This window comes from Demequina lignilytica (genome assembly GCF_030418305.1).
GTDB classification, from domain to species: Bacteria; Actinomycetota; Actinomycetes; order Actinomycetales; family Demequinaceae; genus Demequina; species Demequina lignilytica.
This window is the reverse complement of record NZ_JAUHPX010000001.1, coordinates 400,005-457,675: the sequence shown is the minus strand read 5'-3', so window position 1 is coordinate 457,675 and position 57,671 is coordinate 400,005. Positions and strand designations below refer to the sequence as shown.

Below are 57,671 nucleotides of genomic sequence, written 5' to 3'. Positions count from 1 at the left end.
GGAGTTCATCGCCCACATGACCATCGACACCAACGGCGTGCGTGGCGACGAGGACGGCTTCGACAAGACCAGCGTCGAGACCTACGGTCTGTGGATGGAGGGCTCCGGCGGCGCCGACGGCCAGACCCAGTGGACGTTCCTGACCGCGTCGCTCGGCTGGGCGCAGACCGACGAGGCCTGGGGCACCACGTACAACTACGACGACCCGGCGTTCGCGGACACCATCGACTGGTGGTACTCGCTGGTGGAGAAGGGCTACATGCCCACCTTCGCCGCGCAGGAGGGCATCAGCTGGGCCGACCAGCTGATCGCGGGCAAGGCCGCGATGGTGCCGAACGGCTCGTGGATGACCGGTTACGTCTTCGGTGCCGCGAGCGACACCTTCACCCCGGCCGTCGCGGCGACGCCGGTGGGTCCGGATGGCGCGAGCTGGTCCATGCTGAACGGTCTCGCCGACAACATCGTCGCCGGGACGGACAACCCCGACGCCGCATGGGAGTGGGTCAAGTACCTGGGCTCCGCGGAGTGCCAGGACGTGGTCGCCGAGTCCGCCGTGGTGTTCCCCGCGGTCAAGACCTCGACCGAGAAGGCCATCGCCGCCTTCGAGGCCAAGGGCGTCGACGTCAACGCGTTCACCGGTCACGTCGAGGACGGCACCACCGTGCTCTACCCGATCACCGACTTCAAGTCCGACGTCAACGCGATCATGACGCCCGTCATGGAGGCGATCATGTCGGGCGCCGCCGGGACCGACACCCTGGTCGACGCCAACGCGAGCGTCAACGCGCTGTTCGAGTAATCACCGCCCCCCTCCGCCGGGACGCGACCCGTCCCGGCGGAGGGGACCTTCCCACAGGAGAGACCCCATGGCCGTCACCCCCGCCGTCGAGACGGATGCCGCGCGATCCGTCACCCTGCGCCGCGCCGGCGTCGAGCTGGTGCTCGACCTCGCCTCCGGCTACCCCGTCGTCCTGCACTGGGGCGCGCCGCTCGGCGACGTCGACGCCGACGCGCTGCGCGCGCTGAAGGACGGCGGCATCCCGCACAGCGACCTCGACGAGCCGGTCGACCCCGGCATGCTTCGCGAGTCCGCGCGCGGATTCACCGGCCGGCCGGCGATCCGCGGCCACCGCGGCGCCACCGGCTTCTCGCCGTTGTTCGAGGTGACCGCAGTGACCGTGAGGGACGATGCCTGCACGGTCGCCCTGGTCGACACGGCGCTCGAGCTGTCGCTCGAGCTGGTGCTGGCGCTCAGCCCCGAGGGCGTGCTGCTGATCGACGCCGCGCTCACCAACGACGGTGACACGGTGTACACCCTCGACGAGCTCGCGCTCTGGTTGCCGGTGCCCGACCGCGCGACCGAGACGCTCGACTTCACGGGCCGCTGGCTCAAGGAGCGTCAGCCGCAGCGGCTGGCGTTCGCGCCGGGCCTGCGGCTGCGCGAGAGCCGCGAGGGCCGCTCGGGCCACGACTACACGATCGTCCAGTGCGCCCTGACGCCGACCACGACCACCGAGGAGGGAGAGGCCTGGGGCGTCGGACTGTTGTGGTCCGGGAGCTCCCGTCACCTCGCCGAACGCGCCGTCACCGGCCGCGCCGCGCTGGGCGCCGGCGAGCTGATCGAGCCCGGAGAGGCCGAGCTCGAGCCCGGCGCCACCTACCGTGCGCCCACGCTCGCGGCCTTCTACTCGGACGAGGGTCTCGACGGGGTGGGTGCCCGCTCGCACTCGTGGCTGCGCTCGCGTCCGTCGCACCCGTCGACGCCGCGCCCGGTCACGCTGAACGTGTGGGAGGCCGTCTACTTCGACCACGACCTCGACACGCTGTCGCGCCTCGCCGCGACCGCGGCCTCCGTCGGCGTCGAGCGGTTCGTGCTCGACGACGGCTGGTTCGGCTCGCGCCGCGACGACTGGTCGGGCCTGGGCGACTGGGTGGTCTCCACCGACGTGTGGCCCGACGGGCTCGGGCCGCTCGTGGCCGCGGTGCGCGAGCACGGCATGCAGTTCGGGCTGTGGTTCGAGGGGGAGATGGTCAACCCCGACTCCGACGTCTACCGCGCCCACCCCGACTGGATCCTGCAGGTGCCGGGCCGCGTGCCGCCGCTCGCGCGTCACCAGCTGGTGCTGGATCTCACGAATCCCGAGGCCTACGCGCACGTGCTCGAACAGGTCCACGCCGTGATCTCCGAGCACTCCATCGACTACATCAAGTGGGACCACAACCGGTTCCTCACGGACCCCGGGCATGAGGGCGTTCCCGCGGTGCGCCGCCAGACGGAGGCGCTCTACCGGCTCTTCGACGAGCTCAAGGACCGGAACCCGGGCCTCGAGATCGAGTCGTGCGCCTCCGGCGGCGGCCGCATCGACCTCGGCATGGCATTCCACGCCGATCGGTTCTGGACCTCCGACCAGAACGATGCGCTCGAGCGTCAGCAGATCCAGCGCTGGACGTCGCTGGTGATCCCGCCCGAGATGCTCGGCACCCACGTGGGGCCCACCATCTCGCACGGCACCGGTCGGCGCCACGGCATCCAGATGCGTGCGGTCACCGCGCTGTTCGGGCATGCGGGAATCGAGTGGAACCTGCTGGAGGCGACCGAGGAGGAGCTGTCCGCGCTCCGCGAGTGGACCGCGTTCTACCGGGCCCACCGAGGGCTGCTGCATGGCGGCCGGGTGGTCCGGGTCGAGCATCCCGATCCGAGCGCCGTGGTCCACGGCGTGGTCGCGCACGACCGCGCGAGCGCGATCTTCGCGTACGTGCAGTGCACCACCACGTCCGGGACCACCCCCGCGTCGTTCCGCCTGCCGGGTCTCGACCCGGCCGCGAGGTACCGCGTGAGGGCCGAGCAGTTCGCGGAGCCCGCCACGGTCCAGCGGCGCGGGCCCGCGTGGCTCGACGGGCTCGAGGTCAGCGGCGCCGCACTCGCGTCGGTGGGGCTGCGCCCGCCGGTCCTCTGGCCCGAGCAGGCGGTGCTCGTGGTCGTCGAGCGCGTGTCGTGACAGGTCGGCCCGGAGCGGCGGGGGCTGTGGCATCCTGAGCAGCGGACACAAGGGAGTCGGGGGACCACGGTGAGCACGGAGACGCTCGGCGCGCGAGGTGGGGACGTGGAGCTCGCCGCCCTCAGCACGATCCTGGTGCACGGTCCCGTCTCGCGCACCGAGCTCGCGTCACGGCTCTCGCTGTCGCAGTCGACCATGACGCGCGCGGTGAAGCCGCTCATCGATCGCGGACTCGTTCACGAGACATCCGAGGCGCTCGAAGGTCCCGGACGGCCGTCGCGTCCGCTCGTGGGCGCACCCGGCGACCGCCTCTACGGGGGCGCGAAGCTCACCGGGGACGAGGTGTTCGCGGTGGTGACCGACATGCTCGCCAACGAGGTCGCCGCGGAGAAGCGCGACCTGACCTCTCACGAGCCCGCCGAGGTCGCTCGCGATGTCGCGTCCCTGCTGCTGGAGCTCGCGGGCGGACGCGCGCTGGTCGGTGTCGGGGTGTCGCTCGGTGGCAGCGCGGCGGATGGCAGCACGGTCGACCGGGCGCCGTTCCTCGGCTGGCGCCACGTGGCCTTCGGGCCGCTGGTCGAGGCGGAGGTCCGCGCTCCCGTGGTGATCGACAACGATCTGTCGGCGCTCACGGCCGGCGAGCACTGGTTCGGCGAGGCCCGCGGGCTCGAGGACTTCGCGGTGGTGACCATCGGCGCCGGGATCGGGCTCGGCATGGTGCGCCACGACCGTGTGGTCCGCACCCGCGACATGGGACTCGGTCTCGCCGGGCACATCCCGCTCGACCCGAGCGGCCCACGCTGCTTCGCCGGGCACCGCGGCTGCTCCACCGCGCTCGTGACCATCCCCAGCATCGTCGCGCAGGCGAGCATCGGGCTCCAGCGGACCGTGACGTTCGGCGAGGTGCTCGACCTGGCTCGGGAGGGCGAGCCCGTCTGCGCCGAGATCATCGCGTCCGCGGCCCGTGGCGTGGGACGCCTGCTCGGCCTGGTCGCCAATCTCGCGATGGTCGAGACCATCGTGCTCAGCGGTGAGGGCCTGGCCGTGCTGGACGTCGCGGGCGAGGCCATGAGGGCCCAGCTCGACGAGGACCGCGATCCGGACGCGCATCCTCTCGATCTCCGCCTCGACCGCTCCGGCTTCTCCCGCTGGGCGCGCGGTGCCGCGACGGTGGCGATCCAGTCGTCGCTGCGGGGGCTGGTCAGCGCGCCCGTCAGCTGATCGTGCGGGAGGCTTCCTCCACGGCGGACCTCTCGGACGCCCACCAGCTCGCGAGCAGCGCGAGCTTCTCCGCCGAGTCCGACCCCGGCGCGGCGGTGTAGACGGTCAGGTTGAGGCCGTCGTCGGCGGGCAGCTCGACCACGTTGTACTCCAGCTCCAGCGCCCCCACCACGGGGTGATGGATGCGCTTGATGCCCTCGATGTGCAGGCGCACGTCGTGCCGGGCCCATCGGGTGCGGAACTCCTCGGACCGCGTCGACAGCTCGCCCACCAGGTCCGTGACGGTGCGGTCGAACGGGTGCCGTCCGGCGACCGTCCGCATGCTGGCGACCGAGCCGTCCGCGATCTGCTCCCAATCGGGGTAGAAGTCGCGCGAGGCGGGGTCGAGGAAGATGAACCGTGGGTAGCCGACGGGGTCCTGCTGCGACCGGTAGACGGGGTCGTAGAGGGCGCGTGCGAGCGCGTTGGTCGCGACGATGTCACCGCGCAGGTTCCCCAGCACCGCGGCCCCCTCGGTGATCGAGTCGACCAGGTGCAGCAGGCTGGGCCGCACGCCCCGGGCGGGGGACGGCCGCCGGCGAGGACGGGTTCCCACGTTCGCGTGGCGGGCCAGGTCGAACAGATGCGAGCGCTCGGCCTCGTCGAGCCGCAACGCCGACGCGATGGCCTCGAGCACCTCGTCCGAGACGCCACGCAGGTCGCCGCGCTCCAGCTTGGTGTAGTACTCGACGCTCACGCCCGCGAGCACGGCGACCTCCCCGCGCCGCAGCCCCGGCACGCGGCGGGCGCCGCCGGCGGGCAGCCCGACCATCTCGGGGGTCACCTTGGCGCGCCGGGAGACCAGGAACTCGCGCACCTCTTCACGTGTGGTCATGGCACCACGGTAGGCCGCGGCGCGTGCGGGAGGCAGGTTCTGCCAGAGGTACCTCTGACAGAGCCTGGTCCGATCGGCGGGATGGCGGTGTCCTGGAGTCATCGCGCGGTGCGACCTGTCACCGCCGTCCACGGAAGGAGCCGAGATGCCAGATCAGCAGACACCGATGCAGAGGATGATGGGGGACTTCGCACCCACGTTCGTCGACCTCACCGACCGCGTCCTGTTCGGCGAGGTCTGGGCGCGGACGGACGCGCTGTCCCCGCGCGACCGCAGCCTGGTGACCATCACCAGCCTGGTCACGGCGGGCAACGTCGATCAGCTCAGGGCCCACATCCCCATGGGCCTCGCGAACGGCCTCAGCGGCGATGAGGTCATCGAGGCCATCACGCACGTCGCGTTCTACGCCGGGTGGCCGCGCGCCGTGTCCGCCCTCACGCTCGCCCAGCAGATCATCGACACGGAGGAGACCCCCGCATGAACATCGAGCCTGCCATCCCCACCATGAAGAACCCGCCGGAGCAGTTCGCCGGCGACGTCTGGGTGGACCTGATCGCCGTCCCGCACGGTCCCGAGCAGCGCGCGGTGCTCGCCAAGGTCCGCTTCGCCCCCGGCGCGCGCACGGCGTGGCACTCGCACGCGCACGGCCAGTACCTGCACGTCACCGACGGCACCGCGTACTTCGGCGGCCGCGACGGCACCATCACCGAGGTGAAGGCCGGTCAGACCCTCTACACGGCGCCGGGCGAGGAGCACTGGCACGCCGCCGCGCCCGACTCCTTCATGGAGCACCTGGCGCTGCTCGAGGGCAGCGACCCGGCGACCAGCACCGTCTGGGGCGAGCACGTCACGGACCAGGAGCTGGGGCGCTGATGGCGGCCTGGGACCCCGCGGTCCTCGCCTCGATCGCGGCGAGCGACGACCTCAAGATCTCGCCGTTCCGTGAGGACGGCACGACCTACGGCACCCCGACCTGGATCTGGTCGGTGGTGGTGGACGATGCGCTGTACGTCCGCGCGTACAACGGCCGACGGTCGCGGTGGTACCGCGCCGCCATGGCTCAGGGCGCAGGCCGCATCCACGCGGCGGGCCGCGTGATCGACGTGACCTTCGTCGACGCCGCCGGCGAGGACGATGCGGCGATCGACGCGGCGTATCGCGCCAAGTACGCCGACAGCCCCTACCTGCCGCCGATGGTCAGCGCGCGCACCCGGGAGGCGACGGTGAGGATCGCGCCGATCGCTTGACCCGCGCGCGGCAGGGCCCGCGTCGCCCACCCGGACAGGGAGGCGACGCGGGCCCAGCCGCGTGACGACCGGGATGGGCGATCTCAGCGACGCAAGGACGCTGCGACCATCTTCGCCATGCTGCCGAGCGTCAACCTGCCCCCGTACACCGGCATCATGCTCGCGTCGCCGTAGTCGGTGACCGGGGCGACGGACCTCAGCGCCTCCATGTCCTCGTCGCTGATCTCGAAGTCCAGCTCGGCGTTGCTCCTCATGTGCTCCGGGTCGGCTGTCTTCGGGAGCGGGAGCAGTCCCAGCTGGAGCGCGTACCGGATCGACAGCTGCGGCACCGTCGCGTCGTAACTGTGAGCGATCGCCTCCACCGCGCGGTTGCCCAGGAGCGCACCGTGGGCGATCGGGGAGTACGCCTCCACGAGGATGCCCGCGCCCTGCATGCGGTCGATGAGGTCGAACGGGGTGTTGCCGATGTGCGCGAGCACCTGGTTCACCATGGGCGTGATCGAGGAGTGGGAGACGATGTTGTCGACGTCCGCCTGCTCGAAGTTCGACAGGCCGATCGCCCTGACCTTGCCCGCCCGGTAGGCGTCCTCGAGAGCGCGCCACACCTCGATGTTCTCCGCGAAGTAGGCCTTGTCGCCACGGAAGGCGTTCCATGGCTGCGGCGAGTGGATGATCATGAGGTCGATGTGGTCCAGGCCCATGGTCTGCAGCGACCGATCGATCGACCGGGCGGCCCGGGCGTAGGACTTGGCGCCGGCGTCGACCTTCGAGGTCACGAAGACGTCCTCGCGGCGGACGCCGCTGGTGCGGACCGCCTCGCCGACGCCCTGCTCGTTGCGGTAGGCCTGCGCGGTGTCGATGTGCCGGTAGCCCAGCGCGATCGCGGATCTCACCGCATCGACGACGTTCCTGTTGGTGATGAACCAGGTGCCGAGTCCCAGCGTCGGGATCTCGACGCCGTTGCTCAGCGTGTAGTTCTGGTCGAGGGTCATGGTGCTCCTTCTGGCGGCGGGGCGTCCCCGGCGTCGGGTCCGCAGGGCGCGGCTGCGCCTGGGTCCAGGTTCGGCCGATCACGCCCCGGCGCCGAGGCTGCACCTATAGGGGTTTTCTCGGAACCCCCCGAACCGACCTGCTAGGACTCGTTCTGGCCGCTCGGCCGGGGCGCGACCACGCGCAGCGCGCCCGCCTCGACCTCGGCGGTGAAGGACGTGGTGGTCCCCTCGGTGTCGCCGTCGAGCTGGAACGGGACCTCGCGGTCGATCTCCACCGTCACCTTCTTGCCGCGCGCGCGTCGCACGAACGGCATCGGCCCGCCGCGGCGGAGCGCGTTGCCGAGGCGCTTGAGGCCGCTGACGCCCTCGTTGGTCGCGACGAGCACGTGCAGGCGTCCGTCCGCGGCGCTCGCGGACGGCAGGAGCGCGATGCCGCCCTGCAGCTTGCCGACGTTGCCGACGAGGGTCATGAGCGCGTCGCCTTCGTGCACCACGCGACCGTCGACGGTCACCGTCGCCTGGAACTGCTCGGACCCCAGCTGCTGGAGCCCGGCGAGCACGTACGCGCCGCCCCTGACCATCTTCTTGAGCGTCTCGTTGGTGTCCCGCATGATCTGCGCGTCGAGGCCGACGCCTGCCATCACCACGAACGAGTCCTTGCCGGCGTCCGTGGTCCAATGCACCACGTCGACCGACCGGGGGGTGCCCACCAGGGCGAGCTCGAGCGCCTCGTCCTCGTCGAGCGGGATTCCGAGGTTGCGGCCGAGCAGGTTGCCGGTACCCGCCGGGATGATCGCCACGGGGATCTCGCTGCCGGACATCTCCGCGCACACCGCGCGCACGGTGCCGTCGCCGCCGGCGACCAGCACCCGGTCGACCTGCTTCTCCTTGGCCGTGCGCGCCATCTCGAAGCCCGGGTCGTCCTCGCGCGTCTCAAGCCAGATCGGCGAGGCCCAGCCGGTGCTCGCCATGGTGAAGGCGACGCGACGGCGGAAGGTCTCGATGTCGTCGATCTTGGTCGGGTTGTAGATGACGGCGGCCTTGCGCGTCGGGCCCGTCGGAGCCTTGCGTGCCGCCCACGCCTTGGAGATCGAGTCGATGCCGCTGATCCACAGGGCGGCCGCACCGACCATCACGCCGAACAGCCAGCCACCGACGATGTCCGACAGGTGAGAGGTCTGCATCAGCAGCTGCGCGAGAGCCGCGCTGAGCACGAGGAGCCCGCCGAGGAGCCGGCGCGTGACGCGCTCGGACAACGTCCTCCGCTGAGCGTTGGCGATGGTCACCGTCACCCACACCAGGATGGTGACCGAGACCATCTGGCCGGACGGGTACGCGGGGCCCGCTGCGGCGATCGAGTCCGCGAACGCGGTCTCGGGGCGCGATCGGTCGATCAGCTTCCACACGAGCGCCCACAGCGGGAGCCCGGCGGCGCCGATCGCGAGCGCGGCCGCCAGATGGCGGTGCCGACGCCGGTAGGCCTGGAGCGCCATGACCGCGGTCGCGACCATGATGAAGAACGGGTTGGTGATGAGCGCGAACGCCTCGAGCACCTGGCTGAAGTAGGACCGCGGGTCGAGCTCGACGTCCGGCCACCACGTGTCCACGGTCTGCTCGGCCCACCCGGTCGTCACCCCGATGGTCCAGACGACGAACGTCGCGAGGGCGAGCCCGAAGGCCGCGGGCTCGAACCTGCGGCGTGCTGCCGTCCCGGCGATGCCGGTGTTGCCCATCAGCATGTTCCTCCTGGTGCGAGCCGGATGCGTCCATCCTAGGCGGCTGCTCGGTGAGCCGCCCGGGTAGCCGCGCTCCGGATGGCCGCGGCTGCCCATGCAACCTCTCAGCGACCTCCCGGATTCCTCCCAGCGCGCTCTTCGCCTCGCGGAGTGGAGTAGGAGGCAGGACAACCGACGCGAGGAGACCACCATGAGCACCCCGACCTGGCCGCCGGCCGAGCCCGCACCGTCGACCGAGCCGGTCGCCGCCGTCGTGCCCGCCGCTCCCGCCGCGCCTCCTGCGACGGCGCTGCGCGAGCCCCGCTGGAGGACCGGCATCGGACGCAAGGTGGGTGCGGCGGCGGTGGCCGCGCTGGCGCTCGCCGGCATCGTCATGGGGGTCGCCGAGGCGGCCGACACGTCGGAGGTCACCGCGACCACGACGGTCCAGGACGCGGCCTCCGACGACTCGAGCGCGCAGGACTCGACGCTCACGAGCCCGAGCGACTCGTCGGGCGGCACCGTCACCACCCCGGGCGGGACGTACGGCTGGGGCGGACCCGGCGGGGCATCGTCCGGCATGACCACCTCGACCCAGGAGGACGCCACGGCGGCGTCCGATGCGGAGTCCGCCGGGATCGTGCTGATCGACACGGTCCTCTCCTACAGCCAGGCGGAGGCGGCCGGCACGGGGCTGGTGCTCACGTCGGACGGCCTGATCCTCACCAACAATCACGTGATCGAGGGCTCGACCGAGATCACCGTCACCATCGCGACCACCGGCGAGACCTACACGGCTACCGTGGTCGGCACCGATGCGGACGACGACGTCGCGCTGCTCCAGCTCGAGGGCGCCTCCGGGCTCACCACCGTGACGCTCGACGACGACGGCGATCCGACCGTGGGCGACGACGTCACCGCGGTGGGCAACGCGTCGGGCGGGGGAGTGCTGATGGCGGCGGACGGGTCGGTCACCGAGCTCGAGTCCTCCGTGACCACCGCCTCCGAGTACTCCGTCTCGGGCGAGACGCTCGACGGGATGATCGAGTTCGAGGCCGACGTGGTCTCGGGCGACTCCGGCGGCGCCCTGCTCGATGACGAGGGCGAGGTGGTCGGCATCACCACCGCCGCCTCGAGCGGCCTCGCGACCACCATCGCCTATGCCATCCCGATCGAGGACTCCCTCGCGATCGTCGACCAGATCCAGGCGGGTGACGAGTCCGACGGCGTCGAGATCGGGTACCCGGCGTTCCTAGGGATCGCGATCGCGCCGGACAGCACGTACGCCGTGATGCCCGGCGGGCGTCCCGGATCGTCGGCCACCACCGCGAGCGTCGAGGGTGCCCAGGTCGGCTACGTGTACGCCGACACGCCCGCCGCGGCCGTCGGGCTCGCCGCCGGCGACGTGATCACCGCGGTCGACGGCACGACCGTCGCGAGCGGTGACGACCTCGCCGCCGCGCTCGCCGACCACGAGCCGGGTGACACCGTGACCCTGACGTGGACCGATACATCGGGCGAGACGCAGACCGGTGACGCGACGCTCATCGCGGGGCCGGCGGCGTAGGTCCGCTCAGCCGGCCGGGCGCACCGGCGCCCGGCCGGTCGACTCGCGCCAGACGATGCGCGTGATCGGTTCCTCGTCGTCCGGCGGCGCGGCGGGCGACGCATCGACCAGCGCGAGGAGGTCCCGCGCGATGCGGCGCCCGAGACGGGCGTGATCGACGCTGACCGTGCTCAGCGACGGCATCATGACGGAGCTGAGCTCGTTGTCGTCCCACCCCGTGATGCTCAGGTCGCCCGGCACCGTCCACCCGCGCCGTGCCGCACCACGGATCGCGCCGGCCGCGAGCTTGTCGTTCGCCGCGATCACCGCGGTGACGCCCGCCGCCCCGGGCAGCGCGCCCACCGCGTCCCCGGCGCGCTCGGGCGACCAGCCGCACTCGATCACCCCGTAGGAGTGCAGCCCGAGCGACGCGATGGTCTCGAGGTACACCTCGCGGCGGCTCACCGCCGAGGCGTGCTCGAGGTCACCTGCCAGGTGCACGAACGTGGTGTGGCCCAGGTCGGCGAGGCCGGACACCAGGTCCGCGATCCGGGAGCCGTCGGCGAGCTCCCCGACGGAGCGCATGTGGGAGTCGTAGCTCGGTGCCAGGATCACGGGCGTCCGGAGCGCGACCAGACGTTCCGGCTCGACCTCGAGCGCCGTCAGCCCGGCGACGGCTTCGAACAGCCCCGAGTCCAGGAGGTCGACCACCCGCTGCGCGCGCGCGGCGGGCGGGCCGCCGATCGTCAGCGCCTCGAGCGCGTAGCCGCTGTCCTCGACCACGCCGGTCGCGCCCGCGAGGATCTCGAGGGAGCTGATGGCCTCACCGGACGGCAGCAGGAGCGCGAGCCGCCCGGTGCGCCTGCCGCGCATCGCGCGCGCCACGACGTTCGGCCGGTAGTCGAGGGCCTCGACCGCCGCCTCGATCCTCTCCCGCAGCGCGGGGGAGATGGTGGGGTCCGCCCGGAGGAACCGGGACACCGTCTGGTGGGACACCCCCGCCCGCGCGGCGACGTCCCGGATGGTCGCTCTACCCCGACGGGCGGTCTCGGTGCTCACGAGGCTCCTCTCCGAGTCGCGGCGGGCCAGGTCCATGGTGTCGCGGACCGATGTTCGGACTCTACCTTGACACTCCGAGTGACCGATCACTAGCATCCGGAGAGTCATCTAAGTGACCGGTCACTCAGGCTGGTCGTCACGACGGGGCAGAGCCGCTCCGTCCCTCTCCCGGGACCGTCCCGGGCAGCACGAATCCGGCTCGGGACGGCCGCACCGACGCGGCTGACCGGACCGTCTCCACCGTCGGAGGCGCGCCCTGTCCCGGCCCCGACCCGCGGCATCGTCCCCCATGCCGGCCGCGGACCATGGAAGGAAGCCCCGTGCCATGATCACCCCCACCAGCCTGATCGCGCGCTGCGTCGCGCCGGCCCTCGCCGCGGCGCTGCTCGGCGGCCTGGCGCTCGCGCCCGCCGCCGCCGTCGCGGAGCCTTCCGGTCCGACGTTCGCCGGCTACACCGACAAGTCCGACCTCACCGCCGCGGGCCGGGCGGTGGTCGCCTCCGGCGAGCTCCCCGTCACCGACGGCACCGCCCCGAGCGCCGCGGGCACCACCTACCACGTCGACTCCGTGGCGGGATCCGACGGGGCGGACGGCCTCTCGCCCGCGACCGCCTGGCAGAGCCTCGATCACGTCAACACGACGGTCTTCGCTCCCGGCGACCGGATCCTCCTCAAGGCCGGCGGAGTCTGGGACGCCGCGGGCGACACGGTCGCCAAGGAGGCCTACGACTACACCACGTGGAGCGGCGGCGTCCCCACGGACGTGGAGGGTCCCGCCGCGACCGCGCTGCTGGCACCGCAGGGCTCCGGCACGGCCGCGGCGCCCATCGTGCTCTCGAGCTACGGCGACGGCGCGGCACCCGAGCTCAACGGCCGCGGCGTGGTGAACGACGTGCTCCAGCTCACCAACCAGGAGCACTGGGACATCTCCCAGATCGAGATCACGAACGTGTTCGAGGGCTTCGATCCCTCGACGTTCTCGCCGGGCGCCAACAACGGTCTGCTGCCCGGCGAGGAGAACCCCGCCACCGGTGACCTGCGCGGCATCCACGTGCAGGCCGAGAGCGCAGGCGTGCTCAGCGGCTTCTCGATCCACGACGTCTTCGTGCACGACGTCAGCGGCGTCATCTGGTCGATCGGCGACACGGGCCTCGACCGCTCGAAGCGCACCGGAGGCATCCTGTTCGAGGGCCTCAAGGGCGACGCGGTCACCCCGTCCCAGTTCCAGGACGTGACGCTCGCGGACAACGTCGTCGCCAACACCTCCTTCTCCAACGTGGCCTTCAAGCAGTTCTCGGGCATGGGCACCTACCGCTACCAGGACGTCGAGCCGGGCTGGGGCGACCGTGCGGTCGCGAAGGCCACCACCGCCGGCGTGATCACGGAGGACCCGGACTGGCGCCCGCACACGGACATCGTCGTGACGGGCAACTACCTCACCAACCGCGACACCGCCTACGGCTGGGACTCGCTCTACCTCACGAGCGTCCGGGACGCCACCGTCGAGGGCAACGTGGTCGACGGCTCCGGCGTCTCGGGCATCGAGATGTACTACGCGGACAACATCGTGGTGCAGGACAACGAGGTCGCCGAGGTGGAGAGGCGCGCGAACGCCGCGGACTCCAACGGCATCGACCCCGACCGCGGCACCTCGAACATCCTCATCCAGGGCAACTACGTCCACGAGTCGGGCGAGGGCATCCTGCTGTGCGGGTTCGCGTTCGGCACGGCGGTGGTGCGCTACAACGTGATCGAGGACGTGGACCGCAACTACGTGAACCCTCACGGGGACTCCGGCGTCCAGGTGATCTACGGCAACCTCATGTACAACACGCAGGCGCCGCTCAGCTCGAACACGGTGGGCTTCTTCCGCTCCTCCGGTGACGCCAGCCAGTACCTGGTGTCGAAGAACGCTCACCACGTGATCGGCAACGTGTTCGTCAACACTCGCGCGACGGTGTCCGCCTCGTCCTTCCAGGCGTCGTACCCGGGGGTGAGCTTCGCGGGCAACGCCTACTGGGGTCCGGCGGTCGCACCGCCCGCCGAGGACGCCACCGCGGTCACGGGCGATCCCGCGCTGGGCGGGGATCCCGCGGAGGACCTGGACAACGCGGCGATCGCCTCGGCGACGTCCTCGCTGATCGCGGCCGGGACCGACGTGGACCTGGCGGCGCTCGCCCCCGGCGTCGCAGTCACCGGCGCGGGCGGCGCAAGCGCGCTGCCCCTGACGGTCGACTTCTTCGGACGCGCGCTCACCTCGCCGCCGACGATCGGCCCCGCGGTGTACGTGCCGACGGCCGGTCTGGGACTCGCGACCGGCCAGGTGCTCGCCGCAGACGGCCTCCCCGTGGGAGGCGCGACCGTGAGCTGGACCGACGCGGGCTCGGCCGAGGGCTCGGTGGTCGCCGACGCGAGCGGCCGCTACGCGTTGGAGGCTCCCGCGGGCGACTACTCGCTCGTCGCATCGGCACCGCAGTACGCGGACGGCGCGGCCCTCCCGGTGACCCTGGTGGACCAGCGCACCGTCGGCGCCGACCTGGTGCTCGGGGCGACCAGCGCGACGACCGGCGCCGTGGCCGGCACCGTCGTCTCGGCAGGGGCCGGGCTGGCGGGCGCGACCGTGGAGGTGTCGCTCGCCGGCACCGGTGTCGCGTCCACCTCCTCGGGTCCGGACGGCGCCTACGCGCTCCCGGGCATCCCGGTCGGGGAGGGGTACACGGTGACCGTGACCCTCGCGGACTACCAGGACGCGACGGTGGAGGACGTCGCCGTGACGGCGGCGCGGACCACCACGGTCGACGTCACCCTCGCCTCCGACCTGGGTGAGACGGACTACTTCATCAGCGAGGACTTCGACGACGAGGCCCTGGGCGCGTTCACGGCGACCGCCGACGGCGTCCTCGTGGCGGAGCCGAACCCCGCTGTCGGCACCATCGAGATCCAGGCCGACCCGACCGATCCCGCCAACCAGGTGCTCGCGGTGTCCAAGACCTCGAGCAGCTCGGGCAGCCTCACGGTGCACAACGCCGTCGAGGCGAACCTCTCCGGGACCGTGACCATCGAGGCCCGCGTCATGCGAACCTCGACGTTCGGCACGCCGAACCAGGTCGCGTTGTACTCCTACACCGAGTCCAACTGGAAGGCGACCGACCCGGCCTCCTCGAGCAACCCGTCCGCGACGTTCGGATTCTCCGGCGGCAAGATCATCACCCACAACGTGACCGGATCGAGCTCGATCAAGCAGGTCGCCTCGTACACGCAGGGCCAGTGGTACACCATCCGCAACGTGGTGCACCTGGGCACGGGCACGTTCGACTTCTACGTCGACGACATGACCGCTCCGGTGCTGACGGATCAGCCGCTGCGCACGCCCGTGGACGACCTGGACTGGTTCGACATCTTCGTCAACGGCTCCAACCGCGGCGACCTGGTGTTCGACTATCTGCGGGTCAACACCGGCGCTCCGTACGAGCGGGACGACGCGTCGCTCGGGACGGTCTCCGCCACCGTCGCCGGCGTGGACGTCGCGCTGACCGCCTCGGCGGACGGCACGACCTGGAGCGGCACGGTCGACCCGTTCGCCAGCACGGCGACCCTCGCCGTGTCGCCCACCAGCATCTTCGCCTCGGCGACCGTCGCCGGCCAGCCGGTGGCGCCGGGAGAGAGCGTCGAGCTGCCGCTCGGCACCGGGGCGAACGATGAGGCCGAGCTGGTCACCGAGGTGCCCGTGGTCGTCACCGCGGAGGACGGCTCCCAGCGCACCTCCCTCGTGACGCTCACGCGCATCAACCCGAGCCAGCTCGCGCAGCTGGCGGACCTGACCGTCACCGGCTACGCGCTCACGCCCCAGTTCTCCCCCTCTCGCGTGGGGGCGGAGCAGCCGTACGTGGTCGAGACGCCGGTGCCCGCCGAGGTGGACGCCATCGAGATCGCGTGGCAGCCGGGATGGGACGGCCAGCAGGTGGAGGTCGACGGGGTGCTCGTGCCTGCGGGCGCCACCACCGTCGACGCGGCTCTCGTGGAGGGCCTGAACAGCGTCGAGGTGACGGTGAGCTCCTTCCCCGGGGACTTCGCCACCTACGTGATCGAGGTCGAGAGGGAGGTGGCCGATGCGGTCCGTCCTGAGACCACGCTGATCTCGCCCACCACGGCGGGCCCGTTCACGTCGCTCGAGCTCGAGATCGCGGCGACGGACGACCACGGCCTCCAGCGGATCGTCGCGAACATCTACAGGGACGGCGTGCTCGTGCGGAGCACCCGGTCCGCGATGGACGGGGCGACGTCCGGCACGCACCGCGCCTCCGTGGAGCTGCCTGACGGCGACTACACGGTCCGCTACAACGCTCAGGACCTCGCCGGGAACATCTCGGTCACCCGCACCCTGGAGATCACCATCGACGCGACGGCGCCGACGGTGACCCTCAAGGCAGGCTCGCGGTGGACCAACGAGAAGGAGCCGGGCATCTACACCAAGGTGAGCCTCACCCTCGCCGACGCGGGCTCCCTCGCCTCCGTCGAGCTCAACGGCTCGCCGCTCGACCTGGCCGGCGGCACCGTCGCCGACCTGGACAAGGTCACCGTGGCCACGCCCGGCGCGGTCGCCGGCGACAACGTGCTGGTGGTGACGGACGTCGCCGGCAACGTGACCACGGCAGGGTTCGTCCTGCGGTGACCTGAGGTCCCGGCCGCCTGACGTCAGGGTGGGGCGGCCGGGACCACCGTATGCCGCGAGCGCGCCATGGGACCTTTCGGGAGGGAGGTCCCGAGCGGCGCGCCGTACCGTGGAAGGAGACCGTCCCGCACGGGACCCTCCGACCAAGGAACCACCATGCGCATCACGAAGAGCGCGACCGCCGCGGCGCTCGCGGCGACCGCCGGAATCCTGCTCGCCGGCTGCACGGCCGACTCGGCCTCCGAGGAGACCCCCACCGCGTCGGCGTCGGCGGTCGAGCTCAACGTCGGCGACCTGCTGGCGACGGTGAAGGCGTCGGCCGACTGCCCCGCCTGGGTCGGTGGCAAGGTCGCGGGCGAGGGCGTCGTCGCGGGGTGGGAGTACACCTGCGACGCGGACGGCGACGAGGCCGTCGACGCGACGCTCACCATCTACACGTCCGCCGACGCGCGCGACGGCGATCTCGCTGCGATCGAGGCGGCCGACGCCTCGGCCGGGATCGTGGTCGGCGACGGGTTCGTGTTCGTCACGAACGATCCCGCCGACCTCGCCTCGGTCGGCGAGCTGGGCGAGATCGTCCGCGAGATCGGCGGGGAGTAGCCGCGTCCGGGCTCAGGTCCGCGTGTAGGCGGACTGGGGGAGCGTGACCGTCAGGTCGTACGCGGTCGCGATCGCCTCGTCGAGCTCGAGGCGGTGCTCCGCGACCAGGCGTGCGAGATAGCCCGAGTCCACGCGGCGCGACAGGTCATGTCGGGCGGGGATCGAGAAGAACGCACGGGTGTCGTCGACGAAGCCGGTCGTGTTGTAGAAGCCCGCGGTCTCCGTGACGGCCTCGCGTCCGCGGCGCATGGCGTCCGGAGCGTCGAGGAACCACCACGGCGCTCCCAGGCGCACCGCCGGATACACCCCGGCGAGCGGCGCGAGCTCGCGCGAGTAGGTGTCCTCGTCCAGCGTGAAGAGGATCAGCCGCAGCCGCGGGTGGTGGCCGAACCGCATCAGCAGCGGCTGCAGCGCTCGCGTGAACTCGGTCGCGAAGGGGATGTCGTAGCCGACGTCCGGGCCGTGGAGGGCCTGGACCGCGGGGTCGTGGTTGCGCAGCGAACCGGGGTGCAGCTGCATCACCAGCCCGTCCTCGGTCGACATGCGCGCCATCTCGGTGAGCATGTGGCCGCCGAAGGCCTGCGCCTCCGCCGCGCTGACCGTGCCCGCCAGGGCGGCGTCGAAGATGCGCGCGGCCTCCGCGTCGGCGAGGGGGGTGGTGTTGAGGATGGTCGTGCCGTGGTCGGTGGCCACGCCGCCCATCGCGACGAACGCCTGGCGACGCTGCTCGAGGGCCGAGAGATACGCGGGGTAGCTCGCCACGTCGATGCCCGACGCCACGCTCAGCGCGTCGATGTGGTCGCGCCAGTGCGCGCCGTCGAGGGCGAGGAAGGGGTCGGGGCGGAACGTCGGGACGATCCGGTCCCCCCAACCGCGCGCCCGCAGGCTCGCGTGGTGGGCGAGCGGGTCCGCGGCGCCATCGGTGGTCGCGATCAGCTGGATGTTGAAGCGATCGAGCAGCGCCAGGGGCCGGAACGCGTCCGAGGCCAGCAGGGCGGCGATCTGGTCGTAGACCTCGTCCGCCGTGTCGGCGCTGAGCGGCTTCTCGACGCCGAAGACCTCGACCAGGACGTGCTCCATCCAGTACCGGGTCGGGGTCCCGCGGAACAGGTGCCAGCCCGCGGCGAACTTCCGGAAGATGGCGCGGGGGTCCGTCTCGTAGGGCGAGCCGTCCAGCGTGCGCACCCCCAGCTCCGCCAGGTTCGCGCCCTGGGACACGAGCATGCGCAGCAGGTAGTGGTCCGGCGTCACGAGCACCTCGGCGGGATCGCCGAACGGCTCGTCTCGGTCGAAGACCCCCGCGTCGACGTGACCGTGCATCGACGTGATCGGCAGGTCCGCGATCGACCGGTAGATCTCCGTCGCGATCGCACGGGTGGTGGTATCCGCGGGCAGCGCCCGCTCGGCGTGCAGCGACCAGGGCGTGGTCATGACTCTCCTTCGAGGTGGTGGACGGGCGACGCGGGCTGGGGCCACTCGGCGTCGAGAGGTGGCCGCTCGTCGCCGAGCGTGAGATAGAGGCGGTCGACCCGCAGGCCGGCCTCGTGAGCGAGGACGGAGAGGGTGCGGGGTCCGGCGGCCAGCGCGAGCGTCGAGACGTGCGCCCAGACCCACACCTGCTGGGTGCCGAAGGTGTACATCGCGCCCTGCGCCGACTGCTCCTCGAGGGGCTGCGGCGTGCCGTCGACCGCGAGGAAGAGCCCGTCGTCGGCGTGGCTGTCGTACTTGACGAGCGCCCACACGTGGAACTCGCCCGGTGTGGACACGTCCAACGAGTAGTGCAGGCCCGGGGCTCGGGTCGGGTCCACCCAGCGGCGTCGCGGCTGGTCCACATGCATCGCGAGGCCGGTCCGCCCGGCCGTCTCCGCGTGCGTGTGGCGCCACGCGACCACGGGGGAGTCGAGGCTCGCGGTGATGTAGGCGTGCGCATCGTTCCTGAGCGCCCACTCGGCCTCGACCGCGAACGCTCCCGACGACAGCTGCGCGACCGGGCCGCGGGGCATGGCGCCCACCAGGTCCTTGCGGCGGGGATCGCGCCGGGCCGCCGCGGCCGCGCGAGGCTGCGCCGCGCGCGGCGGCACCTTGAAGGTCGTGTCGTCCGACCAGAAGTCGGCCGGCGCGAACACCGCGGCGGGCGGCTCGAGCGCGTCGAGGTCGACGCGGTAGCGGTCGGCCCTGGTGCGCTCGATGCCGTCGAGGTCGACGGCGGCCGGGTCGGGGTCGGGACCGGCGGGGCTGGCGCCCAGGGCGAGGGCCGCGAGCGGGCCGAGCGCCGACGGCCGCCGCTCGTCCGTGTAGATCACGAGCTTGGACAGGGCCACGTGGCGGTCGATCGCCTCGAGCCACAGCGTGTGCTCGCCGGCGTCGAGGAACGGCAGCCGCAGCGTGAGCTTCTCGACGTTCTCGACCACCACGTCCCACCACGTGCCGCGCTTCTCATCGGTCGTGTCGGACTCGACCACGACGGCCGGGCGGTCGTCGGCGGCGACGCCGAGCCGGATGCGGCCCGTGGAGTCGAGCGTAGGGAAGCGATGCAGCTCGAGCAGGTGCGCGCCGGGAGTCCGCAGGTGGATGCGGAAGCCCGCGCGGGCTCCGCCGCCGGCGTCGTCACGGGGGTCGCCGGACACCGCGAGGAGGGCGTTCTGGTCGCGGCCCACGCCGGGGACGGTGAACCACGACGATTGCGTGGCGGCCTCGATGATCGAGGGCTCGTCGGCCAGGAGCGCGAGGGCCCCGTCCGCCTCGATGCGGCTGCCGGGTGTTGCCGCGACCGCGGCCTCGGCGGTGACGTCGACCGTGATGGACTCGCCGGCGCCCGTCACCACGATCCGTCCGGACCGGGGGTGATCGGCGGAGTCCAGCAGGCGGACGGCGAGCCGCTGCTCGACGGCGACGGGTCCGCCCGGGCGCTCGACCTCGATCCAGGGGTCCGACTCGATGGTCACCTCGATGGCGTCGCCGCCCGTGGGGAACACCTCGATCCACATCGTGTGGGGGGAGTGCGGCGAGAGGGTGAGGCGCCGTGCGACCGCCGACGCGTCCTGGCCCCACACCGTGACGCCCAGGCCGGATGCGCCCAGCGCCAGGGCGGGGCGGGCGGCGGGCAGGAGCGCCGTCGTGGGCGGGGCGAACTGCTCGGGGGTGAGGATGCCGTCCCACCGGCCGTCGGCCATGACCGTGTTGTAGTGGGCGATCATCGCCCGGCGGTTGTCCTCGAACGCGCGGGAGATCTCGAGGTACCGGTCGGCGGCGACCCTCTTTCCCTGGTCGTACGCGAGGAGCGAGCGGTCGGCGTAGGCGAACTGCCCGGCGCTCAGGTACGAGGCGTGGACCTTCATGGCCACGAGCTCGAAGAACGCGTCCTGCTCCGCTGGGGGCAGCGACTCGAGCACGGTGTTGACGCGATCGTAGAGGTCCCGCAGCGTCGCCAGACGGCGCGCCGCCTCGTCGCCGTAGGAGGTCTGGTCGAACGCGCGGTTGGTGAGGTGCTCGACCTTGCGCACGTTGGTGACCTGGGCATAGGTGCGCAGGAGGTCCGCGACCTCGGTGCCGTGCCCGCCGGAGAACATTCCGTCCACCCAGCCGGCGGTGAAGTCGTCGACGTCGGCGGTGGTCGACTCCCGGCCGACCTCCCACGCGTACTGGACGAAGAACTCGAGGTCCTGCTCGAGCGGCTTGATCGCGCCCACGTTGTTCACCCAGAGGGTGCGGATGCCGTGGTCCCATGCCTTGCGCAGCTCGTGCTTCATGTGCGCGAGCGGCGTGGAGCTGATGAACAGGTAGCTGCGGGGCGGCTGCGACCAGTAGGACGAGTGGTAGTACAGCCCGTTGCCACCGCCGCGGGCGGCCTCCGCAGGGGTCGGGAAGCGACGCACGTAGCCGAAGTTGTCGTCCGCCCAGATGACGGTGACGTCGTCGGGCAGCGGGAGGCCGGCGTCGTAGAGCCCCAGCACCTCCTTGTACGGGACGAACGTGGTCAGGCGGTTGCCGCTGGTGTCGGGCCCGACCACCTGGTCGAGCAGGCCCAGCTGGTCGCGCATCACCGAGGCCAGCAGGTCGCGCTTGGCGTCCGCCTTCTGGGCGGGGGAGAGCGACTCGTCGGCGTCGATCGCGGCGGTGACGAAACCGCTGTCGTGGATGCCGCGCATCCCGACGGTCCAGGCGATCTCGTAGTCGCGGTTCTGCTCGATGCCGCCGCGCCAGTAGTCCCGAAGCGCCTCCCGGTTGCTGCCCGGGATCGAGTAGTCGTACTCCACGTCCTCGCCGCGCTCGGCCAGCCAGGGCGCCCACTCGTTCTGGTTGGAGCGCGTCAGCATGTCGCAGTGGGACGTGCCGATCACGATCCCCATGTCCTCGGCGAGCCGCCCGCTGCGCGGGTCGCCGTTGAAGTGGTTGACGTGCATCGCGGGCCAGATGTGGTTCGCCCGGAGGCGCAGCAGCAGCTCGAAGACCTTCTCGTAGAGCTCGGGTCCGATCGTGCCGTCCGCGGTGTGCGTCCGCGCCCAGGTCTCGAGCTCCTCCTCGTCGTTGATGAAGATGCCCCGGTACTTCACCGACGGGCGGTCGGCCACCAGACGGCCCGGGCTGACGGACAGGCGGTCGGAGGTGCGGACCGGCACATCGGCGAACCACCGCCACGGCGAGACGCCGGCGGCGCGGCACAGATCGTAGATCCCGAAGATGGCGCCCCGGCGGTCGCTCCCGAGGATGAAGAGGCGGTCGTCGATCGCGTGGATGAGGTAGGCCTCCCACGCCGGACGGTCGCCGTCCCGAAGCGGGTCGAGGTCGATGCCGAGCGACTCCGCGAGGGCCCCCGCGGGGGAGCCGAGCGTGCCGACGACGATGCGCGCCCGGTCCACCTCGGCGGTGATCGACGTGCGTGCGCCGCAGGCGTCCGCGAGATCGCCCGCCAGGTGGGCGACAGCCCGTGCCACCGCTCCGTCCTCGCGCGCGTCCAGCGCGATGGTGGTGAGAGCGCCGCGGCTCGCGAGCTCGATCGGGTCGGAGGGACCCACGTACGACATCTTCTTCTCCCTGAGGGTGTGGCGGAGGGTCACGAACGCGGAGGCGTGGACGGTGCGACCCCGGTCGAGCCGCGGACCACGAGCATCGACGGCAGCTGCAGGCACGTGTCGTCGGGCTCGGTGGCCGAGGACCGGGCGGCGCGCTGATCGAGCAGCCGAAGCAGCAGGTCCGTGGCGGTGAACCCGAGCCGCTCCTTCTGCACCGCGATCGTGGTGAGGTTCGGGGTGCACATGGACGCCATCGGGATGTCATCGTGACCGACCAGGCTCATGTCCTCGGGGACGCGGATCCCGCGCGAGGTGAGCCTGTTGAGGACGCCGATGGCGATGAGGTCGTTGAAGGCGATGATCGCCGTCGCGCCCGTGGTGAGCACCAGGTCGGCCGCGAGCACGCCGGCGTCGAAGGTGGGTGCGGCGGCGGGAACCTCGACCACCTCGATGCCGAGCGCCTGAGCTGCCGCAAGGCCGGCGCTGCGGCGGCCCTCGGAGTACGACCCGGCCGGGCCGTTGATGTAGGCGACCTTGCGATGGCCCAGCGCGCCGAGATGCTGGAGCGCCTGCTCGATGCCGGCGGCTGCGTCTCCCATGACGGATGGCACGCCCGGCACGTGACGGCTCACCATCACCGTCGGCCCCGTCTGAGCGAGCGCCAGGAGCTCCTCGTCGGTGCCTCGCGGCGAGCACAGGATCAGGCCGTCGGTGTTGTGGCGCAGCGAGGCGATCGTCTCGTGCTCGCGCGCCACGTGCTCGTCGGTGTCCGACACGAAGATCGGGTAGCTCGACGTGCGGCTGCGTGACGAGGCGCCCTTGATCACCTCGGTGAAGTAAGGGTTGCCGAGATCCGGGACCAGGAGGCCCAGCGCTCCGGTGCGGCCCGTGATGAGCTCGCGCGCCGCGCGGTTGGGCTGGTAGCCGAGGGTCTCGGCGGTCCGGCGCACCAGGTCGCGGGTGGCGGCGTTGACCGGCCCGCCGCTCAGGGCGCGCGACACCGTCGAGGGCGAGACGCCCGCAACGCGTGCAACGTCATTGATGGTCGCGCTCACGGCAGCTCCTTCGATGTCATGGTGACGATGCTCCGACACTAGCGGACCTGCAACCTGTTTTGCAAATAGTTGCAATGGTTTTCATAGCGATGAACAAGAGCATCTGAACGGGGACTGACGCACGTTTGCAACATTTCTGCAACAGCGCTTGACACGTACCGCAAACGATGCCAATGTGTCGGACATCACCACGAAGTCCAGCGGTCGATCAGACGACCGGGACGCCTCGAAGGAGAGGGACATGATGGGCAACGACGCCAGGACGCATCGGGCGGTGAAGCCATGAGCCTCGCCGAGCTCGATCGCATGCGCACTGAGCGCGACAAGGCCGGGCGCAAGATCAAGGTCAAGCAGCCCGACAACAAGGCGGCGCTGGGCTTCCTCGCGCCGTGGATCATCGGCCTCCTCGGGCTGACCGCCGGGCCGCTGCTGTACTCGCTGTACTTGTCGTTCACCAAGTACAACTTGCTCCAGCCGCCGGAGTGGACGGGTCTCGACAACTTCGAGCGGATGCTCACGGATGACCGTCTCCATCAGGCGCTCAAGGTGACCTTCACCTACGTGATCGTGTCGGTGCCGCTGCAGCTGCTCGTCGCGCTGGTCCTGGCTCTCGCGCTCGATCGGGGCATGAGGTTCCTCCCGTTCTACCGGTCGGCCTTCTACCTGCCCTCGCTCCTCGGCGGCTCGGTCGCCATCGCGGTGCTGTGGCGCCTCGTGTTCGGCGCCGACGGGCTGCTCAACGCGATCCTCGGCTGGATGGGCATCGAGTCGACCCAGAGCTGGATCTCGAATCCCGACACTGCGCTGTGGACGATCGTCCTGCTCCATGTGTGGACCTTCGGCTCACCGATGGTCATCTTCCTCGCGGGCCTGCGGCAGATCCCCAAGTCGTACTACGAGGCGGCGTCGACGGATGGCGCGAACGCCTGGTGGCAGTTCCGCCACATCACGCTCCCGCTGCTGACCCCGATCGTCTTCTTCAACCTGGTGCTCGCGATCATCAACGCGTTCTCGAACTTCACCCAGGCCTACGTGGTCTCCGGCGGAACCGGTGGACCGGCCGACTCGACGCTGTTCTACACGCTCTACCTCTACCAGGAGGGCTTCGGGAACTTCCGGATGGGGTACGCGGCCGCGATGGCGTGGCTCCTCGTGCTGATCATCGGCGCGTTCACCGGTCTCAACTTCTGGCTCTCCAAGCGATGGGTTCACTACGATGACTGACCTTGCCACCCGGGCTCGCTCCCGATCCGCCGAGTCCTCCCACGACGCGTCCTTCACGCCCCGCAAGGTGAGCGCCGGCACCCGGTTCCGTCAGGTCATGCGCCACGCCGGCATGCTGGTGGTGGTCGTGATCGCGCTCTACCCGATCCTCTGGATGGTGGCGAGCTCCTTCCGGCCCGACGGCCAGATCTTCGGCAACGCCTCGCTGATCCCGGAGTCGCTGTACTTCGACAACTACACGAACGGGTGGACCGCGCTCGGCAACCCGTTCTCGGTGTACATGTTCAACTCGGCGCTGATCGTGCTGGGCTCGATCATCGGCAACCTGGTCTCGTGCTCCATGGCGGCCTACGCCTTCGCCCGGCTCCGCTTCAAGTTCCAGAAGCCAGCCTTCGCGATCATGCTGGTCAGCATCATGGTGCCGATCCACGTGGTGATCGTGCCGCAGTACATCATGTTCTCGAAGCTCGGGCTGATCAACACGTTCCTCCCCCTGGTCCTGCCGAAGCTCCTCGCGACCGACGCCTTCTTCATCTTCCTGATGGTGCAGTTCATCCGCGGCCTGCCGCGCGAGCTGGACGAGGCGGCGCGCATCGACGGCGCCGGCCACATCCGGACCTTCTTCCAGATCCTGCTGCCGCTGATGAAGCCGGCGCTCGCCACCACCGCGATCTTCACCTTCATCTGGGTGTGGAACGACTTCTTCAGCCAGCTGGTCTACCTGACGGACCCGAACAAGTACACGGTTCCGGTCGCCCTGCGGTCGTTCATCGACGCGCAGTCCCAGTCCTCCTACGGAGCACTCTTCGCCATGAGCGTCGTGTCGATCATCCCCGTGGTGCTCGCCTTCGCCTTCGGTCAGAAGTACCTGGTCCGAGGAATCGCCACCACCGGTGGCAAGTAGCAAGCCCGTCTCCAATCCGTCGGGTCCCCTTCACCACCGCACACCCTGAATCCATAGCCATCGCTTCAGAGAGGAAGTTCACCATGGAGTTCACCCGTTCCCGCCGCGTCCTCGCGGGGGCAGCCTTCGCGGCCGCCGCCACGATGGGCCTCGCGGCCTGCTCCTCCGGCTCGTCCGACCCGGCCTCGTCGGGCGCCGACGGCGGCTCCGGCGAGCAGGTCGAGATCCGCCTCAACTGGTGGGGCTCCGACGCCCGCCACGAGCGGACCCAGGAGGCGATCGACGCCTTCATGGCCGAGTACCCCAACATCACGGTGGTCGGCGAGTTCTCCGACTGGACCGGCTACTGGGACAAGCTCGCGACCTCGACCGCGGGCTCCAACATGCCCGACGTGATCCAGATGGACCAGCTGTACCTCGCGTCGTACGCCGAGCGCGGCACGCTCGCCGACCTGGGCGCGCTGTCGACGCTCGACACCTCGAACCTGTCGGACAGCGTGCTCGGCATCGGTCAGGTCGACGGCACGCAGTACGCGATGCCGGTCTCGACCGTGGGCTTCACCATCCTGGTGAACCAGGACATCCTCGACGAGCTGGGCCTCACCCTGCCCGACACCGACAGCTGGACGTGGGACGACTTCTACGCCTTCGCTGCCGAGGTCACCGAGGTCTCCGGCGGAGACGTCGTCGGCACCGCGCCGATGAACAACGAGTTCTCGCTGCAGCTCTGGGCCCGCCAGAACGGCGAGGCGCTGTTCACCGACGGCAACGTCTCCATCTCGCCCGAGGTCCTCGCGGACTACCTGGCCCAGGGTCTCGAGATGAGCAAGATCGGCGCCTCCGCCGAGGCGACCGCCTACTCCGAGCAGGCGTCGCTCCCGCTCGACCAGATCGACTTCTCGGTCGGCAAGCAGGCGATGGCCTTCACGCAGATCACGCAGATCGCGGCCTACACCGCGGCGTCCGACGGCGCGAACCTCGTAGCCGTCAAGCTCCCGACCGAGGACGCGAACGCGTCGAAGTACCTCTACCTCAAGCCCGGCATGTACTTCTCGGTCTCCTCGCAGAGCGCGCACCCGGAGGAGGCGGCTCAGCTGATCGACTTCCTGGTCAACGACCCGACGGCCGCCGAAATCATCGGCACCGAGCGCGGCCTGCCGGCCAACCCGAACACGATCGAGCTCCTGGCGGACTCGCTCACGCCCGAGGAGACCAAGGCCGTGGAGTACACGGACTCGATCGCCGACCTCCTCGGCGAGGCACCCGAGATCGTGCCGAACGGCGCCTCGGGCGTCGACGGCCTGATCCAGCGCTACATCCTCGAGGTCTACTTCGAGAGCTCGAGCCCGATCGACGCGGCTGACGCGTTCATCTCGGAGCTGCAGTCGTCGATCGACGCCGCCTGACGCTCTGACCCCTGCGGCGGGCGGGCCTGCGCGCCCTCCAGCGCGGCCCCGCCCGCCGCTTCGCATGTCCGCTGCACGACCCCCACCCCCCTCACCCCCACGGGAGACACCATGGAGCACACCTGGCGCTGGTTCGGCCCCGCCGATCCCGTCACGCTCCCCGAGATCCGCCAGACGGGCGCGACCGGAGTCGTCAGCGCGTTGCACGAGTTCCCCAACGGGACCGTGTGGCCGGTCGAGGCGATCCTCGCCCGCAAGGCGGAGATCGAGGCCGCGGGTCTCACCTGGTCGGTCGTGGAGTCCATCCCGGTCCACGAGGACATCAAGTCGGGCGAGCCGGGAGCGGCGCGCCGCCTCGACGCCTGGGCCCAGACGGTCCGCAACCTCGGGCGCTGCGGCATCGACACGGTCTGCTACAACTTCATGCCGGTGCTCGACTGGACCCGCACCGATCTCGCCTACGCGCTGCCGGACGGCTCGTGGGCCCTGCGCTTCGACCACGTCGACCTCGCCGTGTTCGACGTCCACCTCCTGCGCCGCCCGGGCGCGGAGGACGACTATGCGGAGGCCGACCTGAGGGCGGCGGCCGCGCGACTCGCCGAGATGACCGACGCGGGCCGCGCGCGGCTCATCGCCACCGTGATCGCGGGGCTGCCCGGCGCCGAGGAGACCTACACGGTCGAGTCGCTGCGCGAGGATCTCCGGCGCTACGACGGCGTCGGCGCCGACGAGCTCCGCGGCCACCTCCGCACCTTCCTCGAGGCCGTGGTGCCGGCCGCCGAGGAGGCCGGCGTCCGCCTCGCGATCCACCCCGACGACCCGCCACGGCCGCTGCTCGGCCTGCCGCGGGTCGTGTCCACGGCGTCGGACGCGCGCTGGCTGCTCGACGCCGTCGACTCACCCGCCAGCGGGCTCACGTTCTGCACCGGCTCCTACGGCGTGCGGGAGGACAACGACCTGGTCGCGATGGCGCGCGAGCTGGCCGACCGCATCTTCTTCGTCCACCTTCGCTCGACCGTGCGGGAGGCCGACCCTCGCTCCTTCCACGAGGGCGTCCACATCGACGGCGACGTCGACATGGTGGGCGTGATCCGCGAGCTGCTGCTCGAGGAGGACCGCCGTGCACGCGAGGGCGGTCCGCGGCTGCCCATGCGGCCCGACCACGGCCACCAGATCCTGCTCGACCAGGACCCTTCACGCCGGACCAACCCCGGCTACACGCTGCTGGGACGCATGAAGGGGCTGGCCGAGCTCCGCGGCGTCGAGCTCGCCGTCCGCTCCGCGCTCACGCCCGTTCCCGCCTGACCCGTCCCCGCCTCATCCCACCCACCGCACAAGGAGCCACGATCGTGTCCGTCATCGAGCGCGCCGAGGTGCTCATCACGAGCCCCGGCCGCAACTTCGTCACCCTGAGGATCACCACCTCGGACGGCGTGACCGGCCTGGGCGACGCGACCCTCAACGGGCGCGAGCTCGCCGTCGCGAGCTACCTCGAGGACCATCTGGTCCCGCTGCTGATCGGCCGCGACCCCGCGCGCATCGAGGACATGTGGCAGTACCTGTACCGCGGCGCGTACTGGCGCCGGGGGCCCGTCACCATGACGGCGATCTCCGCCGTCGACACCGCGCTCTGGGACATCAAGGGCAAGGTGGCGGGGCTGCCCGTGTACCAGCTTCTCGGCGGACGGTCGCGGGAGGGGGTGCTCGTCTACACCCACGCCTCCGGAGCGGACACCGCCGCGCTGCTGGACGATGTCGCGCGCGCCCAGGAGCTCGGGTACCAGGCGATCCGCGCTCAGGCGGCCGTCCCCGGCATCGCCGGCACCTACGGCGTGAAGAAGGACGGCAAGTACGAGCCGGCGAACTCGTCGCTGCCCGAGGAGCAGCCGTGGTCGACCGGGGCCTACCTCCGCTTCGCCCCCACGTACCTGCGGGCCGTCCGGGAGCGGTTCGGCTTCGACTTCCATCTGCTCCACGACGTCCACCACCGCCTCACGCCCCAGGAGGCCGCGCGGTTCGGCAAGGAGGTCGAGGACGTCCAGCTGTTCTGGATGGAGGATCCGACGCCGGTCGAGAACCAGGAGGCCTTCCGGCTCATCCGCCGGCACACGACCACGCCGATCGCGGTGGGGGAGGTGCTGACGAGCATCTGGGACGTCCAGCACCTCATCACCGAGCAGCTCATCGACTACGTGCGTACCACCGTGGTCCACGCGGGCGGCATCACGCACCTGCGTAGGATCTTCGACCTCGCCGCGCTCTACCAGGTGCGTTCGGGATCGCACGGTGCCTCGGACCTCTCCCCGGTGTGTCAGGCGGCCGCGATCCACCTCGACACCGCGATCCCCAACTTCGGCATCCAGGAGCACATGGGCTACCCCGACCAGGTGGCCGAGGTCTTCCGCACGGGAGTGACGTACGCCGACGGACACCTGCACGTGAGCGACGAGCCGGGCCTCGGGGTCGAGTACGACGACGAGGCCGCCGCCGCCTTCCCCTACAACCCCAAGTACCTCCCGGTGGCACGCCGTCTCGACGGCAGCGTGCACGACTGGTGAGCAGGAGAACCACCATGAACTCGCCGACCCTCGCACCGCTCGCGCGCCGCACCGCGATCCGGCCGATCCGGATGATCCATCTGGGTCTGGGCAACTTCTTCCGTGCACATCAGGCCTGGTACACGGATACCGCGTCCGATGCCGCGGAGTGGGGCTACGCCGCATTCGACGGTCGCTCGCCGCGCATGTCGACCCTGCTGCGACCGCAGGGCGGGGCCTACACGCTGGTCACGCAGGCGCCGGGCGGCGACGAGCTGCGCGTGGTCGAGTCGCTCTCGGCCGTGCATGCCGCCACGGAGGCCGCGGCATGGCTCGGCTACTTCGAGGACCCGCAGGTCGCGATCGTGACGCTCACCATCACGGAGGCGGGATATCGGGTGGACCCCGCCGGGGCGCACGCCCACGAGGTGGCGGCGCTCCGGTCGGACCCGCGCGCCGCCGTGGCCTCGGCCGTGGGCCGACTGGTCGCCGGGCTGCTCGCCCGCCGCGCCGCGGGGGCGGGCGGGATCGTGCTGCTGCCGTGCGACAACCTCCCGGACAACGGACCGGGGCTGCGCGAGGCCGTCACGCGGTACGCGGATCGGGTCGACCCGACGCTGCTCGCCTGGATCGACGCGCACGTCACCTTCGGCTCCACGATGGTCGACCGCATCACCCCCGCCACCACGCCGGCGCTCGTCGCCGAGGTCGAGCGTCAGGGCGGGTTCGCGGACTCAGCGCCGGTGCCGACGGAGCCGTTCACCGAATGGGTCATCGCGTGCGACTTCCCAGCGGGCCGGCCCGACTGGGACGCGACCTTCGTCGACGACGTGACACCTTACGAGCACCGCAAGCACTGGCTGCTCAACGGGTCGCACTCGCTGCTCGCGTACCGGGGCCTGCTCCTCGGGCACGTCACGGTCCGTGACGCGATCCTCGACCCGGACTGCCGCGGCTGGGTCGAGCGCTGGTGGGACGAGGCGCAGCGGCACATCGTGCTCGACGCGGACTCCAACGCCGCCTATCGCGGGCACCTGATCGAGCGGTATGAGAACCCCAGCATCCGCCACGAGCTGGCGCAGATCTCCATGGATGGCTCGGAGAAGCTGCTCGGGCGCGTGCTGCCGGTGGTCCTCGCGGAGCGGGAGGCCGGGCGGGTCCCCGAGGCCGCGCTCATGGTCCTCGGCGCCTGGGTCGCCTTCCTCCGCGCCCGCCCGGTGCCGGTCCGCGATCCGCGCGCCGACGAGCTCTGCGAGCTCGCCGCGCTGCCGGACCTCGGCGACGCGGCGCGAGCGCTCGTCGCCGTGCTCGACGCCGACCTGGCCTCGGACGACCAGGCCCTCGACGGCATCGTCGCCGCGGCCGACGCCCTGCTCGCCGCCCGCGAGGGGGCCGCGCGATGACGACCCGCACCGACACCCAGGAGGCGACCATGCCCGAGTCCACCCTTGCCAGCCTCGCGGCGCACCGGCTGGTGCCGGTGGTCGTGATCGACGATGCCTCGGCCGCCGATGCGCTCGGCGGCGCCCTGGCCGCGGGCGGGCTGCCCGTGGCCGAGGTGACCTTCCGCACGGCCGCCGCGCCGGAGGCGATCCGGCGCCTCGCCGATCGCGGCGACATCCTGGTCGGCGCCGGCACCGTGCTGACGCCGGCCCAGGTCGACGCCGCCGTCGACGCCGGTGCCACGTACGTCGTGTCGCCCGGCACCAGCCGTGCGGTCGTGGAGCGTGCCGCGGAGCGCGGCGTGCTCGCGCTGCCCGGTGCGATCACGGCGACCGAGATCCAGGCCGCGCTCGAGCTCGGCGTCACCACCGTGAAGTTCTTCCCCGCGGGCACCTCAGGCGGACCGAAGGCGATCGCGGGGCTCTCGGCCGCCTTCGTGGACGTCAGCTTCGTGCCGACCGGGGGAGTCTCGCTCGACAACCTCGGCGACTACCTCGCGCTTCCGTCCGTGGCGGCCGTGGGCGGCTCGTGGATGGTCCCTCGTGCCGCCGTGGCCGCGGGCGAGGTCGCGCACCTCACCACCCTGATCTCGCAGGCCTCGGCTCGCGCCGCCGAGCTCCGTCCCTGACCCGTCGACCCGTAAGGCACCTCCCATGAACGACCTCACCGTCCGCCCCGCCTCCGAGACCCGTTACGACGCGCTGTCGCTGGGCGAGGTGATGCTGCGCCTCGACCCCGGCGAGGGACGGATCCGCACCGCACGCTCCTTCCGTGCGTGGGAGGGGGGCGGCGAGTACAACGTCGCGCGCGGCCTCCGTCGCTGCTTCGGGCTGCGCGGTGCGATCGTCACCGCGCTCGCCGACAACGAGGTGGGACGCCTGGTCGAGGACCTGATCCTCCAGGGTGGCCTCGACACCTCGTTCATCCAGTGGCGCGACTACGACGGCATCGGACGCGAGGTGCGCAACGGCCTCAACTTCACCGAGCGCGGGTTCGGCGTGCGCGGCGCGGTCGGCGTGTCGGACCGGGGCCTCACGGCGGCGAGCCAGCTGAGGCCGGGCGACGTCGACTGGGAGCACCTGTTCGGCGACCTGGGCGTGCGATGGTTCCACACCGGTGGCATCTTCGCGGCGCTGTCGGACGGCGCCGCGGAGACCGTCATCGAGGCCGTCACGGTCGCCAAGAGGCACGGCACGCTCGTGTCCTACGACCTCAACTACCGGCCGAGCCTGTGGAGGTCCATCGGCGGCAAGGCCCGCGCGCAGGAGGTCAACCGCGAGATCGCCCGCCACATCGACGTCATGATCGGCAACGAGGAGGACTTCACCGCCTCCCTCGGATTCGAGGTCGAGGGCGTCGACGAGAACATCTCGGCCATCGAGGTCGACAAGTTCGGCGCCATGATCGACCGCGTGGTCGCCGCCTACCCGAACTTCCAGGTGGTCGCCACCACGCTGCGCACCGTCCGCACGGCGACGGTCAACGACTGGGGGGCCATCGCGTGGTCGCCCTCGACGGGGCTCGTGCAGGCGACGCATCGTCCGGGCCTCGAGATCCTCGACCGCGTGGGCGGCGGCGACTCGTTCGCCTCGGGCCTGATCTACGGGCTCATCGACGGTCAGGACCTCCAGACCGCGGTGAACTACGGCGCCGCCCACGGCGCCCTCGCCATGACCACGCCGGGCGACACGACCATGGCCACCAAGGCCGAGGTGCTCAAGCTCGCGGCGGGCGGCGGAGCGCGCGTCGACCGATGAAGTCGTGACGATGCCGCGGCGTGGACCGTTGCCTCCCGCGCCCCGGCATCGTCCGCCCTGAGAGAGGGCGAGGGGCCCCTGGCGATGCCAGGGGCCCCTCGGCGTCTCGGCGAACGCTCAGGTCACCGCGCCCAGCTGCCACGGGACGAACTCGTCGGTGCCCAGGTCGAGTTCCTCGGAGACCGTGGCCTCGCCGGAGGCCACCGCGAGGATCTGCGCGAGGATCTCCTCGCCGACCTGCTCGACGGTGGCGGTGCCGTCGACGATCCGCCCGGCGTTGAGATCCATGTCCTCGGACATGCGCTCGTACATGGGTGTGTTGGTCGCCACCTTGATGGAGGGTGACGGCTTGCAGCCGAGCACGGATCCCCGCCCCGTGGTGAACACCACCACGGTGGCGCCGCCCGCGACGATCCCTGTGACGGAGACCGGGTCGTAGCCGGGCGTGTCCATGAAGGTGAGGCCCTTCTCCGTCACCTTCTCCGCGTACTCGTGGACCGCGACCAGCTCGGACGAGCCCGACTTGGCGATCGCGCCGAGCGACTTCTCGAGGATCGTGGTGAGCCCGCCCGCCTTGTTGCCGGGCGACGGGTTGTTGTCGAGCGTGCCCCCGCCGGCCTCGGCGTAGCGCTCCCACCAACGGAGGCGATCCATGAGCCGGTCGGCGACATCCTGCGAGACCGCGCGGCGCAGCAGCAGGTGCTCGGCGCCGTAGACCTCGGGCGTCTCGGCGAGGATCGACGTGCCGCCCTGGGCGACCAGCAGGTCGCTCGCAAAGCCGAGAGCGGGGTTCGCCGTGATGCCGGAGTAGCCGTCGGAGCCGCCGCAGTTGAGCCCGAGGACGAGCGCCGAGGCGGGAGCCTCCTGGCGGCGCAGCGCGTCGACCTCGGGGAGCATCTCCTCGATCGCGGCGACGCCCGCGCGGACGGTAGCCCGGATCCCGCCGTTCTCCTGGATGATCAGCGTGCGCACGGGCACGTCCTCGCGCACGCCGGTGCCGTCGAGAAGCCCCTGGGCGGGGAGCATCTCGCACCCGAGGCCCAGCACGAGCAGCCCGGCCATGTTCGGGTGGGTCGCGTAGCCGCGCAGCGTCCGGAGGGTGATCTGCGCGCCCTCGCTCGTCGGCACCAGCCCGCATCCGGTGTCGTGGGTGAGCGCGACCACCCCGTCGACGTGCGGGTAGGCGTCCAGCACCGGGCCGCGGAACTGGTCCGCGATCATGCGGGCCGTGGACGCCGAGCAGTTGACCGAGGTGACGATGCCGATGTAGTTGCGGGTGCCCCACGAGCCGTCCGAGCGGCGATAGCCCTGGAAGGTCAGCCTCTCAGGGGCGGGCACGGTGTCGCGGCGGTCGACCCCCACCTGGAGGTCGCGGGCGCCGTCGTCCATGCCCAGGTTGTGCGCGTGGACGTGGGATCCGGCCGCGATGTCGGCCGTGGCACGGCCGATCACCTGGCCGTACTTGCGGACCGGGGCACCCGCCTCGAGAGCGCGGATCGCGAGCTTGTGCCCACGCGCGACGGTGGTCCGCACCGTCAGCGTGGCGCCACCCGATCGCAGCACGGTGCCACCCGCGAGGTCCCGCGTGGCCACCGCGACGTCGTCCTCGGGAGCGAGCACGACGGCAACGTCGGCGAGGTCGGCCGGCGCGGATGCGTCATCCGTGCAGGCGGGTGTCGGGGTGGGGGAGACGGTGGCCATGAGCGTCCTTGTGATTTCAGGGGGCGGGGGTGAGCGGGGCGGTCGACTCGCGGATGATCAGCTCGACGTCCAGCCGCAGCTGGGCGGGGGCCGCGTCCGCGGGGCTGAGCGACGGGTCGAGGAGCATGGCGGCCTCGCGGCCGGCGCGCTGCAGGGGCACGGCGACGGTGGTGAGCGCGGGTGTCACGTAGGTCGAGCCGGGGATGTTGTCGAAGCCGACCACGTTCATCCCCGACGGGATGGCCACGCCCCGCGACTGGAGCCGGCTCACGACCCCGAGCGCGACGAGATCGTTGAAGCACACGACCGCGGTGGCGCCCGTCTCGAGCGCGAGATCGGCGGCGGCGAAGCCCCCGGCGTGCACGGGACGATGCGGTCCCAGGTCGATCACCGTGATGCCGGCGACCGAGTCGAGGCCCCGGCGGCGATGCCGGTCGGACCAGGAGGTCTCCGGGCCGCCCACGTAGGCGATGGTGCGGTGGTCGAGCGCGCGCAGGTGGAGCAGCGTCTGCCGCATTCCGCTCGCGACGTCGAAGGTGACGGAGGGGATGCCCTCGATCTCGCGGTTCACCAGGACCAGCGGGCCGCGGGCGGCGCACTCGAGGATCTGCTCCTCGGGCATGCGCGGGGAGCAGAGCACCACACCGTCGACGCGGGTCTGCAGCTCCCTGACCACGTCGTGCTCGCGACGAGGATCCTCGTCGGTGTCCGCGACCAGCACCGCGTTCGACGACTCGCGCGCCTCGAGCTGGACCCCCTTGGCGATGGTGGCGAAGTACGGGTTGGCGAGGTCCGGGAGGACCAGGCCGAGGTGTCGGTTCCGTCCCGACGCGAGCGCCTGCGCGGAGCGGTTGGGCTGGTAGCCGAGCCTCTGCGCGGCCTCGAGCACCTTGAAGCGTCGCCCGCTCGACACGGAGTCAGGCGCGCTCAGGGCGCGCGATGCCGTGGCGGGGGACACGCCCGCGGCCTGGGCCACGTCTCTCAGCGTCGCCATGGAAGCTCCTCAACGTCGGGGAAAGGAATGAATGCGGTTTCATTGTGGCATGAGAAGTCCGGATGTCGCCAGTGGGGCAGCGGTGGCGGGACAGCGTTTCGTTCCGCAGTAGTGACCGATCACTTGCCCTTGTGAGGGCGGCGTGGCATAGTGGGATCGTCGCGTGAAAGCGCATTCATGACAGGCCTCACGTCTCGCAGCGAGGACGCTGCGCGGACCTCGCGGAGAACGGACGCACGCAGTGACCGATGTGATCGATCAGAACCCCACCGCACCCCCGAGCCGGGCGGGCGCCGGCGGGCCGAGCCCGCTCGTCATGCCCCAGCTGGTCGACCCCGAGCCCGGCGCGCCCCGGGTGCGGTACGCGGTGGTGGGCACCGGTCATCGCGCCGGCATGTATGTCGACGCGCTCAACGGACCCCACGGCGACGTCGGCGAGATCGTGGCCTGGCTCGATCGCAATCCCGGTCGCATCGACTACTACGACGGCTACGTGGGCCGGGCGCGCGACCTCGACGGCACCGCCGGCCTGCCTCGATACGATGCGGACGGCCTCGAGCGGATGATCGCCGAGTGCGCCGTCGACGTCGTCATCGTGACCACCATCGACTCGACCCACGCGGAGCTGATCGATCGGGCGCTGCGCGCCGGCGCCGACGTGGTGGTCGAGAAGCCGCTCACCACCACCGAGGAGGGGTGCCGCGTCATCACGAGCGCGATCGCGGACACCGGTCGCGACATCGTCATGACCTTCAACTACCGGTACGCGCCCCGCAACTCGTCGCTGCGGGAGGTGATCCGCTCCGGGAGGATCGGCACGGTCACCTCGGTGCACTTCGAGTGGGCGCTCGACACCGTTCACGGCGCGGACTACTTCCGGCGCTGGCATCGCCAGAAGGAGAGCTCGGGAGGGCTGCTCATCCACAAGTCGAGCCACCACTTCGACCTGGTCAACTACTGGCTCGGCGACGTCCCGACGCGCGTCTATGCGCGCGGTGGCTTGAAGTTCTACGGCGCCGAGAACGCCCGCGCCCGCGGGCTGTGGCCGCGTCCGGAGCGCGGGACCGGCGCGGGTGACGACCCGTTCTCGCTCGACCTGCACGACGACCCCCGGCTGGCGGCCCTCTACCTCGAGCCGGAGCGGTACGACGGCTACCGCCGGGACGGCGACCCGTTCGCGGAGGGCATCACGATCGAGGACAACCTCGCGGTCGTGGTCGACTACCGCGGCGGCGCGGTCATGACGTACTCGCTCAACGCCCACAGCCCGTGGGAGGGCTATCGCGTCACCGTGAACGGCACCGAGGGCCGCGCGGAGCTCGAGGTGACCGAGCGTGGCGCCGTGGTCCGCGATGAGAGCGGCCGTGCGGTGCTCGACCCCTCCGCCACGCCCGACGCGCTCGGTGCGTCCGAGCTGCGGCCCGAGGGTGAGCGTCTGCTGGTCCAGCGCCACTGGGAGGCCGCCGAGGAGGTCCCGATCCCCGAGGGCCAGGGCGGACACGGAGGCGGCGACGCCATCCTGCTGACGGACGTCTTCCGGCGTCACCTGCGGGTGGGCGAGGACCCGCTCGGCCGGGCCGCCGGATACCGCGACGGCCTTCGTGCGGTGGCGGTCGGCATCGCCGGCAACATCTCGCTCGAGACGGGGCAGGCGGTCGACATCTCGGGTCTGGACCTGGGCGAGGCGCTGTAGGGCGAGCGCTCCGGTCGGAGCTCCGGAGGGCACCGGTATAGTCCGAGCAGCGGGGCGCCGACACGCGTCCCATGACCGGGGGAGCCGCGGAGCGCATGACACGACGGCCCGGGCGGATGCGCCCGAGCAGCGGCGCGACGATCACCGACGTCGCGCAGGCCGCGGGCGTCTCGCGGGCGACGGTCTCGCGCGTCATGAACGGCCGGCCCACCGTCGACGCGGCGATCGCCGAGCGTGTGCGCCGCGTGGTCGACGAGCTCGGATACAAGCCGAGCCGCGTGGCGCAGTCGTTGTCGCTCGGCAGGACCTCGACCGTCGGAGTGATCGTCCCGGATCTGGGGAACCCGAGCTTCCAGCAGATCCTCCACGGCGTGAACCGGTCCGCCGCCGCGGCGGGATACCGGGTGCTGGTCGCGGACTCGGCCGAGACGCCCGATGACGAGCCCGCGCTCATCGAGGACGTGCGACGGCGCACGGACGCGGTGATCGTCTGCTCGCCGCGCATGAATGCGGACACCCTCGCGGCGCTGCTGCCCCGGGTGCAGCCCATCGCGCTCGTCAACCGTGACGAGCCGGTGGACGCCCCGCGCGTCGTCGTGGACTCGGGCGCCGGTGTCGCCGAGATGTGCCGGCACCTGATCGGCCTCGGCCACCGCCGCATCGTCCATCTCGACGGCCCCGTCGGATCCAACGCCCAGGCGGCGCGGCTGAGGGGCCTGACGGCGATCGGGGAGGAGCACCCGGAGGTCGAGCTGGTGCGGCTCCCGTGCGGATCGACGATCGACGAGGGCCACGCCGTCTTCGACCAAGCGCGCGCGACAGGATCCACGGCGATCATCGGCTTCAACGACCTGGTCGCGCTGGGGGTGCTCGAGGCGGCGCGGGACCGCGGGGTGCGGGTGCCGCGCGACCTCTCGGTGGTGGGCTTCGACGACATCCCGTTCGCGCGTCTGTCCTCGCCCGCGCTCACCACCATGAGCGTCGATCTGGAGGAGGTCGGGGAGACCGCCTGGCGGGCCCTCGAGGCGCGGATGAAGGGCGAGGAGGAGGACGGGCCGCGCGTCTTCGCCCCCGTGCTCGTGCCTCGGGCGAGCGTCGATCCCGTGGCCTGACCCGTCGCCTCGCTCGTCCGCGAACGCCCCCCCGCGGGCCCCTGGGTCGCCCCGCGGTGCGGCCACCTGTGCGTGCGCGTGCGTGCTGAGTAACCGGTTTCTTGACATCGTCGCGCGCGTCGGGGATGCTGGCCGCAGTCACGGGCGACGCGTCGCGCGCGACGTCGTTCTCGGCAACACGATGAGGTGGAACATGCGGGTCGACGGAGACCTCCGACACAGGTTCATCGGCGCGGTCGCCTTCGCGGCGGTCGCCCTCACATCGGTGGCCGTGGCCCCGGCGGCGCACGCGGCGGAGGTGCCCACGGGGGGCTCGCCGACGGTCAGCACCGACTTCGAGGCAGGCCTGTCGGGTTGGGACGCCACCGGAGGTGCCGCGGCCGCTTCCGCGGGCGGCCAGGATGGGGGAGCCTACGCGGCGCTTCCCGCCGGCTCGACCATCACGGCGACGTTCACGGGCCTGAGCCAGGGCAGCTACACGCTCGACGCCCACCTGCGCGGTGCGACGAGCGACAACAACGCGAAGATCACGGTGTCGGGCACGGGCGGGCCGGACGCGGTGCTCCTGATCGACGGCGCGGTGGCGGGCAGCGGCTCCGCATGGGCCCGCGCGGCTCATCGCAACGTGCTCGTGTACAACGGCGAGGCGACCGTCACGGTCACCGCGGGTGCCGGGGCGATCGACGTCGATGACGTGGTGCTGCGGCTCGACTCCGCGGACGCGTCCCTCTCCAACTGGGGCTTCGAGGACGGGCTGGAGGGATGGGCCGTCTCGGGTCCGGCCTCGGTGGTCACCACCGGGGCGGACACGGGCGACGCCGCCGTCCGCCTCGAGGACGGCGCCGAGATCACGCAGACGGTCGCGGTGGAGCCGAGCACGCGCTACGCGGTGACCATGCGCGCCAAGGTAGATGTCGAGGACACCTTCGAGACCACCGGACACGAGAGCTGGCGCGGCCGCGACGGCGAGTACGTGGACCGCACCTCCCTGGGCGACCGTGTGAACCTCGGCGTGCGCAGCTCCGACGGAACGGTGCTGCGGCAGGCGCCGTCCGGAACCGTCGGCTACGGGCTCGTGACCGCGACGTTCGTCACGGGCCCCGACGACCACGAGGTCGAGCTGTACGCCAACACGGTGTACGACGCCGCCTACGTCGACTCGGTCACCGTGCACACGGCCGATGGACCGGTCCCCGCGGACGCCTGGACCGGCAACGGCGCGGACTCCGCGTACGTCGACTCCTTCGACCTCTTCGAGCTCGACGACGAGAACGAGGTCAAGGGCGCCGACACCTCTTTCCTCCAGGCCGAGGAGGACCTGGGAGGCAAGTACTTCGCCAACGGAGTCCAGCAGGATGCGCTGCGCATCATGGCGAACCGCGGCGTCAACTCGATCACCAGCATGGTGTTCGTCCAGGCGGGCGAGCAGATCGTGAGCTACGACACCCTGCTCCCGGTGTTCCAGAGCTGGACGGGACCCGACGGGCAGCCCTACCCCAAGCGCATGATCCAGGGGGGCTACTGGGACGAGGAGCACACCCAGGAGCTCGCGGTGCGCGCGGCCGCGCTCGGCATGAGCATCCACCCGAGCTTCCACTTCAGCGATGCGTGGGTGAGCGCCGCGAAGGCGTACACGCCGGCGATCTGGACCAACGTCGACTACGACGGTACCCGCACGGACAGCGACCTGGACCACCTGAAGGCAGTCGTCTACCACTACGTCCATGACTTCATGACGGACCTGGTCGCTCACGACGTCGAGATCGCCGGGGTGAAGATCGGCAACGAGCAGAACGGCGGCCTGCTCTGGCCCGCCGGGCGCGGCGCGACGTCGACTGGCCACGCGGCGATCATCACCGCCGCTCACCAGGCGATCCAGGACGTCGCCCCGGAGGTCGCGACGTCGATCCACACCAACAACGGCTACGACACGGGCGCGAGCGCCAACTTCTTCGACGGGCTCACCGCGGCGGGTGCGCAGTACGACGGCGAGGCGTACTCCCTCTACGGAGGGCGCTCCAGCGGCAACATCATCGAGCTGGGCGAGGCGATCAACGCGGACCCCGACCGCCGCTACCGCGAGTACATCGACGTCGAGGCTGGCTTCAGCTTCACCCGCTACAAGCCGACCCACGACCAGCAGACCACCCAGCTGGGCCAGTCGACGTACTACCGCAACAGCCCGAACGGCCAGTACAACTGGCTGCTCGACTACATGCAGGCGCCGCTCGACTACCCGAACCCGTACGGTCAGAAGCGCGGCTTCTACTACTGGGAGGCAGTGTGGATCCCGACGCCGGGCGTCGGGTCCAGCGACGGCGGCACCGCCGACGTCAACAACCGCATCCTGTTCAACAACGGAGACGTCTCGATCAAGGAGATGGGCAGCGCCCAGCCCGGCAAGTCCGGCGACGCCATGGACAGCCTCTACGCGTATCTGATCCGCGGCGTGCCCAAGCAGAAGGATGCGGACGTCTCCACCCCGCTCGGCTACGACAACGGCTACGCGGACGGGATCTACTCCGTCGACCCGGTCGAGCCCACCGGCATCTCCCTGGTCGAGACCGCGATCACCGTGGAGCAGGGCGCCAAGCAGCGGCTCATGCCGGTGGTCGCGCCGTCGGACACGGTGCTCACCGACAGCGGGGTGACCTATGCGACGGACGATGCGACGGTCGCCGCGGTCACGCATGAGGGCTTCGTCGTGGGCGTGGCCCCCGGTACCGCGACCGTGACGGCGACCGATGCGGCGGGACACAGCGCGACCGCCGTCGTGACCGTCCCGAACCCGGTGACCGCGAGCGAGCTGGTGATCACCGTCGACGGCGCTCCGGTCACCGACGGTGCCACCGTGACCACGGCGGTCAAGGAGGCCCTCGACCTCTCCGCGTCGCTCGGGGACGCCTCACGCCAGGGCGTGGTCTACACGTCCTCCGACCCGGCCGTCGCCTCGTTCTTCGGCGAGACCCATCAGACCGAGCCCGGCCGCATGGCCCAGCGCACCGACGACGCCTCGCTGGTGCAGCTCGACATCCACGCGGCGGGCAGCACCACCGTCACGGCGACCTCCCTCGACGGAGCGGCCACGCTCTCCTTCACCGTCGACGCGACCAGGGTCGCCGTCGCGGCGGTCGAGCTCGACACGACCGAGGCGACCCTGGACACCGGACGCGAGCTCCAGCTCGCCGCCACCGTGCTGCCCTCGGACGCGAGCTTCTACCACCTGGGCTGGTCCAGCGCCGACGAGTCCATCGCGACCGTCGACAGCGACGGCCTGGTCACGGCGCTCGCCGAGGGCGACGTGCTGATCCGTGCCTACGCCGAGGACGACCCGATGGTCTTCGCGGAGGCGCTGATCCACGTGGTCCCGGTCCGCGCGACCGGGGTCATCCTCGACCGCGAGTCCATGACGCTGCAGCTCGGCACCACCAAGGACCTCCGTGCCCTGGTGCTGCCGGAGGACACCGCGAACACCGCGGTGACCTGGACCACGTCGGACGACTCCGTCGCGACGGTCGACGCCACCGGCGCGGTGACCGGCGTCGCGCTCGGGCAGGCGACGGTGACCGTCACGACCGACGACGGCGCGTTCACGGCCAGCGCCGTCGTCACCGTGCAGGCGGATGCCGTCCCGGTCAGCGGGCTCGAGCTCGACGTCGACGAGCACTGGTTCCGCGCGGACGCGTTCTCCACGTACGCGCCCGCGGGCCCGGTGCCGACCGTGACCCTGCACGCCACCGTCTCTCCCGCGGATGCGACCGACGACGCCGTGTCGTGGACCTCCGACGACGTGACGGTCGCGAGGGTCAACTCGTTCGGCATCGTCACGCCCGTCTCGCCCGGCGTCGCGCGCATCACCGCGACCACCGCCGGCGGGGAGCACGCCGTGACCGTGCCGGTCTACGTCCCGACCTCGAGCGACAGCTTCGAGAACATCGCGATCGGCGATGCGTGGGGGACCGGCGCCATCCCCGGCTACGGCGGCTACATGACCGCCTCGGTGCAGTCCGTCGACGGCGATCAGGTGCTGGTCGCCACGGGCTCCGGCTCGGGTGGACGCGGACTTCAGAAGGCGTTCAGCGAGCCGATGGTCAACGACCGCGTCGCGATCGACTTCGACTGGAACGTGGGCGCCCCTGAGGGCTCCAAGGGCGCGTACGTCACCATCACGGACAGCTCGCAGCAGCGCTACCTGAGCATCCAGACCAACTGGAGCACCGAGCTCGTGTTCAGCAGCGGCGGCCGGTCCTCCTCGTCGACCTCGAACGAGCCGCTTACCGACACCACGCCGGTCGGGGACGGCTTCGACGTGAACCACACCTGGTACCACGTCCACGCGGAGCTCGACTTCCGGGCCGAGCACACCGTGCTCACGATCACGAGCGTCGAGGATCCGACGTTGACGGCGACCCACACGGTGCCGTTCGCGGACATGGACTACACCGGTGACGTGGCCACGCTCCAGACCTGGACCACCCGGGTGGGGGCCATGACCTGGACCACCATGCTCGACGACGTCAACGTCTACGCGGCTGCGCCGGCGCCGCGCAGCATCGTCCCGACCGCGGAGGCCGTGCGCCTCATACCGGTGGCCGGCACGCTCGGGGCGAGCGTCCAGCTCGGCGCGAGCGTCCTCCCCGCCGGCGCGTCGCAGGGCGTGGTGTGGTCGTCGGCCGACACCACGGTGGCGACCGTCACCCAGGACGGGCTGGTGACCGCCTCCCGCCTGGTGCCGACCCTGGCCGACGTGGTGTCGGGAACCACCAGCGTGCGCATCGCGTCGGTCGCGGACCCCGACCTCTTCGTCGACATCCCCGTCACCGTCACCGACACGATCCGGGCGTCGGAGTTCTTCTGGGTCGAGGACGAGGACGGCGTGACCGTCTTCGAGGAGGGCGGTGCCAGCGCGCCGCTCGCCGTCGACGCAGGCGACCCGAAGCAGCTGATCGCGCGCCTGACCGGCGGCGACGGCGACTCGGACGTGGCCGGGATCGCGTGGTTGTCCTCGGATCCCGCCGTCGCGTCGATCGACGCCGGCTCCGGCGAGCTGATCGGCTGGACCGAGGGGACGGCGACCGTCTCGGTCGTGGTCACCATGTACTCGGGCGACCCGAAGACCGCCGACATCACCGTCGAGGTCACGGGCAACGCCGTGGTGGCCCGGTCGATCGCGGTGACGTCGCCGCCGGTGTCGGCCGAGGTGGTCGCCGGTGCGGATCTGGATCTGACGGGTCTCGAGGTGACGGCGTCGATGTCGGATGGCTCGTCGCAGGTGCTGGACGCGTCGGAGTACGAGGTCGTGGGCTTCGACGCCTGGACCGTGGGCGCGCAGGAGGTGACGGTCGCGCTGGTGGCGGATCCGTCGCTGACGGCGTCGTTCGACGTGACGGTGGTGGACCAGTCGCTGCCGACCGGGAACCTGCTGGTCAACGGCAGCTTCGAGGACCGGCTCGCCGGGTGGGACGTGACGTGGAACAAGCCGCAGGGCTCGGTCGCGATCCGGACCACGGGTGGCTTCGAGAGCCCGACGTACCTCAACGTGTGGAGCTCGGGTTCGATGGACTTCCTGCTGGAGCAGGGCGTCCGGGTCATGCCGGGCTGGTACACGTTGAGCGGCTCGTTCCGTGGTGATGCGAACCTCACGCAGGACATCACGCTGTCGCTGGCGGACTCGTCGGGCGAGGTGGCGTCGTCGGTCTCGGTCGAGACCGTGGGCAAGGACGTATGGCTGCATCCGGTCACGTCGCCCGTGTACCTCGACGGTGGCACCATCACGGCTGCGCTGCGGTACATCCAGGGCGCGGGCCAGTGGTCGGTGGTCGACAACCTCATCCTCACCCGCGTCGCACCGGTCGAGGCGGAGTCGATCGCGGTGACGTCGCCGCCGGTGTCGGCCGAGGTGGTCGCCGGTGCGGATCTGGATCTGACGGGTCTCGAGGTGACGGCGTCGATGTCGGATGGCTCGTCGCAGGTGCTGGACGCGTCGGAGTACGAGGTCGTGGGCTTCGACGCCTGGACCGTGGGCGCGCAGGAGGTGACGGTCGCGCTGGTGGCGGATCCGTCGCTGACGGCGTCGTTCGACGTGACGGTGGTGGACCAGTCGCTGCCGACCGGGAACCTGCTGGTCAACGGCAGCTTCGAGGACCGGCTCGCCGGGTGGGACGTGACGTGGAACAAGCCGCAGGGCTCGGTCGCGATCCGGACCACGGGTGGCTTCGAGAGCCCGACGTACCTCAACGTGTGGAGCTCGGGTTCGATGGACTTCCTGCTGGAGCAGGGCGTCCGGGTCATGCCGGGCTGGTACACGTTGAGCGGCTCGTTCCGTGGTGATGCGAACCTCACGCAGGACATCACGCTGTCGCTGGCGGACTCGTCGGGCGAGGTGGCGTCGTCGGTCTCGGTCGAGACCGTGGGCAAGGACGTATGGCTGCATCCGGTCACGTCGCCCGTGTACCTCGACGGTGGCACCATCACGGCTGCGCTGCGGTACATCCAGGGCGCGGGCCAGTGGTCGGTGGTCGACAACCTCATCCTCACCCGCGTCGCACCGCCCGACCCGGCGACCGCGCTGGACGCGATCGACCGCGGCGACGCCGTGACCCGTGAGGCCTACAGCCCGGCGTCGATCGCCGCGCTCGACGAGGCGCTCCACACCGCCCGCGAGGTCGTCGGCGAGGTCTCCTCCACGCAGGAGGAGCTCGACGCGGCGGCTGCCGCGGTCGACCAGGCCATCGGCGCGCTGGTCGAGATCGGGTACCTCCCGCTCGCCGACTATCGGATCGCCGTGCTCGCGGGCGACCTGCCCGAGCTGCCGGAGACTCTCGACCTGCTCAGCATCTCCGACCAGGTCATGGCCGAGGCCGTGGTCTGGGAGGAGCCCGCTGCCGAGGCCTTCGACACTCCGTACGCGGTGGTGGCCGTCCACGGCGCCGCCGGGGCTGTCGACGTGGTCCTCAACGTCGAGGTGATCCCCGCCGGGCTGACCTACCTGGTCGATGCCGGCACGGCCGGGTCGCCGGTCTACGACGCGGTCGCACCGCTCGCCGCGCTCCGCAACGCCGTCGCCGACGGGGTCGTCGATGCGGACCAGGACGAGCCGTGGGGACTCGCGACCGCGATCGGCGACGGCGGCGCGGTCGTTCGCACCGTCGCGGAGGGGTCCTTCGACAAGAGCCTGACCGCGTGGGAGAACCCCGACGGGGCGATCGAGTACCGTTTCTGGCTGCCCGCCGGCAGCTACGAGGTCACCGCCGGCTTCGGGATCGTCGACGGCGCGACCGCCCTGACGGCCGCCGTGACCCACGAGGGCGTCACCGATGCGGCGGACGTCGTCGAGCTGGACGCGGACAGCCCGAGCGGGCAGGCGACCGTCGCCTTCTCCACCTACCGCGACTCGATCGTCACCATCACCGCCACCGGAGCGACCGGCGCATCGTCGCTGTCCTGGATCGGCATCGTCGACACGACCGAGCCGCCCGTTCCCGGCGCCGCGACCGCGGCGCCCGGCGCGGGCACCCTCGCCGACGACAACGGCTGGGACACGGGTCTGGAGGACGGCGAGTTCACCGTCACCTGGGACCTGTGGTGGGGTCAGAACGCGACCTCGGTCGCGCTCTACCAGGACGGCGTGCTCGTCGGTGCGGTGGCGCTCGAGGACGTCACCCCGACGGCGCAGCGCGCCGAGTTCGCCATCGCGGGTCTGGCCAACGGCACGTACGAGTACGTGGCGGTCGCCCGGAACGCGATGGGCGTGACCGAGTCGGCCCCCCTCGAGGTCACCGTGACCGATGCGACGCCCGGGGTCGGCAGGCTCACCCATGACAACCAGGACAAGGACGGCGACTACACGGTGACGTTCACCCTGGGGTGGGGCACCAACGGCACGGCGTACCGGCTCTACGAGGACGGCGTGCTGATCGACGAGCAGTCGCTCGTCGCCGCCACGCCGGGGGCGCAGACCGCGTCGACCGTCATCGCCGGCGCCGCGGTCGGGAAGCACACCTACGTCGCGGAACTGGTCAACAGCGCGGGCACCACCGCGACCAAGCCCATCACGGTGACCGTCCGCTGAGCCGCCAGCCCATCACGCGGCCGAGCGGCGCGCCCCGTCCGGTGCCCTCGGCGTCCTGACGCGGCCGGCGCTCGCGCTCCTCGGGAATGCCGCGGCGTCGTGAGACGCTGACCACACCCGAGGAGGGGATGGTCATGGCTCAGACGTCGCACGGGCGCCGCCGCGCGCTGCGCGCCGCCATCGGCAGGCGCCGCGGGGCGGCGGGGGACATCCCGCCGGTGGTGACGGAGGCCCCCGCCGCGATCCGGGTGGTGGACGGCGTGCGCGTCGACGGCGACGGTGCGGACGGCGGCTACCGCGTGATCGTCCAGGCGCAGCCGACCGCGGAGTCGATCACCGCGCTGGCCGACGACTGGGGCCTGCACCCGCTGCTCGCGGAGGACCTCCACCACGCGGGCCAGCGGCCCAAGCTCGAGCGCTTCGGGGACGTCACCTTCATCGTCGCCCGCGCCGCCTGGTACGTGGACGCGAGCGAGCGTGTCGAGCTCGCCGAGGTCCATCTGCTGGTGCGCCCGGACGCGGTCGCGGTCCTGTGCCAGGACTGGCGCTGGATCGACGGCAGCGCGGCCCCGGACCTGACCGACGGCCCCGGCGGGCTGCTCGAGGACCCGGAGCTGCTCCACCGCGGTTCCGCGGCGTTCGCGTACCGGGTCCTCGACCGGATCGTCGACGGCTACGGTCCCGTGCTCGACGGGCTCGCGCTCGACCAGGAGCAGATCGAGCGTCAGGTCTTCACGGGCGAGGCGACGGTGACCGAGCGGATCTACCGCCTGAGCCAGGAGGTGGTGGACCTCAAGCACGCGTGCGCGCCGCTGGCGGCCGCCGTGGGGGCCCTCGTGCGCCGTCATGCCGAGGACGAGGACGATGCGCTGGCCGCTTACGTCGCCGACGTCGCCGACCACCTCACGCGGGTCGATGCCGAGGTCACCGAGCTGCGCGCCTCGCTCGCCCAGATCCTCGACGTCAACGCGACCCTGGTCGCACAGCGCCAGAACGAGGACATGAAGAAGATCTCGGGCTGGGCCGCGATCCTGTTCGCGCCCACCCTGGTGGCCGCGATCTACGGCATGAACTTCGACCGCATGCCCGAGCTGCACTGGGCGTTCGGCTACCCGCTCGCCCTCGCCACGATGGTGGCGTTCGGCGTTGCCCTGTACACCGTGTTCAAGCGGCGCGGCTGGTTCTAGCCGCCCCGTCCCGACGAAGGGAAGCCACATGACCGTCGACCGGCCCGTCCGTATCGCCGTCCAGATCCAGCCCCAGCACGCCACCTACGAGACCATCCGCGCCGCCGCGGCGACGCTCGAGGGGATGGGCGTCGACGTGCTGTTCAACTGGGACCACTTCTTCCCGCTGCGCGGCGAGCGCGACGGCCTGCACTTCGAGTCCTGGACCATGCTCGCGGCGCTCGCCGAGCAGACCAGCCGCGTCGAGATCGGTGCGCTGGTCAACTGCAACAGCTACCGGAACGCCGATCTGCAGGCGGACATGGCGCGCACCATCGACCACATCAGCGCCAAGGGCGGCACCGGGCGCTTCATCTTCGGCACGGGCTCCGGCTGGTTCGAGCGCGACTACGACGAGTACGGCTACGACTTCGGCACGGTCGGAGGACGCCTCGACGCGCTCGCCGACGCACTGCCGCGCATCGAGGCGCGCTGGGAGCGGCTCAACCCCGCGCCCACCCGGAAGATCCCGGTGCTCATCGGCGGCGGCGGCGAGAAGAAGACCCTCCGCATCGTCGCCCGGCACGCCGACATCTGGCACTCCTTCTCCGACGCCGCCACGCTCGAGCGCAAGCTCGGGATCCTCGCGGAGCACGGCCGCGCGGTCGGCCGCGACGTGAGCGAGATCGAGATCTCGACCGAGGTGAGCCGCATGACGGAGGCGCAGGCGGGCGAGCTGCACGCGCTCGGCGCGACGCTCTTCACGATCGGCCTCAGCGGCCCGGACTACGACGTCTCCCGCGTGGAGCCGTGGCTGGCGTGGCGCGACCGCCTCAACGGGTCCTGAGTCAGACCTCCACCGCGTCCGGAGCCGCGAGCTCGGCCGCCGAGGACGACGCCCACCGCTGGATCGGCGGCTGGTCCGCCGGGCGCGGCCCGAGGGAGATCAGCTCGCGCTCGTCGTAGGCGTCGAAGTCCGCGCGCACGTGGGCGTGATGCTCCCGGAAGAGGTCCCCCGTGAGGCCCCAGACCAGCCGCTGCACGCCCGCCGGCAGGCCGGAGAGCTGATGGCCCGTGATGCCCATCGTCACCCGCGCTCCCTGCGCGAAGTGGTAGAGCCGGCCCATCCAGGGGGCCGCCGCATCGTCCCGCGCCGTGAACTGGAACGATCCCGTGAGGTAGGGGTACGCGGCGAGGCCGAGGTGCTCCTTGCCCGAGGGCGGCGTGTACCGGTCGCCCCACAGCGCGATGTGGTCGACCACGTCCGCGAGCTCGGGACGCATCCGCAGGTCGACGGCGACGCCGGTGCCGGCGACCACCACGTCGAAGCGGTGCTCGACTCCCGCGACGTCGACCACGACCTCGTCGCCGTCCATGCGGGTCGACAGCCAGGGCGAGCCGAGCGCGAACGAGTAGTCCGCGTGCTCGAAGCAGCGCCAGATCGAGCTCTGCGTCGACGGCTGGTCGATCTCGAGGACCTTCCGCATGAAGTCCCACTTGTCCGCGTCGTCGAGGTCGCAGAAGTGCTCGACGAAGCTCGCGTACTCCATCCATCGGAGAGGATTCACGGCGGGCATCTCGGGGCGTCGCATGAAGTGGGCGACGGATGCGGCGCCGTGCTCGAGCGCGGTGCCGGCGACGTCGAACGCGCTCGCCCCGCCGCCGAGCACGCCGACGCGCACCCCGCGCCAGGCGTCGAAGTCGATCGCGTGCGACGTGTGCGCCCAGGCGCTGTCGGGGAGGTGGCCGAACAGGTGGCGGGGCACGGCGATCCCGCCCGCGCCCTCGAGGCCGGTCGCGAAGATGACCCGCTGCGCGAGGACCTCGCGGTCGCCGTCGGGGCCCGCGAGGGTCGCGGTGAACGGTCCGTCCGGGTGCGCGGGCGGCGCGACCGCGGTCACCGTGGTCTCGTTGACCACGTCGATCCCGGTGACCTCGCGGTAGAACTGCAGGTACTCCTGCCAGTCCACGCGCGGGATGTAGCGGATCGCGTCCCACCGCTCCTGTCCGTAGGCCGCGACGAACCAGGAGCGGGGCGCGAGCGACGGCACGTCGTCGTCGGGGCCCTTCAGCATCTTCGGTGTGCGCAGCGTCCGCATGCGGGCCGAGGTGCTCCACGGCCCCTCGAGCCCGGCCGGTGCGGCGTCGACCACCAGCACCCGGCGCACGTCCTTGCGGGCGAGGGCGAAGGCGAGCGCCTGACCGGCGTGGCCGCCGCCGACGATCAGCACGTCGAGCACCCCGTCGCCGGGGGAGGGGACCCAGTCGCGGCCGCCGTAGTCGAGGAGGTCCAGCTCGTCGCGGATCCGCACCTTGAGGGCGGCGAGGCGGGCGTCACGGTCGATGAGGGGCATGGTTCTCCTTCGCGTCCAGCGGGGCGCCGACGCGGGCGCGCCGGCGTGCGCGCCGGGGAGAACCCTCATGTCACCGCATTACCCGGAGCGTGCTCCGCACCGTAGCGGGCGCGCGTTTCGGGGGCGTGACGATGCGGTTGCGCGCAGGTGCGGAGGCCTCGGGAGGAGCGCGGTCAGGGGCGGGCGCCGTGGATCTCGGTGTGCAGGCGCTCCATGCGGGCGTCGAGCTCGGCGGCGGTGCCCGCGGCCTCCTTGAGCTCGTCGAGCAGCTGCGCCGGCACCTCGGCCGAATACTTGTAGTAGATCTTGTGCTCGAGGCTGGCCCAGAAGTCCATGGCGATGGTGCGGAACTGCACCTCGACCGGCACGGACACCGGACCGGAGGAGAGGAACACCGGCACCTCGACGATCGCGTGGAGGCTCTGGTAGCCGTTGGCCTTCGGGTGAGCGATGTAGTCCTTCACCTGCCGCACCTCGACGTCGTCCTGGCGCGTGAGCAGGTCGAACAGCCGGTACACGTCGGTGACGAAGGCACACGTGACGCGCACACCCGCGATGTCCGTGATGGCCTCGCGGACGCTCGCGAGGTCCGCCGCCACTCCCTTGCGGCCGACCTTCTCGATCAGGCTCTCCGGAGTCTTGACGCGGCTGTCGACGTGCTCGATCGGGTTGTAGTCGTGCAGCGCCTGGAACTCGTCGCTGAGGATCGACAGCTTGGTCTCGATCTCCCGCAGTCCGAACTCGTACTGGAGCAGGAAGCCCTGGATCTCGTGCCGCGCGACGCGGATCTGATCCGCGGTGACGGGGGCGCCGATGCCTCCGCTCATCAGGGTCAGCGCGGTGGTCGGCGGTGCGTCGGTCATCGGTGTCCTTCCGTCGGGCGCCACGGCGGCGTCCCCTCCGCCAACTCCCGGGGCACCCGCCAGGTTCCTGGTCTCGGCGCCGCGCTCCGTGGTTCTCGCGGGGTCCCGGGTTACCCTCACCCCGTGACCACACCGGGAGACGACGAGCCGCGGCGGATGCCCCCGTCGATCCAGCCGCGCGGGGCCCAGCGTCCGCCGGCGCCGCAGCGCCCAGCGGCATCGGCGCGGCCCGCGCCGCCCCCCGCCGGGGCGCCCACGCGCCGTTCCACCGGGGCCTTCGACACGTCCCAGCGCGGGGCGGCGCCCGCGGGCCGACGGCCGGCCGACCCCGCATCGTCCCCTCGCCGGAACCCGCCCGCGCAGACCCCGGTCGCGGCGACCCGGGTGGCGCCGCCCGGCGCCTACGACGCGCCTCCGCCCGGCGCGCCGCCGTCCCGCACCGCGCCTCCCGCCGCCGCGCCGCGCCGTCGTCGCCGGCACCGTCTCCGGACCGTCGTGCTCGTGGTGCTCCTGCTCGTGGTCGGGTCGCTCGTGTGGTTCGCCGCCTGGGCCTCCGGCCGCATCCAGCACGTCGAGGCGCTCTCGGGTGCGCCGGACACGCCTGGGCGGACCTACCTCATCGTGGGCTCGGACTCGCGCGAGGGATGGGCGGAGAGCACGGTCGAGGGCGCCCGCACCGACACGATCATGCTGCTGCACGTGCCCGAGTCCGGCCCGACGGCGCTCGTCTCGATCCCGCGCGACTCGTACGTCCCGATCCCCGACCACCAGGACAACAAGATCAACGCCGCGTTCAGCCTCGGCGGCGCGCCGCTGCTGGTCGAGACCGTGGAGGACCTCAGCGGGCTGACGGTCGACCTCTATCTCGAGATCGGGTTCACCGGGGTCGCGGACATGGTCGACGCGGTCGGCGGGGTCGAGCTCTGCTACGACCGCGACGTCGACGACCCGAAGAGCCAGATGGAGTGGACCGCGGGCTGCCACGAGGCCGACGGCGAGACGGCGCTCGCGTTCTCGCGGATGCGCTACTCCGATCCGCTCGGCGACATCGGCCGCACGCAGCGTCAGCGACAGGTGGTGAGCGCCGTGGCGTCGGAGGCGCTCGCGCCGGGCACGCTCCTCAACCCGTTCCGGATGGTCGCGCTGACGTCCGCGGGGCTGGACGCTTTCGCGGTGAGCGAGGGGTCCGGGGTGGTCGACCTGGCGCGCGCCGCGTTCGACATCCGCGGAGGACTGGCCGGCGACGCCGTGACCGGCACGCCGCCGATCCGGAACATGGGCTACTCGGTCGCCGGCGTCGGGTCGACGGTCCTGCTCGACCCCGACACCAGCCCCGCCTTCTGGGAGGCCGTCGCCGAGGGCACCTTCGAGCCCGGATCGGAGATCGGCGGTCTCGAGTAGCGGCGCGGGCGCGGGCGAAACAGCCGCGTCACCTGGCTAGGGCACGATAGGCGCATGGCTCTCCGTCCCCGCCTCCGCTCGGCCGTGTCCTGGATCGACCCGCTGGTCGCGATGATCATCGGCGTCCTGATCCTGGGCCTGGTCCTGCCCGCCGACGGCGGGGTCGCGGACGTCCTCGAGCGGATCACCGACGGCGCGATCATCCTGCTGTTCTTCCTGTACGGCGCCCGCATGTCCACGTCGGAGGTGTGGGCGGGCCTCAAGAACATCCGCCTGCAGGGCTCGATGCTGGCCTCGACCTACCTGGTGTTCCCGCTGCTCGGGCTCGCGATCACGTTCATCCCCGACGCGGTCCTCGCCCCCGATCTCCAGACGGGGCTGCTGTACCTGAGCCTGCTGCCCTCCACGGTCCAGTCCTCGGTGGTGTTCACCTCGATCGCGCGCGGCAACGTCGCGGGCGCCATCTGCGGAGCGACCGTGTCCAACGTGCTCGGCATCGTGCTCACGCCGCTGCTGGTGGGCGTGCTGATCGTGGGCACGGGCCAGCAGGGCGACGACGGCGGGGGCGTCGCGGGCACCCTGCTGATGCTGCTGGTGCCGTTCGTGCTGGGCCAGATCGCGGAGCGGTGGATCGGGCCGTGGATCCGCGCGCACAAGAACCTCACGAAGGTCACGGACCGCGGCACCATCCTGCTCGTCGCCTACGGGGCGGTCTCGGAGGCGCAGGTGTCGGGCACCTGGGACCACATCACGCCCCTCGCGCTGGTGATCCTCTTCGCGGTGTGCGCGGCGCTGCTCGCCGTGATGCTGAGCCTCAACTGGTGGGCCGGCGCGCGCATCGGTCTGGACCGGCCGGACCGCATCGCCCTGCTGATGTGCGGGTCGAAGAAGTCGCTGGCGACCGGCCTGCCGATGGCGTCGGTGCTGTTCGCCCCGGCGGTGGCGGCGTCCGTCGCCCTGCCCGTGATCCTGTTCCACCAGATCCAGCTGTTCACCTGCGCGGTGCTCGCACGCCGGCTCGCGGCGGCCGAGGAGGAGCCCGCCCGCGTGGGCTAGGGCCCGGTCGGCGTCACGCCTGGGTCGCCCAGATCCCCGCGGTGACCATCAGCACCACCAGGCCGATGCTGCCGATCGCGACGGCGCTGGACAGCCGCCGGATGCGCGGTTCCTTCACGATCTCCTGGTCGAGCCGCCGCTCGCTCAGGGCGCCGGCGAGCCGCTCGTAGCGTTGGACGGCGTGCTCGGTGCCGCCGGAGGCGCGGGCCGCGGTGCAGTCGGCGCAGTCGCACATCCCCGCGATGGCCTTCGCGGGGTCGTGAGCGGCGGACGTCATGATCGTCACCCTAGCGAGAGCGACCGGGTCACTCGACGTTGCGGCTGGGCCGGTTCGCGCTGGTGCCCCACCGGATCGCGCGGGTCGCGACGCCGCCGCTCGCGGGGCCGAAGGTGCGGACGCCCCAGGAGTCACGACCGAGCATAGTCCGCGCCCAGTCCGGCAGGAGCGCGACGGCGCCCGCCGCCAGCAGCGCGTAGGGCGCGCGGGCGGCGCGTCCGAGCGGCGGCTCGCTGAGCAGGAAGTCGGCCGCGTCGAGGGCGGCCGGGGAGGCCTCGAGCTCGGCCCGGTAGGCGGCGATCGCGGCCTCCAGCTCGGCGACGGTCTCGGGGACCTCGACCGCGCCGAGAGCGCGCGCGACCCGGGCTCCCTGGGCGACGTACTCGTCGCAGCCTGCGGCGTCGAGCGGGCGGCGCCCGTAGCGCTGGTGCGCGGCGAGGAACGAGTCGGCCTCCGCGATGTGGACCCAGGTGAGCAGGTGCGGGTCGCTGGCGCGGTACGTGCGGCCGTCGGGGGCCTTGCCGCGCACCCGCTCGTGGATCACGCGGATGTGATCGACCGTTGCCTGCGCATCGTCCGCGGTGCCGAACGTGGTGAACGCCAGGAACGTCGACGTCCGTGCGAGGCGCCCCCAGGGGTCGCCACGGTAGCCGGAGTGACCGGCGACGCCGGCCATCGCGAGCGGGTGCAACGACTGGAGCAGCAGCGCGCGGAGGCCGCCGATGTACATCGACGAGTCCGCATGCACCCGCCGGATCGCGCTGCCCGCGGGGAACCACCGGGGACCGGGCGTGAGGTGGACGCGGTCGCGCGCCGCGGGTCCATCGGGGCCCGCCACGCGGAGGAACAGCGCCTCGCCCACGCGGCGCCGGGCGCGCGTGACGGGGCTCGCGGAGGTGGCCATGCCCTCAGTATCGCCCGCTCAGGAGGGACGATGCGACGGTCACGATTCGGTCGCGGTGAGGCCTTGTCCGGTGGGACGGCGACGGCGCGGCCCTACCATGTGAGGCGCCGGACTCGTCGTCGAGCCGAGGAGACCGGGCGCGTGGCCGGACTCGCCGGCGAGAACAGGGGGCCGACCCCTCGGACGGAAGCGAGCAGGATGCGGAACGGGCGTGTGGCGCGATGCTGGCGGTGGACCGCCTCCCGCTGGGGGCGCGCCTACGCCGCCGTCGGCGCCGTCGTGGTGCTGAGCTCGGGCCAGGGCTTCCGCTACCTGCTCGGCATCCCCCTGTACCTGATGATGTGCGCGGCGACCGTCGCCGCGATCGTCGTCGCGTTCCGCCATCACCTCGACCGGGTGCGCGTGCCCTGGCTGATCGTGAACTTCGTCGCGCTCGCCGCGATCACCCTGCTGTGGTCGGAGACGCGCGCGGTCACGGCGCTCGCCACCGTCGCGCTCGCCGTGGTGACGCTGGTGGCGGCGACCATCGTCTCCACCACCGGACGCACCCAGGTGATGGCCTACCTCTACCGCGGGCTCCAGGTCTCGATCGGGTTGGGGCTGCTGTTCGAGCTCTACGTCGCGGTGGTGCTCCGCGAGCCGTTGGAGCGGCGCGCGGGCGATCTCGCGAGGCTGTCGAGCGTCGACCCCGGCGCGCTGCCGCCGTGGTCGGAGAACCTCCTGCTCGCGGGCGGCCCCATCCAGGGCTTCGTGGGCAACCGCAACGTCTTCGACTCGCTCGCGCTGCTCGCCGGGATCATCGCGGTGGTGCTGCTGCTCGAGCGTCGGGTGCGGCGGCTCGACGGCTTCCTCACGCTGGCGGCGGTCGCGCTGGTGCACCTGCTCACCATGTCCGCGACGGTGTCGATCGCGATGCTGTACGTCTCGGTGCTCGCGGCCGCCGCGCTGCTCATCCGGCGGGCGCCGGCGCGGCGCAAGCGGGTGCTGTCGTACCTGGTGCTCGCATGCTCGGCGGTGGTCGCGGTGGCGACCATCAAGTTCCGCGCCGAGATCTTCGAGATGTTCGACCGCAGCGCCGACGCCACCAACCGGGTGTTCATCTGGGATGAGACGATGCGCCTCGCGATGGCGAGGCCCGAGGGCTGGGGCTACGTCGGCTACTGGCCGATCTGGCACGAGCCGTACCGGTCGGTGGTCGACCACGTCGGCGTGGTGGTCCCGCACGGCCACAACGCGTTCCTGGACGCGTGGATGCAGATGGGCCTCATCGGGCTGGCGCTGCTGCTGGTGATCGTGGTGCTCACGTTCGGGAGCGCCTGGCGACTGGTCGAGCGCGCGTCCGCGGGGGACACGTACATCCCGCTCGGCTGGGCCCTGCTCACCGCCGCGATCGCGCTCGAGGCGCTGGCGGAGTCGCGCATGCTGGTCGACTGGGGCTGGTTCCTGCTGGTGGTGCTGTACTGCTCCGGGCCGCAGGCGTTCACGCTCACGGTGGTCGATCCCGAGCTGGTGCGCACCGGCGCCCCCGCCGCCGAGCGCGACACGGGGGAGGACCCCGTGCTGGTGCTGTCCCGCCGCACCTGAGGCGATCGAGACCGTGCTCGCGGCACCCTTGACTTGGTAACTATCGCGATATATCGTGACTGAAACACGATAGAGAATGAGAGAGTGGCCATGAAGAACCACATGAAGCATCAGCACGAGGCCTGGCGCGCGGGGGACGACGAGGCGTGGGGTCGCGGCCGCCACGGCGGATTCGGACCGGGCGACGGGGGCGAGGGTGGCCGCGGGCGGCGCGGCGGCTCCGGCGGTCGCGGGGGCCACGGCGGGCCCGGCGGGCGTCACGGCCACCCCGGCGGACGCCGCGGCGGCAGGCCCCGCGGGGACGTGCGCAGCGCGATCCTCCTGCTCCTCGCGGAGCAGCCGCGGCACGGGTACGAGCTCATCCGCGCGATCGAGGAGCGCAGCTCCGGCGCGTGGGTGCCGAGCCCCGGCTCGATCTACCCGACGCTGCAGGCGCTGGAGGATGAGGGCCTGGTGGGCATCGAGACCGTCGAGGGGCGCAAGACGGCCTCGCTGACCGCGGCGGGCCGTGAATGGGCGGCCGAGCACGCCGCCGAGATGGAGGCCCTGTTCTCCGCGCCCGAGGGGCACGAGTCCGCCGCCGCGCTGCGCCAGGAGCTGGGCGCGCTGCGCGAGGCCGCCGTCCATGTCGCGCGCCAGCCCGGCCGGCCCGAGCTCGCGGCCCGCGCCGTCGAGATCCTCGCCGCCGCGCGCAAGGACCTGTACCGGCTGCTCGTCGACGACGAGGGGTGATCCCGCGGCGCCCCGCCGCGCCGCGCTCCGATAACGGGGTGATCCGCATAGTGTCGCGGCGTTCGGAACGGATGCCGAGGGGGCGACGATGCGGTGGGCGGGGCTGCTGGGGGCCATGCTGGGTGCGGGTCTGCTGGCCGGGTGCGCATCGGCGGCCGCGCCCCTGACGACCGCGCAGGGCGCCGACGTCCCGTCGGCTCCTCCGTCGCCCGCGGCGACGGGCGGAGCGTCCGCCGCCCCCGCATCGTCGGCCTCGCCGGCGACGACCCGCGGTACGGCGTACGCGGCGGCGCTCGACCTGACGGTGAAGGGTCGCGCGCCGCAGACCGGGTACTCGCGGGACCAGTTCGGGTCGGGCTGGGTGGACGTCGACCGCAACGGGTGCGACACCAGAAACGACATGCTCCGGCTGAGGTTGACCGGGCTCGAGACGTCGGGCGCGTGCACCGTGCTCGCGGGCGTGCTCGAGGACCCGTTCACCGGGACGCTGATCCGCTTCGAGAAGGGTGGGGCGAGCGAGGTCGACATCGACCACCTGGTGGCCCTGTCCGACGCGTGGCAGAAGGGTGCCGCGCAGTGGCCGTTCGCCAAGCGCGTGGCGTTCGCGAACGACCCGCTCAACCTCGAGCCCGTGGACGCGGGGGAGAACCGCGCGAAGGGCGACGGCGACGCCGCGACGTGGCTACCGCCCGCGACGGGCTTCCGCTGCGCCTACGTCGCCCGCCAGGTCGCCGTGAAGGCCAAGTACGAGGTGTGGGTCACCCGGGCCGAGCTCGACGCGATGCTGCGGGTGCTCGACGCGTGCCCCGGCCACCCGCTGCCGGCGCCGGGCGACCAGCCGGTGCTCGCGCAGAACACGGGCGGGCCGGCGCCGACGCCTGCGCAGTCGGTCTCGACCTCCGATGACGCGCTCGCGCCGACGGGTGAGGGGGACGTGGCGGTCGACCCGCGATACGACACCTGCCAGGAGACCGCGGCCGCGGGATACGGCCCCTACGTCGACGGTGTCGACGTCGAGTACGGGTGGTACCGGGACGGCGACCGCGACGGGACCGTCTGCGAGTAGCCGCCCCGGTGGCCTCAGACCGGCTGGTCGACGGCCAGCATCGGCACCTCGTCGGGGGCGCGGAGCACCACCTGACGCCCGAGCTTCCAGGCGCCGATGCGCGTGGCGTCCTCTCCGTGGATCGCACGTTCGAGGCGGGGGTTGAACTCCGCGATGTGGCGGGCCCGGGTCTCGATGAGCTGCTGGACCGGCGGGCGCAGCCAGGGCTCGAGCCGCGGCAGGAACCCGCCCAGCACCACCAGGTCCAGGTCCGTGTAGTTGCTCATGGTGCCGATCGCGGCCGCGAGCGCCCGGCCCGCGACGTCGATCGCCTGGACGGCGCGCTGCTCGCCCGCGTCGAGGCGCCGGACCAGCTCGTCGAGCACCTGGTCCTGGTCGGCCCGGGCCGCCAGGTCCTCGAGGCCCGCGGCCCTCGCGATCGCGTGCAGCCCGAG

The 57,671-nt window shown here is 71.7% G+C and carries 42 protein-coding genes (2 of these 42 cut by a window edge); 27 read left to right on the top strand and 15 right to left on the bottom strand.

Annotated elements, in window-relative coordinates:
• The 3 genes from QQX10_RS02045 to QQX10_RS02035 form a co-directional block, all read left to right on the top strand.
• Positions 1-799: the 3' portion of an ABC transporter substrate-binding protein gene (locus QQX10_RS02045; protein WP_301120490.1), read on the top strand. It extends 569 nt beyond the left edge of the window; 799 of the gene's 1,368 nt are visible here — the last part of the coding sequence; the start codon falls outside the window, past its left edge; it ends in the stop codon at positions 797-799.
• 67 nt (positions 800-866) lie between these two features.
• A complete protein-coding gene (locus QQX10_RS02040) occupies positions 867-2,999 on the top strand; it encodes an alpha-galactosidase (protein ID WP_301120492.1) in 2,133 nt (710 codons plus the stop codon).
• Between the two features lie 105 nt (positions 3,000-3,104).
• A complete protein-coding gene (locus QQX10_RS02035) occupies positions 3,105-4,220 on the top strand; it encodes an ROK family transcriptional regulator (RefSeq protein ID WP_301120494.1) in 1,116 nt (371 codons plus the stop codon).
• Here QQX10_RS02035 and QQX10_RS02030 read toward each other — a convergent pair.
• Positions 4,213-5,094 (bottom strand): helix-turn-helix transcriptional regulator, encoded by an 882-nt coding sequence (locus QQX10_RS02030; RefSeq protein WP_301120495.1) that lies wholly within the window; start codon positions 5,092-5,094, stop codon positions 4,213-4,215. The genes QQX10_RS02035 and QQX10_RS02030 overlap by 8 nt on opposite strands.
• Before the next feature lie 145 nt (positions 5,095-5,239).
• On the opposite strand from QQX10_RS02030, the gene QQX10_RS02025 reads away from it, so the two are divergent.
• The 3 genes from QQX10_RS02025 to QQX10_RS02015 are packed head-to-tail and all read left to right on the top strand — an operon-like array spanning position 5,240 to position 6,341.
• The gene (locus QQX10_RS02025) at positions 5,240-5,575 is read left to right on the top strand and encodes a carboxymuconolactone decarboxylase family protein (protein ID WP_301120496.1); all 336 of its coding nucleotides are present in this window, start codon (positions 5,240-5,242) and stop codon (positions 5,573-5,575) included.
• A complete protein-coding gene (locus QQX10_RS02020; protein WP_301120497.1) occupies positions 5,572-5,967 on the top strand; it encodes a cupin domain-containing protein in 396 nt (131 codons plus the stop codon). The genes QQX10_RS02025 and QQX10_RS02020 overlap by 4 nt, the downstream gene beginning before the upstream one ends.
• Positions 5,967-6,341 carry a DUF2255 family protein gene (locus QQX10_RS02015; RefSeq protein ID WP_301120499.1) on the top strand — a complete coding sequence of 125 codons (375 nt, stop codon included), beginning with the start codon at positions 5,967-5,969 and terminating at the stop codon, positions 6,339-6,341. Before QQX10_RS02020 ends, QQX10_RS02015 begins: the two co-directional genes overlap by 1 nt.
• 83 nt (positions 6,342-6,424) lie before the next feature.
• Here QQX10_RS02015 and QQX10_RS02010 read toward each other — a convergent pair whose 3' ends face one another.
• Positions 6,425-7,333, bottom strand: a complete 909-nt coding sequence (locus QQX10_RS02010; RefSeq protein ID WP_301120501.1) for an aldo/keto reductase — start codon at positions 7,331-7,333, stop codon at positions 6,425-6,427.
• A 140-nt stretch (positions 7,334-7,473) separates the two neighbouring features.
• Positions 7,474-9,072, bottom strand: coding sequence for a bifunctional phosphatase PAP2/diacylglycerol kinase family protein (locus QQX10_RS02005; protein WP_301120503.1), 1,599 nt, complete (start codon positions 9,070-9,072; stop codon positions 7,474-7,476).
• A 187-nt stretch (positions 9,073-9,259) separates the two neighbouring features.
• On the opposite strand from QQX10_RS02005, the gene QQX10_RS02000 reads away from it, so the two are divergent.
• Entirely contained in the window at positions 9,260-10,615 is a 1,356-nt protein-coding gene (locus QQX10_RS02000; RefSeq protein WP_301120505.1) for a S1C family serine protease, read from the top strand.
• A gap of 6 nt (positions 10,616-10,621) precedes the next feature.
• Here QQX10_RS02000 and QQX10_RS01995 read toward each other — a convergent pair whose 3' ends face one another.
• Positions 10,622-11,653 carry a LacI family DNA-binding transcriptional regulator gene (locus QQX10_RS01995; protein WP_301120507.1) on the bottom strand — a complete coding sequence of 344 codons (1,032 nt, stop codon included), beginning with the start codon at positions 11,651-11,653 and terminating at the stop codon, positions 10,622-10,624.
• A 325-nt stretch (positions 11,654-11,978) separates the two neighbouring features.
• Here QQX10_RS01995 and QQX10_RS01990 point away from each other — a divergent pair, with 325 nt between their 5' ends.
• Both QQX10_RS01990 and QQX10_RS01985 read left to right on the top strand, forming a co-directional pair.
• Positions 11,979-16,325: a carboxypeptidase regulatory-like domain-containing protein gene (locus QQX10_RS01990; protein ID WP_301120509.1), complete on the top strand. Its 4,347-nt coding sequence runs from the start codon at positions 11,979-11,981 to the stop codon at positions 16,323-16,325.
• A 156-nt stretch (positions 16,326-16,481) separates the two neighbouring features.
• The gene (locus QQX10_RS01985) at positions 16,482-16,925 is read left to right on the top strand and encodes a hypothetical protein (protein WP_301120511.1); all 444 of its coding nucleotides are present in this window, start codon (positions 16,482-16,484) and stop codon (positions 16,923-16,925) included.
• A 12-nt stretch (positions 16,926-16,937) separates the two neighbouring features.
• Here QQX10_RS01985 and uxaC read toward each other — a convergent pair whose 3' ends face one another.
• The 3 genes from uxaC to QQX10_RS01970 are packed head-to-tail and all read right to left on the bottom strand — an operon-like array spanning position 16,938 to position 22,992.
• Positions 16,938-18,356, bottom strand: a complete 1,419-nt coding sequence (gene uxaC / locus QQX10_RS01980) for a glucuronate isomerase (RefSeq protein WP_301120513.1) — start codon at positions 18,354-18,356, stop codon at positions 16,938-16,940.
• On the bottom strand, positions 18,353-21,949 hold the full coding sequence (locus QQX10_RS01975; RefSeq protein WP_301120515.1) for a glycosyl hydrolase 115 family protein: 3,597 nt from the start codon (positions 21,947-21,949) through the stop codon (positions 18,353-18,355). Before QQX10_RS01975 ends, uxaC begins: the two co-directional genes overlap by 4 nt.
• A 29-nt stretch (positions 21,950-21,978) precedes the next feature.
• Entirely contained in the window at positions 21,979-22,992 is a 1,014-nt protein-coding gene (locus QQX10_RS01970) for a LacI family DNA-binding transcriptional regulator (protein WP_301120517.1), read from the bottom strand.
• 282 nt (positions 22,993-23,274) lie between these two features.
• Between QQX10_RS01970 and QQX10_RS01965 the strand changes: the two genes are divergently transcribed.
• The 8 genes from QQX10_RS01965 (at position 23,275) to QQX10_RS01930 (ending at position 32,263) form a co-directional block, all read left to right on the top strand.
• Entirely contained in the window at positions 23,275-24,216 is a 942-nt protein-coding gene (locus QQX10_RS01965; protein WP_439710120.1) for a carbohydrate ABC transporter permease, read from the top strand.
• Positions 24,209-25,120: a carbohydrate ABC transporter permease gene (locus QQX10_RS01960; RefSeq protein WP_439710121.1), complete on the top strand. Its 912-nt coding sequence runs from the start codon at positions 24,209-24,211 to the stop codon at positions 25,118-25,120. Before QQX10_RS01965 ends, QQX10_RS01960 begins: the two co-directional genes overlap by 8 nt.
• A gap of 83 nt (positions 25,121-25,203) precedes the next feature.
• Positions 25,204-26,526 carry an ABC transporter substrate-binding protein gene (locus QQX10_RS01955; protein WP_301120519.1) on the top strand — a complete coding sequence of 441 codons (1,323 nt, stop codon included), beginning with the start codon at positions 25,204-25,206 and terminating at the stop codon, positions 26,524-26,526.
• Positions 26,527-26,637: 111 nt separating this feature from the next.
• A complete protein-coding gene (gene uxuA, locus QQX10_RS01950) occupies positions 26,638-27,831 on the top strand; it encodes a mannonate dehydratase (protein ID WP_301120521.1) in 1,194 nt (397 codons plus the stop codon).
• Positions 27,832-27,872: 41 nt separating this feature from the next.
• On the top strand, positions 27,873-29,084 hold the full coding sequence (gene manD / locus QQX10_RS01945; protein WP_439710124.1) for a D-mannonate dehydratase ManD: 1,212 nt from the start codon (positions 27,873-27,875) through the stop codon (positions 29,082-29,084).
• Between the two features lie 14 nt (positions 29,085-29,098).
• Positions 29,099-30,466 (top strand): mannitol dehydrogenase family protein, encoded by a 1,368-nt coding sequence (locus tag QQX10_RS01940; RefSeq protein ID WP_301120525.1) that lies wholly within the window; start codon positions 29,099-29,101, stop codon positions 30,464-30,466.
• The gene (gene eda, locus QQX10_RS01935) at positions 30,463-31,134 is read left to right on the top strand and encodes a bifunctional 4-hydroxy-2-oxoglutarate aldolase/2-dehydro-3-deoxy-phosphogluconate aldolase (protein ID WP_301120527.1); all 672 of its coding nucleotides are present in this window, start codon (positions 30,463-30,465) and stop codon (positions 31,132-31,134) included. The genes QQX10_RS01940 and eda overlap by 4 nt, the downstream gene beginning before the upstream one ends.
• A 25-nt stretch (positions 31,135-31,159) precedes the next feature.
• On the top strand, positions 31,160-32,263 hold the full coding sequence (locus QQX10_RS01930) for a sugar kinase (RefSeq protein ID WP_301120529.1): 1,104 nt from the start codon (positions 31,160-31,162) through the stop codon (positions 32,261-32,263).
• Between the two features lie 117 nt (positions 32,264-32,380).
• On the opposite strand, the gene QQX10_RS01925 is transcribed toward QQX10_RS01930, so the two are convergent.
• Both QQX10_RS01925 and QQX10_RS01920 read right to left on the bottom strand, forming a co-directional pair.
• Positions 32,381-33,964 (bottom strand): UxaA family hydrolase, encoded by a 1,584-nt coding sequence (locus QQX10_RS01925; protein ID WP_301120531.1) that lies wholly within the window; start codon positions 33,962-33,964, stop codon positions 32,381-32,383.
• A 16-nt stretch (positions 33,965-33,980) separates the two neighbouring features.
• A complete protein-coding gene (locus tag QQX10_RS01920; protein ID WP_301120533.1) occupies positions 33,981-34,958 on the bottom strand; it encodes a LacI family DNA-binding transcriptional regulator in 978 nt (325 codons plus the stop codon).
• Positions 34,959-35,208: 250 nt separating this feature from the next.
• Here QQX10_RS01920 and QQX10_RS01915 point away from each other — a divergent pair, with 250 nt between their 5' ends.
• The 3 genes from QQX10_RS01915 to QQX10_RS01905 all read left to right on the top strand — a co-directional run bounded on the left by QQX10_RS01915 (position 35,209) and on the right by QQX10_RS01905 (position 45,834).
• Positions 35,209-36,651, top strand: coding sequence for a Gfo/Idh/MocA family oxidoreductase (locus QQX10_RS01915; RefSeq protein WP_439710125.1), 1,443 nt, complete (start codon positions 35,209-35,211; stop codon positions 36,649-36,651).
• A gap of 95 nt (positions 36,652-36,746) precedes the next feature.
• Positions 36,747-37,763 (top strand): LacI family DNA-binding transcriptional regulator, encoded by a 1,017-nt coding sequence (locus QQX10_RS01910; protein ID WP_301120535.1) that lies wholly within the window; start codon positions 36,747-36,749, stop codon positions 37,761-37,763.
• Positions 37,764-37,956: 193 nt separating this feature from the next.
• Positions 37,957-45,834 carry an Ig-like domain-containing protein gene (locus tag QQX10_RS01905; protein ID WP_301144494.1) on the top strand — a complete coding sequence of 2,626 codons (7,878 nt, stop codon included), beginning with the start codon at positions 37,957-37,959 and terminating at the stop codon, positions 45,832-45,834.
• On the opposite strand, the gene QQX10_RS01900 is transcribed toward QQX10_RS01905, so the two are convergent.
• Positions 45,815-45,970: a hypothetical protein gene (locus QQX10_RS01900; RefSeq protein WP_301144493.1), complete on the bottom strand. Its 156-nt coding sequence runs from the start codon at positions 45,968-45,970 to the stop codon at positions 45,815-45,817. The genes QQX10_RS01905 and QQX10_RS01900 overlap by 20 nt on opposite strands.
• On the opposite strand from QQX10_RS01900, the gene QQX10_RS01895 reads away from it, so the two are divergent.
• Positions 45,969-47,021 (top strand): magnesium and cobalt transport protein CorA, encoded by a 1,053-nt coding sequence (locus tag QQX10_RS01895; RefSeq protein ID WP_301144492.1) that lies wholly within the window; start codon positions 45,969-45,971, stop codon positions 47,019-47,021. The genes QQX10_RS01900 and QQX10_RS01895 overlap by 2 nt on opposite strands.
• 28 nt (positions 47,022-47,049) lie before the next feature.
• On the top strand, positions 47,050-47,847 hold the full coding sequence (locus QQX10_RS01890; RefSeq protein ID WP_301144491.1) for an LLM class F420-dependent oxidoreductase: 798 nt from the start codon (positions 47,050-47,052) through the stop codon (positions 47,845-47,847).
• A gap of 1 nt (position 47,848) precedes the next feature.
• Here QQX10_RS01890 and QQX10_RS01885 read toward each other — a convergent pair whose 3' ends face one another.
• A complete protein-coding gene (locus tag QQX10_RS01885; protein WP_301144490.1) occupies positions 47,849-49,354 on the bottom strand; it encodes an FAD-dependent oxidoreductase in 1,506 nt (501 codons plus the stop codon).
• A gap of 173 nt (positions 49,355-49,527) precedes the next feature.
• A complete protein-coding gene (locus QQX10_RS01880; RefSeq protein ID WP_436968542.1) occupies positions 49,528-50,217 on the bottom strand; it encodes a GTP pyrophosphokinase in 690 nt (229 codons plus the stop codon).
• A gap of 123 nt (positions 50,218-50,340) precedes the next feature.
• Between QQX10_RS01880 and QQX10_RS01875 the strand changes: the two genes are divergently transcribed.
• Both QQX10_RS01875 and QQX10_RS01870 read left to right on the top strand, forming a co-directional pair.
• Positions 50,341-51,618 (top strand): LCP family protein, encoded by a 1,278-nt coding sequence (locus QQX10_RS01875; RefSeq protein WP_301144489.1) that lies wholly within the window; start codon positions 50,341-50,343, stop codon positions 51,616-51,618.
• Positions 51,619-51,672: 54 nt separating this feature from the next.
• Positions 51,673-52,674: a bile acid:sodium symporter family protein gene (locus tag QQX10_RS01870; protein ID WP_301144488.1), complete on the top strand. Its 1,002-nt coding sequence runs from the start codon at positions 51,673-51,675 to the stop codon at positions 52,672-52,674.
• A gap of 13 nt (positions 52,675-52,687) precedes the next feature.
• Here the strand turns inward: QQX10_RS01870 and QQX10_RS01865 are convergent, their stop codons facing one another.
• Both QQX10_RS01865 and QQX10_RS01860 read right to left on the bottom strand, forming a co-directional pair.
• A complete protein-coding gene (locus QQX10_RS01865; RefSeq protein WP_301144487.1) occupies positions 52,688-52,951 on the bottom strand; it encodes a hypothetical protein in 264 nt (87 codons plus the stop codon).
• A 28-nt stretch (positions 52,952-52,979) separates the two neighbouring features.
• Complete coding sequence (locus QQX10_RS01860; protein ID WP_301144486.1) at positions 52,980-53,855, bottom strand: oxygenase MpaB family protein; 876 nt, start codon at positions 53,853-53,855, stop codon at positions 52,980-52,982.
• Between the two features lie 198 nt (positions 53,856-54,053).
• Between QQX10_RS01860 and QQX10_RS01855 the strand changes: the two genes are divergently transcribed.
• From QQX10_RS01855 to QQX10_RS01845, 3 genes are all read left to right on the top strand, one after another.
• Positions 54,054-55,439, top strand: a complete 1,386-nt coding sequence (locus QQX10_RS01855; protein ID WP_301144485.1) for an O-antigen ligase family protein — start codon at positions 54,054-54,056, stop codon at positions 55,437-55,439.
• A 102-nt stretch (positions 55,440-55,541) separates the two neighbouring features.
• Positions 55,542-56,171 (top strand): PadR family transcriptional regulator, encoded by a 630-nt coding sequence (locus tag QQX10_RS01850; protein WP_301144484.1) that lies wholly within the window; start codon positions 55,542-55,544, stop codon positions 56,169-56,171.
• Positions 56,172-56,259: 88 nt separating this feature from the next.
• Positions 56,260-57,237, top strand: a complete 978-nt coding sequence (locus QQX10_RS01845) for a GmrSD restriction endonuclease domain-containing protein (RefSeq protein ID WP_301144483.1) — start codon at positions 56,260-56,262, stop codon at positions 57,235-57,237.
• A gap of 14 nt (positions 57,238-57,251) precedes the next feature.
• Here QQX10_RS01845 and QQX10_RS01840 read toward each other — a convergent pair whose 3' ends face one another.
• On the bottom strand, positions 57,252-57,671 hold the final stretch of the coding sequence (locus QQX10_RS01840) for an ROK family protein (RefSeq protein WP_301144482.1). 807 nt of this gene lie beyond the right edge of the window; the window shows 420 of its 1,227 coding nt (coding positions 808-1,227); its start codon lies beyond the right edge, outside the window; it ends in the stop codon at positions 57,252-57,254.

Bases quoted from the DNA above. Each gene is read 5' to 3' on its own strand.
- QQX10_RS02040 (WP_301120492.1), top strand. From the start codon at position 867: ATGGCCGTCACCCCCGCCGTCGAGACGGATGCCGCGCGATCCGTCACC.
- QQX10_RS02030 (WP_301120495.1), bottom strand. From the start codon at position 5,094: ATGACCACACGTGAAGAGGTGCGCGAGTTCCTGGTCTCCCGGCGCGCC.
- QQX10_RS02025 (WP_301120496.1), top strand. From the start codon at position 5,240: ATGCCAGATCAGCAGACACCGATGCAGAGGATGATGGGGGACTTCGCA.
- QQX10_RS02020 (WP_301120497.1), top strand. From the start codon at position 5,572: ATGAACATCGAGCCTGCCATCCCCACCATGAAGAACCCGCCGGAGCAG.
- QQX10_RS02015 (WP_301120499.1), top strand. From the start codon at position 5,967: ATGGCGGCCTGGGACCCCGCGGTCCTCGCCTCGATCGCGGCGAGCGAC.
- QQX10_RS02010 (WP_301120501.1), bottom strand. From the start codon at position 7,333: ATGACCCTCGACCAGAACTACACGCTGAGCAACGGCGTCGAGATCCCG.
- QQX10_RS02005 (WP_301120503.1), bottom strand. From the start codon at position 9,072: ATGCTGATGGGCAACACCGGCATCGCCGGGACGGCAGCACGCCGCAGG.
- QQX10_RS02000 (WP_301120505.1), top strand. From the start codon at position 9,260: ATGAGCACCCCGACCTGGCCGCCGGCCGAGCCCGCACCGTCGACCGAG.
- QQX10_RS01990 (WP_301120509.1), top strand. From the start codon at position 11,979: ATGATCACCCCCACCAGCCTGATCGCGCGCTGCGTCGCGCCGGCCCTC.
- QQX10_RS01985 (WP_301120511.1), top strand. From the start codon at position 16,482: ATGCGCATCACGAAGAGCGCGACCGCCGCGGCGCTCGCGGCGACCGCC.
- uxaC (WP_301120513.1), bottom strand. From the start codon at position 18,356: ATGACCACGCCCTGGTCGCTGCACGCCGAGCGGGCGCTGCCCGCGGAT.
- QQX10_RS01975 (WP_301120515.1), bottom strand. From the start codon at position 21,949: ATGTCGTACGTGGGTCCCTCCGACCCGATCGAGCTCGCGAGCCGCGGC.
- QQX10_RS01965 (WP_439710120.1), top strand. From the start codon at position 23,275: ATGAGCCTCGCCGAGCTCGATCGCATGCGCACTGAGCGCGACAAGGCC.
- QQX10_RS01960 (WP_439710121.1), top strand. From the start codon at position 24,209: ATGACTGACCTTGCCACCCGGGCTCGCTCCCGATCCGCCGAGTCCTCC.
- QQX10_RS01955 (WP_301120519.1), top strand. From the start codon at position 25,204: ATGGAGTTCACCCGTTCCCGCCGCGTCCTCGCGGGGGCAGCCTTCGCG.
- uxuA (WP_301120521.1), top strand. From the start codon at position 26,638: ATGGAGCACACCTGGCGCTGGTTCGGCCCCGCCGATCCCGTCACGCTC.
- QQX10_RS01940 (WP_301120525.1), top strand. From the start codon at position 29,099: ATGAACTCGCCGACCCTCGCACCGCTCGCGCGCCGCACCGCGATCCGG.
- eda (WP_301120527.1), top strand. From the start codon at position 30,463: ATGACGACCCGCACCGACACCCAGGAGGCGACCATGCCCGAGTCCACC.
- QQX10_RS01930 (WP_301120529.1), top strand. From the start codon at position 31,160: ATGAACGACCTCACCGTCCGCCCCGCCTCCGAGACCCGTTACGACGCG.
- QQX10_RS01925 (WP_301120531.1), bottom strand. From the start codon at position 33,964: ATGGCCACCGTCTCCCCCACCCCGACACCCGCCTGCACGGATGACGCA.
- QQX10_RS01920 (WP_301120533.1), bottom strand. From the start codon at position 34,958: ATGGCGACGCTGAGAGACGTGGCCCAGGCCGCGGGCGTGTCCCCCGCC.
- QQX10_RS01910 (WP_301120535.1), top strand. From the start codon at position 36,747: ATGACACGACGGCCCGGGCGGATGCGCCCGAGCAGCGGCGCGACGATC.
- QQX10_RS01905 (WP_301144494.1), top strand. From the start codon at position 37,957: ATGCGGGTCGACGGAGACCTCCGACACAGGTTCATCGGCGCGGTCGCC.
- QQX10_RS01895 (WP_301144492.1), top strand. From the start codon at position 45,969: ATGGCTCAGACGTCGCACGGGCGCCGCCGCGCGCTGCGCGCCGCCATC.
- QQX10_RS01900 (WP_301144493.1), bottom strand. From the start codon at position 45,970: ATGACCATCCCCTCCTCGGGTGTGGTCAGCGTCTCACGACGCCGCGGC.
- QQX10_RS01890 (WP_301144491.1), top strand. From the start codon at position 47,050: ATGACCGTCGACCGGCCCGTCCGTATCGCCGTCCAGATCCAGCCCCAG.
- QQX10_RS01885 (WP_301144490.1), bottom strand. From the start codon at position 49,354: ATGCCCCTCATCGACCGTGACGCCCGCCTCGCCGCCCTCAAGGTGCGG.
- QQX10_RS01880 (WP_436968542.1), bottom strand. From the start codon at position 50,217: ATGACCGACGCACCGCCGACCACCGCGCTGACCCTGATGAGCGGAGGC.
- QQX10_RS01870 (WP_301144488.1), top strand. From the start codon at position 51,673: ATGGCTCTCCGTCCCCGCCTCCGCTCGGCCGTGTCCTGGATCGACCCG.
- QQX10_RS01865 (WP_301144487.1), bottom strand. From the start codon at position 52,951: ATGACGTCCGCCGCTCACGACCCCGCGAAGGCCATCGCGGGGATGTGC.
- QQX10_RS01860 (WP_301144486.1), bottom strand. From the start codon at position 53,855: ATGGCCACCTCCGCGAGCCCCGTCACGCGCGCCCGGCGCCGCGTGGGC.
- QQX10_RS01855 (WP_301144485.1), top strand. From the start codon at position 54,054: ATGCGGAACGGGCGTGTGGCGCGATGCTGGCGGTGGACCGCCTCCCGC.
- QQX10_RS01850 (WP_301144484.1), top strand. From the start codon at position 55,542: ATGAAGCATCAGCACGAGGCCTGGCGCGCGGGGGACGACGAGGCGTGG.
- QQX10_RS01845 (WP_301144483.1), top strand. From the start codon at position 56,260: ATGCGGTGGGCGGGGCTGCTGGGGGCCATGCTGGGTGCGGGTCTGCTG.